Origin of the sequence: Streptomyces sp. NPDC016309 (genome assembly GCF_043077235.1) — a bacterium.
Taxonomy (GTDB): domain Bacteria; phylum Actinomycetota; class Actinomycetes; order Streptomycetales; family Streptomycetaceae; genus Streptomyces.
Window position 1 is genome coordinate 454,028 of record NZ_JBIBSG010000002.1, and the last position, 55,559, is coordinate 509,586.

Annotated in this window: 53 protein-coding genes and 3 pseudogenes (1 of these 56 cut by a window edge); 35 read left to right on the forward strand and 21 right to left on the reverse strand. The window is 72.8% G+C overall.

Annotation, left to right across the window (positions count from 1 at the left end; translation table 11 throughout):
• The first annotated feature begins 35 nt into the window (after nt 1-35).
• Nucleotides 36-893, forward strand: a complete 858-nt coding sequence (locus tag ACF068_RS06695; RefSeq protein ID WP_392273064.1) for an RNA polymerase sigma factor SigF — start codon at nt 36-38, stop codon at nt 891-893.
• 117 nt (nt 894-1,010) lie between these two features.
• Here ACF068_RS06695 and ACF068_RS06700 read toward each other — a convergent pair whose 3' ends face one another.
• Nucleotides 1,011-1,229, reverse strand: coding sequence for a hypothetical protein (locus tag ACF068_RS06700; RefSeq protein ID WP_392273065.1), 219 nt, complete (start codon nt 1,227-1,229; stop codon nt 1,011-1,013).
• Nucleotides 1,230-1,923: 694 nt separating this feature from the next.
• Between ACF068_RS06700 and ACF068_RS06705 the strand changes: the two genes are divergently transcribed.
• The 6 genes from ACF068_RS06705 to ACF068_RS06730 all read left to right on the forward strand — a co-directional run bounded on the left by ACF068_RS06705 (nt 1,924) and on the right by ACF068_RS06730 (nt 6,975).
• The gene (locus tag ACF068_RS06705; protein WP_392273066.1) at nt 1,924-2,589 is read left to right on the forward strand and encodes an HAD family hydrolase; all 666 of its coding nucleotides are present in this window, start codon (nt 1,924-1,926) and stop codon (nt 2,587-2,589) included.
• Nucleotides 2,586-3,287 carry a ribulose-phosphate 3-epimerase gene (gene rpe / locus ACF068_RS06710; RefSeq protein WP_392273067.1) on the forward strand — a complete coding sequence of 234 codons (702 nt, stop codon included), beginning with the start codon at nt 2,586-2,588 and terminating at the stop codon, nt 3,285-3,287. The genes ACF068_RS06705 and rpe overlap by 4 nt, the downstream gene beginning before the upstream one ends.
• A 92-nt stretch (nt 3,288-3,379) precedes the next feature.
• Nucleotides 3,380-4,213 carry a mycofactocin-coupled SDR family oxidoreductase gene (locus ACF068_RS06715; RefSeq protein ID WP_392273068.1) on the forward strand — a complete coding sequence of 278 codons (834 nt, stop codon included), beginning with the start codon at nt 3,380-3,382 and terminating at the stop codon, nt 4,211-4,213.
• A 24-nt stretch (nt 4,214-4,237) separates the two neighbouring features.
• Nucleotides 4,238-5,365, forward strand: a complete 1,128-nt coding sequence (gene tal, locus ACF068_RS06720) for a transaldolase (RefSeq protein ID WP_392273069.1) — start codon at nt 4,238-4,240, stop codon at nt 5,363-5,365.
• A gap of 10 nt (nt 5,366-5,375) precedes the next feature.
• A complete protein-coding gene (locus ACF068_RS06725) occupies nt 5,376-6,620 on the forward strand; it encodes an MFS transporter (protein WP_392273070.1) in 1,245 nt (414 codons plus the stop codon).
• Between the two features lie 40 nt (nt 6,621-6,660).
• Nucleotides 6,661-6,975, forward strand: a complete 315-nt coding sequence (locus tag ACF068_RS06730; RefSeq protein ID WP_392273071.1) for an antibiotic biosynthesis monooxygenase family protein — start codon at nt 6,661-6,663, stop codon at nt 6,973-6,975.
• Between the two features lie 82 nt (nt 6,976-7,057).
• On the opposite strand, the gene ACF068_RS06735 is transcribed toward ACF068_RS06730, so the two are convergent.
• From ACF068_RS06735 to ACF068_RS06745, 3 genes are read right to left on the reverse strand one after another with little or no spacing between them, the layout of a single operon-like run.
• On the reverse strand, nt 7,058-7,435 hold the full coding sequence (locus ACF068_RS06735; protein WP_392273072.1) for an STAS domain-containing protein: 378 nt from the start codon (nt 7,433-7,435) through the stop codon (nt 7,058-7,060).
• Entirely contained in the window at nt 7,432-8,517 is a 1,086-nt protein-coding gene (locus ACF068_RS06740; protein ID WP_392273073.1) for a B12-binding domain-containing protein, read from the reverse strand. Before ACF068_RS06740 ends, ACF068_RS06735 begins: the two co-directional genes overlap by 4 nt.
• On the reverse strand, nt 8,514-10,100 hold the full coding sequence (locus ACF068_RS06745; RefSeq protein ID WP_392273280.1) for a PP2C family protein-serine/threonine phosphatase: 1,587 nt from the start codon (nt 10,098-10,100) through the stop codon (nt 8,514-8,516). Before ACF068_RS06745 ends, ACF068_RS06740 begins: the two co-directional genes overlap by 4 nt.
• Before the next feature lie 832 nt (nt 10,101-10,932).
• Here ACF068_RS06745 and ACF068_RS06750 point away from each other — a divergent pair.
• Nucleotides 10,933-13,074 carry a trypsin-like serine peptidase gene (locus ACF068_RS06750; RefSeq protein ID WP_392273074.1) on the forward strand — a complete coding sequence of 714 codons (2,142 nt, stop codon included), beginning with the start codon at nt 10,933-10,935 and terminating at the stop codon, nt 13,072-13,074.
• Between the two features lie 82 nt (nt 13,075-13,156).
• Here ACF068_RS06750 and ACF068_RS06755 read toward each other — a convergent pair whose 3' ends face one another.
• Entirely contained in the window at nt 13,157-14,032 is an 876-nt protein-coding gene (locus ACF068_RS06755) for a leishmanolysin-related zinc metalloendopeptidase (protein WP_392273075.1), read from the reverse strand.
• Between the two features lie 421 nt (nt 14,033-14,453).
• Between ACF068_RS06755 and ACF068_RS06760 the strand changes: the two genes are divergently transcribed.
• The 3 genes from ACF068_RS06760 to ACF068_RS06770 all read left to right on the forward strand — a co-directional run bounded on the left by ACF068_RS06760 (nt 14,454) and on the right by ACF068_RS06770 (nt 16,594).
• Nucleotides 14,454-14,720, forward strand: a complete 267-nt coding sequence (locus tag ACF068_RS06760) for a peptidoglycan-binding protein (RefSeq protein WP_392273076.1) — start codon at nt 14,454-14,456, stop codon at nt 14,718-14,720.
• Between the two features lie 30 nt (nt 14,721-14,750).
• On the forward strand, nt 14,751-15,842 hold the full coding sequence (locus tag ACF068_RS06765; protein WP_392273077.1) for a hypothetical protein: 1,092 nt from the start codon (nt 14,751-14,753) through the stop codon (nt 15,840-15,842).
• A 197-nt stretch (nt 15,843-16,039) separates the two neighbouring features.
• On the forward strand, nt 16,040-16,594 hold the full coding sequence (locus ACF068_RS06770) for a phospholipase (RefSeq protein WP_392273078.1): 555 nt from the start codon (nt 16,040-16,042) through the stop codon (nt 16,592-16,594).
• Nucleotides 16,595-16,690: 96 nt separating this feature from the next.
• Here ACF068_RS06770 and ACF068_RS06775 read toward each other — a convergent pair whose 3' ends face one another.
• Entirely contained in the window at nt 16,691-17,197 is a 507-nt protein-coding gene (locus ACF068_RS06775; RefSeq protein WP_392273079.1) for a hypothetical protein, read from the reverse strand.
• On the reverse strand, nt 17,194-17,946 hold the full coding sequence (locus ACF068_RS06780; protein ID WP_392273080.1) for an alpha/beta fold hydrolase: 753 nt from the start codon (nt 17,944-17,946) through the stop codon (nt 17,194-17,196). Before ACF068_RS06780 ends, ACF068_RS06775 begins: the two co-directional genes overlap by 4 nt.
• A 219-nt stretch (nt 17,947-18,165) precedes the next feature.
• Here ACF068_RS06780 and ACF068_RS06785 point away from each other — a divergent pair, with 219 nt between their 5' ends.
• The 3 genes from ACF068_RS06785 to ACF068_RS06795 all read left to right on the forward strand — a co-directional run bounded on the left by ACF068_RS06785 (nt 18,166) and on the right by ACF068_RS06795 (nt 20,590).
• Nucleotides 18,166-18,573, forward strand: a complete 408-nt coding sequence (locus ACF068_RS06785) for a YciI family protein (protein ID WP_392273081.1) — start codon at nt 18,166-18,168, stop codon at nt 18,571-18,573.
• A gap of 8 nt (nt 18,574-18,581) precedes the next feature.
• Nucleotides 18,582-19,727: an RNA polymerase sigma factor gene (locus ACF068_RS06790; RefSeq protein WP_392273281.1), complete on the forward strand. Its 1,146-nt coding sequence runs from the start codon at nt 18,582-18,584 to the stop codon at nt 19,725-19,727.
• Between the two features lie 446 nt (nt 19,728-20,173).
• Entirely contained in the window at nt 20,174-20,590 is a 417-nt protein-coding gene (locus ACF068_RS06795) for a VOC family protein (RefSeq protein WP_392273082.1), read from the forward strand.
• Between the two features lie 67 nt (nt 20,591-20,657).
• Here ACF068_RS06795 and ACF068_RS06800 read toward each other — a convergent pair whose 3' ends face one another.
• The gene (locus ACF068_RS06800) at nt 20,658-21,593 is read right to left on the reverse strand and encodes an SMI1/KNR4 family protein (protein WP_392273083.1); all 936 of its coding nucleotides are present in this window, start codon (nt 21,591-21,593) and stop codon (nt 20,658-20,660) included.
• A 303-nt stretch (nt 21,594-21,896) separates the two neighbouring features.
• On the opposite strand from ACF068_RS06800, the gene ACF068_RS06805 reads away from it, so the two are divergent.
• The 5 genes from ACF068_RS06805 (at nt 21,897) to ACF068_RS06825 (ending at nt 26,495) form a co-directional block, all read left to right on the forward strand.
• On the forward strand, nt 21,897-22,418 hold the full coding sequence (locus tag ACF068_RS06805; protein ID WP_392273084.1) for a toxin-antitoxin system HicB family antitoxin: 522 nt from the start codon (nt 21,897-21,899) through the stop codon (nt 22,416-22,418).
• An 83-nt stretch (nt 22,419-22,501) separates the two neighbouring features.
• A complete protein-coding gene (locus ACF068_RS06810; RefSeq protein WP_392273085.1) occupies nt 22,502-23,362 on the forward strand; it encodes a DUF4097 domain-containing protein in 861 nt (286 codons plus the stop codon).
• A 128-nt stretch (nt 23,363-23,490) separates the two neighbouring features.
• Nucleotides 23,491-24,495 (forward strand): ATP-binding cassette domain-containing protein, encoded by a 1,005-nt coding sequence (locus tag ACF068_RS06815; protein ID WP_392273086.1) that lies wholly within the window; start codon nt 23,491-23,493, stop codon nt 24,493-24,495.
• Nucleotides 24,492-25,283, forward strand: a complete 792-nt coding sequence (locus tag ACF068_RS06820) for an ABC transporter permease (protein WP_392273087.1) — start codon at nt 24,492-24,494, stop codon at nt 25,281-25,283. The genes ACF068_RS06815 and ACF068_RS06820 overlap by 4 nt, the downstream gene beginning before the upstream one ends.
• A 435-nt stretch (nt 25,284-25,718) precedes the next feature.
• Complete coding sequence (locus ACF068_RS06825; protein ID WP_392273282.1) at nt 25,719-26,495, forward strand: ALF repeat-containing protein; 777 nt, start codon at nt 25,719-25,721, stop codon at nt 26,493-26,495.
• Between the two features lie 158 nt (nt 26,496-26,653).
• Here the strand turns inward: ACF068_RS06825 and ACF068_RS06830 are convergent, their stop codons facing one another.
• Nucleotides 26,654-27,565 carry an NAD-dependent protein deacetylase gene (locus ACF068_RS06830; protein ID WP_392273088.1) on the reverse strand — a complete coding sequence of 304 codons (912 nt, stop codon included), beginning with the start codon at nt 27,563-27,565 and terminating at the stop codon, nt 26,654-26,656.
• Nucleotides 27,566-27,663: 98 nt separating this feature from the next.
• Between ACF068_RS06830 and ACF068_RS06835 the strand changes: the two genes are divergently transcribed.
• The 3 genes from ACF068_RS06835 (at nt 27,664) to ACF068_RS06845 (ending at nt 29,747) form a co-directional block, all read left to right on the forward strand.
• The gene (locus tag ACF068_RS06835) at nt 27,664-27,963 is read left to right on the forward strand and encodes a DUF3253 domain-containing protein (RefSeq protein WP_392273089.1); all 300 of its coding nucleotides are present in this window, start codon (nt 27,664-27,666) and stop codon (nt 27,961-27,963) included.
• Between the two features lie 130 nt (nt 27,964-28,093).
• Nucleotides 28,094-28,675, forward strand: a complete 582-nt coding sequence (locus ACF068_RS06840) for a restriction endonuclease (RefSeq protein WP_392273090.1) — start codon at nt 28,094-28,096, stop codon at nt 28,673-28,675.
• A 163-nt stretch (nt 28,676-28,838) separates the two neighbouring features.
• Nucleotides 28,839-29,747 carry a PIG-L deacetylase family protein gene (locus tag ACF068_RS06845; protein ID WP_392273091.1) on the forward strand — a complete coding sequence of 303 codons (909 nt, stop codon included), beginning with the start codon at nt 28,839-28,841 and terminating at the stop codon, nt 29,745-29,747.
• A 166-nt stretch (nt 29,748-29,913) separates the two neighbouring features.
• On the opposite strand, the gene ACF068_RS06850 is transcribed toward ACF068_RS06845, so the two are convergent.
• The 6 genes from ACF068_RS06850 to ACF068_RS06875 form a co-directional block, all read right to left on the reverse strand.
• The gene (locus ACF068_RS06850) at nt 29,914-30,336 is read right to left on the reverse strand and encodes a subtilase-type protease inhibitor (protein ID WP_392273092.1); all 423 of its coding nucleotides are present in this window, start codon (nt 30,334-30,336) and stop codon (nt 29,914-29,916) included.
• Between the two features lie 370 nt (nt 30,337-30,706).
• On the reverse strand, nt 30,707-31,261 hold the full coding sequence (locus ACF068_RS06855; RefSeq protein ID WP_392273093.1) for a Clp protease N-terminal domain-containing protein: 555 nt from the start codon (nt 31,259-31,261) through the stop codon (nt 30,707-30,709).
• Nucleotides 31,261-31,470 carry a helix-turn-helix domain-containing protein gene (locus ACF068_RS06860; RefSeq protein ID WP_030315760.1) on the reverse strand — a complete coding sequence of 70 codons (210 nt, stop codon included), beginning with the start codon at nt 31,468-31,470 and terminating at the stop codon, nt 31,261-31,263. Before ACF068_RS06860 ends, ACF068_RS06855 begins: the two co-directional genes overlap by 1 nt.
• A 254-nt stretch (nt 31,471-31,724) precedes the next feature.
• Entirely contained in the window at nt 31,725-34,109 is a 2,385-nt protein-coding gene (locus ACF068_RS06865) for a bifunctional serine/threonine-protein kinase/ABC transporter substrate-binding protein (protein WP_392273094.1), read from the reverse strand.
• Between the two features lie 125 nt (nt 34,110-34,234).
• Complete coding sequence (locus tag ACF068_RS06870; RefSeq protein WP_392273095.1) at nt 34,235-35,677, reverse strand: hypothetical protein; 1,443 nt, start codon at nt 35,675-35,677, stop codon at nt 34,235-34,237.
• Nucleotides 35,678-35,722: 45 nt separating this feature from the next.
• Entirely contained in the window at nt 35,723-36,763 is a 1,041-nt protein-coding gene (locus ACF068_RS06875) for a VWA domain-containing protein (RefSeq protein ID WP_392273096.1), read from the reverse strand.
• 245 nt (nt 36,764-37,008) lie between these two features.
• On the opposite strand from ACF068_RS06875, the gene ACF068_RS06880 reads away from it, so the two are divergent.
• Both ACF068_RS06880 and ACF068_RS06885 read left to right on the forward strand, forming a co-directional pair.
• Nucleotides 37,009-37,791: a DUF899 family protein gene (locus ACF068_RS06880; protein ID WP_392273097.1), complete on the forward strand. Its 783-nt coding sequence runs from the start codon at nt 37,009-37,011 to the stop codon at nt 37,789-37,791.
• Between the two features lie 237 nt (nt 37,792-38,028).
• Entirely contained in the window at nt 38,029-39,384 is a 1,356-nt protein-coding gene (locus ACF068_RS06885; RefSeq protein WP_392273098.1) for a phosphatidylserine/phosphatidylglycerophosphate/cardiolipin synthase family protein, read from the forward strand.
• Between the two features lie 112 nt (nt 39,385-39,496).
• Here ACF068_RS06885 and ACF068_RS06890 read toward each other — a convergent pair whose 3' ends face one another.
• Nucleotides 39,497-40,456: a hypothetical protein gene (locus ACF068_RS06890; RefSeq protein WP_392273099.1), complete on the reverse strand. Its 960-nt coding sequence runs from the start codon at nt 40,454-40,456 to the stop codon at nt 39,497-39,499.
• A gap of 323 nt (nt 40,457-40,779) precedes the next feature.
• Here ACF068_RS06890 and ACF068_RS06895 point away from each other — a divergent pair, with 323 nt between their 5' ends.
• Entirely contained in the window at nt 40,780-42,525 is a 1,746-nt protein-coding gene (locus ACF068_RS06895; protein WP_392273100.1) for a SpoIIE family protein phosphatase, read from the forward strand.
• 34 nt (nt 42,526-42,559) lie between these two features.
• Here ACF068_RS06895 and ACF068_RS06900 read toward each other — a convergent pair whose 3' ends face one another.
• Nucleotides 42,560-43,087, reverse strand: a complete 528-nt coding sequence (locus ACF068_RS06900) for a DUF1648 domain-containing protein (protein WP_392273101.1) — start codon at nt 43,085-43,087, stop codon at nt 42,560-42,562.
• A 541-nt stretch (nt 43,088-43,628) separates the two neighbouring features.
• On the opposite strand from ACF068_RS06900, the pseudogene ACF068_RS06905 reads away from it, so the two are divergent.
• The 3 genes and pseudogenes from ACF068_RS06905 to ACF068_RS06915 all read left to right on the forward strand — a co-directional run.
• Nucleotides 43,629-43,992: pseudogene (locus ACF068_RS06905) on the forward strand (cation:proton antiporter regulatory subunit); the annotation flags it as partial.
• A 5-nt stretch (nt 43,993-43,997) separates the two neighbouring features.
• Complete coding sequence (locus tag ACF068_RS06910) at nt 43,998-44,234, forward strand: hypothetical protein (protein ID WP_392273288.1); 237 nt, start codon at nt 43,998-44,000, stop codon at nt 44,232-44,234.
• Nucleotides 44,213-45,400 (forward strand): annotated as a pseudogene (locus tag ACF068_RS06915) (PP2C family protein-serine/threonine phosphatase); the annotation flags it as partial. The gene ACF068_RS06910 and the pseudogene ACF068_RS06915, both read left to right, overlap by 22 nt.
• Before the next feature lie 46 nt (nt 45,401-45,446).
• Here ACF068_RS06915 and ACF068_RS06920 read toward each other — a convergent pair.
• Nucleotides 45,447-46,157, reverse strand: a complete 711-nt coding sequence (locus ACF068_RS06920) for an HD domain-containing protein (RefSeq protein ID WP_392273102.1) — start codon at nt 46,155-46,157, stop codon at nt 45,447-45,449.
• 80 nt (nt 46,158-46,237) lie between these two features.
• On the opposite strand from ACF068_RS06920, the gene ACF068_RS06925 reads away from it, so the two are divergent.
• From ACF068_RS06925 to ACF068_RS06950, 6 genes and pseudogenes are all read left to right on the forward strand, one after another.
• Entirely contained in the window at nt 46,238-47,203 is a 966-nt protein-coding gene (locus ACF068_RS06925; protein ID WP_392273103.1) for a GlxA family transcriptional regulator, read from the forward strand.
• A gap of 453 nt (nt 47,204-47,656) precedes the next feature.
• Nucleotides 47,657-47,764 carry a keywimysin-related RiPP gene (locus ACF068_RS06930; protein ID WP_110635242.1) on the forward strand — a complete coding sequence of 36 codons (108 nt, stop codon included), beginning with the start codon at nt 47,657-47,659 and terminating at the stop codon, nt 47,762-47,764.
• Between the two features lie 131 nt (nt 47,765-47,895).
• The gene (locus tag ACF068_RS06935; protein WP_392273104.1) at nt 47,896-49,767 is read left to right on the forward strand and encodes an asparagine synthase-related protein; all 1,872 of its coding nucleotides are present in this window, start codon (nt 47,896-47,898) and stop codon (nt 49,765-49,767) included.
• Nucleotides 49,764-50,021 (forward strand): lasso peptide biosynthesis PqqD family chaperone, encoded by a 258-nt coding sequence (locus tag ACF068_RS06940; protein WP_392273105.1) that lies wholly within the window; start codon nt 49,764-49,766, stop codon nt 50,019-50,021. The genes ACF068_RS06935 and ACF068_RS06940 overlap by 4 nt, the downstream gene beginning before the upstream one ends.
• Before the next feature lie 74 nt (nt 50,022-50,095).
• Nucleotides 50,096-50,512, forward strand: coding sequence for a lasso peptide biosynthesis B2 protein (locus ACF068_RS06945; protein WP_392273106.1), 417 nt, complete (start codon nt 50,096-50,098; stop codon nt 50,510-50,512).
• 209 nt (nt 50,513-50,721) lie between these two features.
• Nucleotides 50,722-52,501: pseudogene (locus ACF068_RS06950) on the forward strand (ABC transporter ATP-binding protein).
• On the opposite strand, the gene ACF068_RS06955 reads toward ACF068_RS06950, so the two are convergent.
• On the reverse strand, nt 52,434-53,282 hold the full coding sequence (locus ACF068_RS06955; protein WP_392273107.1) for a dienelactone hydrolase family protein: 849 nt from the start codon (nt 53,280-53,282) through the stop codon (nt 52,434-52,436). The pseudogene ACF068_RS06950 and the gene ACF068_RS06955 sit on opposite strands and share 68 nt — an antisense overlap.
• 119 nt (nt 53,283-53,401) lie before the next feature.
• Here ACF068_RS06955 and ACF068_RS06960 point away from each other — a divergent pair, with 119 nt between their 5' ends.
• Entirely contained in the window at nt 53,402-54,520 is a 1,119-nt protein-coding gene (locus tag ACF068_RS06960; protein WP_392273108.1) for a GlxA family transcriptional regulator, read from the forward strand.
• A 40-nt stretch (nt 54,521-54,560) separates the two neighbouring features.
• On the opposite strand, the gene ACF068_RS06965 is transcribed toward ACF068_RS06960, so the two are convergent.
• Together ACF068_RS06965 and ACF068_RS06970 are read right to left on the reverse strand one after the other, a co-directional pair.
• Nucleotides 54,561-54,950: a hypothetical protein gene (locus tag ACF068_RS06965; protein ID WP_392273109.1), complete on the reverse strand. Its 390-nt coding sequence runs from the start codon at nt 54,948-54,950 to the stop codon at nt 54,561-54,563.
• A gap of 4 nt (nt 54,951-54,954) precedes the next feature.
• Nucleotides 54,955-55,559 carry the final stretch of a hypothetical protein gene (locus ACF068_RS06970; RefSeq protein WP_392273110.1) on the reverse strand. 907 nt of this gene lie beyond the right edge of the window, so only the last 605 of its 1,512 coding nucleotides appear in the window; its start codon lies beyond the right edge, outside the window; it ends in the stop codon at nt 54,955-54,957.

Genomic DNA, 55,559 nt, shown 5'->3' on the forward strand with positions numbered 1-55,559 from the left:
AGTCGACGGTATGGGAGGGAAGAAGCATGACGGTGATGACGACGACTCAGCAGGCGGCGCCCACTGAGAGCCGCCCCGCGGCCGCGGCCCTGCCCGAGATCGCCAACCCGCGGCAGGTGGCCCCGAAGGACGCCCGGGCCCTGTCCAAGGTGTTCTTCGACCAGCTCGCCGTGCTGGAGGAGGGCACCGCCGCGTACCAGGACGTCCGCAACACGCTGATCGAGATGAACATGTCGCTCGTCCGGTACGCGGCCGGCCGGTTCCGGAGCCGGGGCGCGGACGAGATGGAGGACATCGTCCAGGTCGGCATGATCGGCCTGATCAAGGCGATCGACCGGTTCGAGCTGACGCGCGAGGTGGAGTTCACGACCTTCGCCGTGCCGTACATCGTCGGTGAGATCAAGCGCTTCTTCCGCGACACCTCCTGGGCCGTGCACGTCCCGCGCCGCCTCCAGGAAGCCCGGGTGGAACTGGCCCGCGCCACTGAGGAACTGCGCACCCGCCTGGGCCGCACGCCCACGGTCAAGGAACTGGCCACGCTGATGAACCTCACGGAGGAGGAGGTCATCGAGGCCCGTCTGGCCTCCAACGGGTACAACTCCAGCTCGCTGGACGCCACCATCAACAGCGACAGCGACGACGGTGAGGCGGCCCTCGCCAACTTCATCGGCGCCGAGGACCCGGCGATGGAACTCGTCGAGGACTTCCACGCCCTGGCCCCGCTGCTCGCCGAGCTGGACGACCGGGACCGGCAGATCATCCACATGCGCTTCGTCGAGGAGCTCACCCAGTCCCAGATCGGCGAGCGCCTGGGCTGCTCGCAGATGCATGTCTCCCGTCTTCTGTCCCGCACGCTGAAGCGACTGCGGGAAGGCATGCTCACCACCCACTGAACCGGAGCGCTGCCGCCGCACCGGCGCGGGTGCCACGGGGCCCTGAGGACCGAGGTCCTCAGGGCCCCTGCCGTTGGCCGGAGCGCCCGCCCGCAGGGGCGGCGGGCCGTGCGCCGCTCACGGCGTCGCCGCATCGTCGGCCACCGGGGCCGGCGAGGGGGGATGGAGGTCGAACGTGGTGCGGGTGTTGGCCGCGAGCGTCTCGAAGAGGCGACGACGGCGTCGCAGCTCGACGATGTCGACCGTCCGCATCCTGGAGGTCGGTGACGGCATGAAGATCGAGAGTGCCGTGCAGGCCGATCCGCAGGCCAGCAGAAGCCAAAGCGTCAGATGCACAACGAGGTCCTTCCCCGCGCGAGAAATGTGACAACAAGGCAGATTCGCGGTCTTTCTGACCGCCGCAGTGGCGAGAGCCATACACATAACGCGATGGCATATGCCGGGTTACGAGCCATTTGGGCGGTCCGTGCGAGGCGCGACCGGGGGCGTTCGGACGGAAGCCGGGGGAGCCGGGGGTGATGCCCCGGTCCGGTGGTCGCGGACTCCCGCTCCCTGTGTACGGGGAAAAGAGGCGTGAAGTAGCGCTTGTCCGTCGTGCCGACGCCCTCACGACGGTCCCGGGCGCCGCGCCGGCCATGGCCGAAAGGGTGTGGGGCGGGGAGCGGTGCCGGAGCCGGCGGATGCGGCGACCGGAGGCCCGCCGCCGCCCGGGGGTCGCCGCCCTCGTGGAGAAGGGGCCTGCCGGGCCGCAATGCCGCCGTGCGGGGCATCAGAATTTCAGGGCCGCGCAACTCCCCGTTCCCGAGTTATTCCTGACGGGCGGTATTTTTGAGAAAAGAAGGAAAATCGCCATTCCAGAACAGGGCATAACGGGCGCCGGAGTTTCACGCTGAGTGATCATCGCAGGCGAGTGGGTCGGTGGAGGTCAATCACGAACGGCCGATACGTGGCCGCTGCATCCACGCCGCGCCGGTTGACGCCTGTAGGGTGATTCATCCAGCCACAAGAACTCCGCTGGAAAGGCGAGTACATGGCAGTACTGCACGACGCCATCCTTTTCGACCTGGATGGCACACTGGTCGACTCCTATCCCGATGCCGAGGACTGCTGGAACGAATGGGCCGAATCCGTCGGCCTCGGCGACAGCTTCGACCTCGCCCCCTTTTACGGGCAGAAGCGCGCGGACATCATCCGGACCCTCCTGCCCCACCTGACGCAGCAGGAGATCGAGGAACACGCCGAGAACGTGCGTCTGGCCGAACGGGCCAGGGTAGCCAAGGTCGTCGCGCTGCCCGGCGCCGCGGACGTGCTGGCCGCGCTGCCCCCGGAGCGCTGGGGCATCGTGACCTCCAACGACACCGAGGTGGCCCAGGCCCGACTGCGCAGCGCCGGACTGCCCGTCCCCGAAGTGATCGTGAGCGCGGACCACGTGGTCCACCCCAAACCGCACCCCGAGGGTTTCCTCCTCGCCGCCCAGAAGCTGGGTTTCGAGCCCGCCGCGGTCGTCGGCATCGACGATTCCCCGATCGGCATCAACGCCGCCAGGGACGCCGGCATGACGGTCGTGGCCGTGCGGTTCCGGCACGAGCTCGATGAACTCACGGGGGCGCACGTCATCGCGGACGGCGTCGGCGTCATCGACTTCGAGGTCCAGCCCGAAGGCATAACCCTCACCATCGACGGAGAGCCCGTATGAGCATTCGCATTTCCCCCAGCATATTGGCCGCCGATTTCACCCGCCTCGCCGAAGAGGCGGACGCGGTCGCCGATGACGCCGATCTGCTCCACGTGGACGTCATGGACAACCACTTCGTGCCCAACCTCACGGTCGGGTTACCCGTCGTGGAATCCCTGGTGAAGAAAGTCCGTATTCCTCTCGACATCCATTTGGGCGTGGCCGACCCGGACCGGTGGGCACCGGACTACGCGGAGGCGGGCGCGGGCAGCGTCACCATCCACGCCGAGGCCACCCATTCCCCCGTGCGCACACTCCGGGCCATCCGCGCCGCCGGCGCCCAGGCGGGGCTGGCGCTCAATCCCGCCACCTCCCTCCAGCCGTACGAGGGGCTGCTGGCCGAGGCCGACACCCTGCTCATCATGACCGTGGAGCCGGGCTTCGGCAGCCAGCCGTTCCTGGACTTCACGCTGGACAAGGTCCGCGAGGCCCGTCGGCTCATCGACCAGCTCCGCCGCTTCGGCGGCCGCGACATCCCCCTGTGGCTCCAGGTCGACGGCGGCGTCAACGAGAACACCATCGCGCGGTGCGCCGAAGCCGGCGCCGACTCCTTCGTCGCGGGCTCGGCCGTCTACGCGGGCAGCGACCCCGGCGCCGCCGTGCGCGCCCTGCGCCACCGCGCCGACGAGACGCGTTCGGTCGGCGCACGCGCCTCCTGACGGCGCCGCACCCGCACGGACGTACTCCCGCACGGACGTACTCCGCCACCTCCCACACCATCCGCTCTGCCACGGACAAGGAAGACACGCACATGGGACGCGTAGAGGGCAAGGTCGCCCTGATCACCGGAGCCGCCCGCGGCCAGGGACGCTCGCACGCCATCCGGCTCGCCCAGGAGGGCGCGCACATCATCGCCTCGGACATCTGTGAGGAGATCGGCAGCACCCACTACTCCCTGGCCACGTCCAAGGACCTGGAGGAGACCCGCCGCCTGGTGGAGAAGGAAGGCGGCAGGATACTCACCTTCGGCGCCGACGTCCGGGAGCTCGACCAGGTCGAAGCCCTGGTCGCCGCCGGACTGGAGGAGTTCGGGCACATCGACGTGGTGTGCGCCAACGCCGGCATCGGCTCGCTGGGCCGCTCCTGGGAGCTCACCGAGAAGCAGTGGCGCGACATGATCGACGTCAACCTGACCGGCGCCTGGCACACCATCCGCGCCGCCGTCCCGCACATGATCGCCGCCGACCGCGGTGGCTCCATCATCTTCACCAACTCCGTCGCCGGAACCCTCGGCCGGCCCAACATGTCGCACTACGCCGCGTCCAAGCACGGCCTGGTGGGACTCATGCGGTCCCTGGCCAACGAACTGGCCCCCTACTTCATCCGGGTCAACAGCATCCACCCCGGCAACGTGGACACCGACATGGTCCAGAACGTCACCGGACGCCGCCTCCTGCTGCCCGACGTCGAGAACCCCTCCCGGGAGGAGTTCGCCGCGGCCGCCACCGAGCTGAGCGTCATCCCGGTGCCCTGGGTGGAGTCCGTCGACATCAGCAACGCCGTGCTCTGGCTGGCCTCCGACGAGGCCCGTTACGTCACCGGCGCCACGCTGCCCGTCGACGCCGGCGCCGCGATCAAGGCCTGACAACACAAGGAGTCGTAACCCCCCATGGCAGGACCCTTACGGCAGCTCAGCGACCACGGCGTCTCCATCTGGCTGGACCACCTCAGCCGCGAGCGCCTCACCGGCGACGGCCTCGCCACGGCCATCCGCGACCAGGAAGTCGTCGGTGTCACCACCAACCCCTCCATCTTTCACCAGGCCATCGCCGGCGGGACCACCGCCTACGACGACGACCTGCGCGACCTGGCGCTGCGCGGCGTCACCGCCGAGGAGGCCGTCCGCACTCTGACCACGGCGGACGTGCGCGCCGCCGCCGACCTCCTCCGGCCCGTGTACCAGCGGACCGACGGGCACGACGGGCGCATCTCCCTCGAGGTCGACCCGCGCTTCGCCCACGACACCGAGGCGACCCTCGCGGAGGCCCGTCACCTGTGGTGGACCGTCGACCGCCCCAACCTGCTCATCAAGATCCCCGCCACCCCCGCGGGACTGCCCGCCATCAGCGCGGCGATCGCCGAGGGCATCAGCGTCAACGTCACCCTCATCTTCTCCATCGACCGCTACCGAGCCGTGGCCGACGCCTACCTGACCGGCCTCGAAGCGGCGCTGGACGACGGCCGGGACCTGTCCACCATCGAATCGGTGGCCTCCTTCTTCGTCTCGCGGATGGACACCGAGGTCGACCCGCGCCTGGAGAAGATCGGCAGCGCCCGGGCACTGGAACTGCGGGGCGAAGCCGGCCTCGCCAACGCACGGCTCGCGTTCCGGGCCCATGAGGAGATCGTGCGCTCGCCGCGCTGGCAGGCACTGCGGGCGGCCGGCGCCAATGTCCAGCGGATGCTGTGGACCTCCACCAGCACCAAGAACCCGGCCTACCCGGACACCCTGTACGTCGGCGGTCTGGTCACCCCCGGCACGGTCAACACCTTGCCTCCCCAGACCCTCGGAGCCGTCGCCGACCACGGTGACGTCCCGACCGAGACCGTACGCGGCAACTACGAGCACGCGGCCCGCGTCCTGGCCGGCCTGGCGGAACTCGGCATCGACTACGACGAGGTCGTCCAGCTCCTGGAGGATCAGGGCGTCCGGGCGTTCGAAGAGGCCTGGGCATCCCTCCTGGAAAGCGTCGAAGCCTCTCTCGACCGCCTGCCCCGCGCCTCGAAGACCCGGTGAACATCGTTCCATGACGTCCCTGACCCCCCGGGCCGAGACCGGACCACGAGTGTCACGCGCCTTCGTGGTCCGGCTCGGGCTCGCCTACCTCGGGCTCTACAGCGCGGTGCTGTCCGTCGCGCTGGTCACCCTCGCCCTGCGCATCGAGCACGTCGACCCCGCCCACAAGGAGAACAGCCTGGCGGTCGCGGCCGCCCTCGGCGCGCTCGTCGCCCTGTTCGCCAACCCCCTCGCCGGGCGGCTGTCGGACCGTACCACCGCCGCCTGGGGGCGCCGCCGGCCCTGGCTCGTCGTCGGCGTCCTCGGCGGCGCCGCGGGTCTCGCCGTCGTCGCCCTGGTGCCGTCCGTCCCCGCGATCACCGCGGGCTGGTGCCTCGCACAGGCCAGTTTCAACACCTCCATCGCCGCGCTCGCCGCCACCGTGCCCGAGCAGGTCCCGCTCGCCCAGCGGGGCATGGTCTCGGGCGTCATGGGCTTCAGCCAGCGCCTGGCCGTGCCCGTCGGCATGGGAGCCGCGGCCCTCTTCTCCGCCGGGCCGGCCGGCTTCCTGGTGCCGGCCGCGGCGGCCATCGGCTGTGTCTGCCTGTTCGCGCTGCCCTTGCGGGACACCCGGGCACCGGCCGGCCGGCCGCCCTTCTCGGCGCGGGAGTTCTTCGGCAGCTTCTGGACCGACCCGCGCAGCCACCCCGACTTCGGCTGGGTGTGGCTGACCCGCTTCCTGACGTACTTCGCCTCCGTGGCGCCGGTGCCCTACCTCGCGTACTACCTCAGCGACCGCATCGGGCTGACCGGCGGCACGGTCGCCGCGACCGTCGCCCTGCTGACGACGCTCAACTACACGCTCAGCGCGGTGACCGCGGCACTGTGCGGATGGCTCTCCGACCGCCTCCACCGGCGCAAGGTCTTCGTCACCGCGGCCGCCGTGCTGCTCGCCGCCGGCCTCGCCCTCCTCGCCGTGGCCGACACCCTGCCACCGGTCTACCTCGCGCAGACCCTCCTCGGCATCGGGTCCGGCTTCTACTTCGCCGTCGACATGGCCCTGGCCACCGAGGTCCTGCCCAGCTCCGACGACGTGGGCAAGGACCTGGGCGTCATCAACAGCGCCGACGTCCTGCCCCAGTCCATCGGCCCCGCACTCGCCCCGCTGCTGCTGTCCATCGGCCCGGGCCACAACTACACCGCGCTGTACGTGTTCACCATGGCGGTCGGCCTGCTGGCCCTCCTCACCGTGACCCGCATCAGACAGGTCCGCTGAACGCGTCCGGCGTCACCACACGCATCCGAAAGGAATCCCGATGATCCACGAGTACGCCTACCTCTACATCACGCCGGGCCGTGAGGAGGAGTTCGAGCAGGCGCTCCTCGCCGGCGCCCCCATCCTCGAATCGGCCGAAGGCTGCCTCTCCGTCGAACTGCACCGCGACGTCGAGACGCAGGGCTCCTACCTGCTGCGCGTCGGCTGGGAGACGCTCGCCCACCACCTGGACGGCTTCCCCCGGAGCGAGCAGGCCCCGCGGTTCGCGGCGGCGATAGAGCACTTCTTCGCGAAGGAGCCCGAGCTGCGGCACTTCTCCGCCGAACCGGTCGGCGCGCCCACCGCACAGGACTGACCTCCGGGCCGGCCGGGCCCGCACGGCCACGGCCCGCCGAGCCCACCGTCGTTCCGTCGCCGCCCCGCCGCCCCGCCGCCCGTCAGCGGCTCCGGGCGGCGTCGGTCATGGCGCCCCCGTCCGGGTCCCGACCGCCGGCGACGGTGAGGTGCTCCAGGGTCTGCGTGAGAGTGAGCATGCGGTCGAGGACCTCCGGCCTGTTGTCCAGCCGCAGGACCGCGCCGACCGCCGTGGCGTGACGGTGGGCCATCAGCAGCGTCGACAGGCCCATGGAGTCGATCCACGTCAGCCGCGCGAAGTCCAGGCGTACGACGTGGGGCGGCGGGTGCTGCGCGAGCCGCTCCACCACGGCGTGCAGCAGGTCGCCGCTGGTGTCGTAGTCCAGATCACCGGAGACGCGGAAGGTGAGCGTGCCGGACCGGTGGTCGATGTCGATTCCGAAAGGTCTGTGCGAGGTCATGTGTCCGTGTTCGGTCCGGGGGCTGGGGAAGGGGTACGGCCGCCGAGGCGGCCGGCGGCGTCGCCGAGCAGGGCGGCGGCCCGGGGGAATTCGTTCAACTGCTCGCCCAGGATGCCCAACCCGGTGGTGAGCGAGTGGCCGGGCACGCCCCGGGCGCCGAGGACGTCCGCCGTCCACGCCACGAAGGTGGAGAACAGGGCGGGGTCGTCCACGTAGAGCGCGGTGGTGAGGAAGTCCACGATGTGGGCGATGTCCTCCGCGGTGCGCTCGCGCTGGGCCTCACTGTAGGACCGCATCGCGGGGAAGCGTTCCTCCAGATCGACGAGGGTCTGTTTGACCAGCCGGCCGCGAGAGCGGGCGATCATCGTGTACTCCTGGTCGACCAGGTGCGGCAGGTCGTCCACCGCGTGCCGCGACGCGGCCGGGTCCGGCCGGGGCGGACCGGCTTCCAGCACCGCCGCCGCGCCGCGGGCATCGGCCGCCCACCGGTCCACCCCCAGCGCCCGCGCGTAGCGGCCGTCCGTGCCGAACGCCCGTCCGCCGGCCAGGACGGGCACGCCCACGGCCTGGCAGGCGGCGACGGCCGAGTGGGCGGTGGGCAGATGGGTGGGCAGCGAGCTGGACAGCAGCACCGCCTGCGGGTTGGTCGCGTGCAGGTGGGCGATCAGGTGCGCGGTGGGGATCTGGGCGCCGAGGAAGTCGACCTGCCAGCCGCGCAGTCGCAGCACCTCGGCGACCAGACGGGCGGGGAGGGCGTGCCATTCCCCGTCCACACAGCTCACGGTCACCCGGCCCCGGCTGCTGCCCGCGGGCCGGTCCCGGTGGACCACGGCGGCGATCGCCCGCTCGTTGATGGCGGTGGCCGCGTGCTCCTGGGCCACGGTCATCCGGTCCGCGGCCCACTCGGCGCCGACCTTCTCCTGGACGGCACCGATCACGTCCAGCAGCAGCGCCTCCTTGTCGCGGCCCTCGTCCAGGGCGTCATGGACCACGTCGACGGCCGCGTACTCGTCGCCGCCGGACACGGCCGTCCAGAGCCTGCCGCCCACCTCGTCGACCCACGCGGGGCGGGAGTCGTTCACATGGTCCTCCTGACACGCTGTTCCCGACGGTGCACTCGGCCGTCGACGACCGACAGCGGACCGGTCTTCGGCGCGCTGATCGCCAGCGTGGCCATGTCGTCGTGCCGTCCCTTGCCCAGCCACTGCGCGGCCAGCATCTGCACCCGCTCCACGACCGCCTCGGCCGGCATGCCGGCGCACTCCACGAGGGACCGCCGCAGCCGCTGCTCGCCGAAGAACTCGTCGCCCAGCGGGCCGCCGCGCGCCTCGGTGATGCCGTCCGTGTAGAGCAGGCACGTCTCGCCGGGCGCCAGGACCGCCGTGGCCGACCGGGAGGTGACCTTCGGCAGGGCGCCCACGAGCTGTCCCGAGGTGCTCGCCTCCTCCACCCGGCCGTCCGTACGGATGATCAACGGGGGCAGGTGGCCGGCGCTGGTCAGCCGCAGATGCACCTGCCCGGCCTTGCGTCTGGCGGAGGCGAGGACCAGTGTGACGAACCGGGCGTGGTGGGAGGTGAGCAGCGCGCCGTTCAGCAGGCCGAGCACGCGCTGGTGGTCGCCGGACAGCGGCAGCAGGGCCTGGAGCACGCTGCGGATCTTGCCCGTGAGCGCGGCTGCTTCCAGCCCCTTGCCGGCGACGTCGCCCAGGACGACGAACGTCTCCTGCGCGGGGTCCGCGCCGGGGTGCACGTCGTAGAAGTCGCCGCCGACCCGTTCGTGGTCGTTGGCGGGCCGGTACCTGCCCGCGTAGTCGACGCCGTGGACGCGCTCCAGCACCGGCGGCAGCAGCTCCCGCATCAGCACCGAGGTGATCGCCGCCTGCTCGCTGTACATCCGCGCGGCCGACAGCGCGGCTCCGGCCCGGGCGGCGAAGAGCCGGGCGAAGACCTCCTCACCGTCGGTGAACGCCCTGTGCGCGCTGGCCCGCAGCAGGATCAGCACACCGGCCGGCACGCCGTGGCCCGGCAGCGGGGTGACGATCACCGACCCGATGGGTCCGGTGAATCCCGGCGGGACCGCCCAGTCCGGAATGTCGTCCGGACTGATCCAGCGGGTGGGCACGGGTGGGAAGCCCTGGAGTGCCTCGGCCAGGCCCGGCACTATCGACGGGTCGATGTGCGCCGTGCTCTGTGTGACCGGGCCGCCCACCTGGGCATAGGTCAGGGGGTAGCGGCGCCCCTGGGCGGGGGCGACGATGACGGCCGCGTCGGCGAGGTGATCAGCGGCCATGCGCGCGGTCACCTCCGTACAGCGCTCGACGTTCAGCGAGGACAACAGGGTGTTGGAGACGTGCGCCAGCAGACCGGTCCGCTCCCGCTCGTCCCGCAGCTCCTGCTCGGCCAGGCGTACGTCGGTGTTGTCCACCAGCCACCACACCACCCCTCCTTCACCGGTGGTGGAGGGGTGGGCCTCGAAGCTGCGGTGGTCGATCGCACCCGAGGGTGCGGGGCCGTCGGCGGACTCGGGGGCCGGCCGGAGCCGGTCGCGGTGCGCCTCGGCGAGCCAGGCGGGGACGGGCAGGTCCGCCAGGAGGTCGTCCCCGGCGCGCCGGAACAGGGCGCGGGCGGACTCATTGGCCTCCACCACGGCGCCGGACCGGTCCATCACCAGGGCCGGGTACGGGGCCGTGCGCCAAGCCGTCGTGCTGAGCGCGGCGGATCCGCGCGGGTGGGCGGGAGGGCCGGAGGAAGGAAACACAGGCGGGGGAACGCATCGTGCGCACCCCACCCCCCTTCTACGCTCGGAAATGTTGTCTCACGGCAACCGTCTCGCACCCCTCGCGGCATACGCAACCCAGTGCCGAAAGACCACGATTCCGCCACATGTCGGGGAAACCCCGTAACCGGCCCTCCGGCCCGGCCCGCCGGCCGGGGGGAGGGACGCCACCTGCCGGGCGGCTTTCGGTGACGTACCGCCACCGTCCCCCGCCCCTTAGGGCCCCGGCGGTGACGCACCGCATTCCGGAGCCCGGTCGTCACCGGCGTCCGGCCGCCCACGGGGGCACCTGTCCCGGTGCGCTTTCCCGATCGCCGCCCGATGTCCGGGCCCGTGGTCTCCGATTCACATGTCGCCCGGTCAACTTCGGCGTCATTCCGGGCGGCCCGTCGCGGGTCACCGCTTTCCGCCGGCCGACCGCGCGTCAACTACCCCGCGTGACATAGCAAAGGGCAACGCAAAGCCGCCGGAAAACGCGCCGGGCACCATATGCACGGGCCGGTGGAAGTGCCTAGCATGAAAGCAGGGAAGGGAAAAGCGTCCACCACGCGGTGAAGGCGGGTGACGCGCCGCACGCCACGCGATCAGCCGGTGGAACGGACCCCGCGGTACCGCCAGTCCCGCGCCACGAGGAGGGCGGTCACGATCACCCGGCCCCGGCGAGCCGGACGGGCCTCCGGGGCCGGACGGACAACCCCGGAACAGGACCGGAGGGTCGGTCATGGCAGTGACGGTCGACACACGCGCGGAACGGCTGAAGCAGGCCGAGGCCGCGGCGGAGCGGTACGAACGGACCAGCACGGAACGTCACCAGGTGGAGCGCCGGCTGGACGCCGGCGTCAGGTTCCCGGACTCGCCGGAGGCGATCGCGGCCCGCGCCGCACGGCTGCTCGACCGTCAGGCGGTGCCCGCCGCCGCGGCGGTGGACAGCATCCGTGAGGAGCGGCTCAGCGCCCCCGCGGCGTACGAACGCATCCTCGGCCTGTCCAAGGAACTACAGGCATGGAGCTTCCTGCCGCGCGGTGCGCGCGCCGCCCGTACCGTGGCACGGATCCTGGCCAGGGAGAACGGCCGCGAGCTGCCGATCGGCACCGGCTTCCTGGTCTCCCCCCGCCTGCTGATGACCAACCACCACGTCCTGCCCGACGAGACGTCGGCCCGGCAGTGCCTCCTGGAGTTCGACGCCCAGGTCACCATCGACAACGCCCCCGGGGTGTCGACCCGGCTGGAGCTCGACGTCGGTGGGTTCTTCCTCGCCGACGAACGGCTCGACTTCGCCCTGGTGCTGGTGGCTCCCCCCGCCGACGGCCGGCCGCCGGGGGAGGTGTTCGGGTGGAACAGGCTCAGTGTGCAGCGTGGAAAGCTGGTCATCGGCGAGCCGGTGAACGTCATCGGTCACCCGATGGGCCGCCTCAAGGAGATCGCCGTCCGTGACAACGCGCTCCAGGTACGCCTGGACGACTTCCTGCACTACAGGACCGACACTGAGCCGGGGAACTCCGGCTCACCGGTCTTCAACGACCAGTGGGAAGTGGTGGCCCTGCACCACAGCGGCGTACCGGACAAGGACGCCGAGGGCCGTACGCTGCGCAAGGACGGCAAGGTGTGGGAGCCCGGCGACGGGGAGGACGCCGTCGCCTGGGTGGCGAACGAGGGCGTACGCATCAGCTCCGTGCTCCGGCACCTCGCCGCCGTCCCGCTCGACCCCGTACGGCGTGCCCTGCTCGCCGAGATGGGGCCCGACTCCGGCCTGCGGGTCGACGGCGCGGTGCCGCGAGCGGTCGCACCCCCTCCGCCGGCGGCCGTCTCCCCGCCGGGGGACGCGACCGGAGACGCCACCGGTGCGGCCGTCGGGACCGCCGTGGGAGCCACCGCCCCCGTGGACGCCGTGGCGGACGCCGCCCCCGTGGGCGCCGTCCCGCGTTCCGCGCGCGTGGCCGCCGGCGAACGCGTCGGTCTCCGGCCCGCCACGAACGCCTTCGGCGGCCACCGGCACCTCGTCTTCCTGCACGGCAGGAGCCAGCAGGGCAAGGACACGGAGAAGCTCCGGCGCGACTGGTCCGCCGGGCTCAACCACGGGCTCACCCGGGCCGGGATGGCCCCCGTCGATCCGGAGGACGCCTGGTTCCCGTTCTACGGCGACACGCTGATCGCGGCGCTCGAGCGGAACGAAGCCGTCCCCCGCCCGTACGTCGATGTGACCGCCGTCCCGGTGGCGGAGGCGTGCGCGCCCACGGGACCGGCCCGGGACACCTACGAGCGGCTCATCGCCGATGCGGCGGCCGACGCGCACATGCCCCCGCAGGCGGGTCCGGAGGACGAGCGGTTCGGCGCCCCGGCCATCGGCGCACTGCAACGGCAGCTTAGTTGGCTGGCCGCCAAGACGGACCTCGACGAGTGGTTCATCGCCGCCGTCCTGCGGGACGTCGCGGCCTACCTCGACGACACCCGGGTCAGGAACGCGGTCCTCGACACCGTCCTCGCCTCGATACCGGCCTCCGGCGAGCTCGTCCTGGTGACGCACAGCCTCGGCACGGTCGTCGGCATGGACCTCCTCACCCGGCTCGGTCCGGAAACGGACATGGCCCTGCTCGTCACCGCGGGCAGCCCTCTCGGGCTGGACGGCGTGCACAGCCGGCTGCTCACCGGCGGACCCGAGCGCCCGGACGGCACGTACCCCTGGATCAACGCCTGGTGCCCGACCGACGCCGTGGCCATCGGCTGCCCGCTCGGCGACACCTGGAAGGGCGACCCGATCGACGTGGCCGTCACCAACTCCCGTGACCGGGCGCACCACATCGAGGAGTACCTCACCCACCCGGAGGTGGCCGCGGAGATCGGGCAGGCCCTCAAGGCCGCCTGACGGGCGAGCGTGGGCGAGGGGGAGCGCCGGGATTCCTCCCGGCGCTCGTCGAGCGCGTCGTCGGGGGCATTCGCCGCCGTCGTCACGCCCTTTCGGCCGGAACGCGGCTCGGGACGGTGGGGAGCACCACGTACTGCGGCGCCGCCGCCGGGAGACGCTCCGAGGTGGCGATCGCGAGCAGGTCGGGGAGCTCGTAGTCCTGGGCGGCGTCGAGGTCGACCGTGTACCCCAGGTCGCCGAGGCTCGCCACCGACAGCCGACTCAGGGGGTTGTCCCGCTCCGCGATGCTCGGCGACATCAGCTCGTTGTCGAACACGCTCTCCCGCCAGTGCCCGCCCGCGCTGCCGGCCCCGCCGACATTGGCCACCGGCACCGGCACGGGGCCGCCCTGCTTGAGCCGGCCGAACTCCGCCATGGCGCCGGAGCCGACGAAGGTCGGGTCGTCGCCCGGGAAGTCCTTGAGCAGACCGAAGTCCGTCCAGATGGTCCCGATGCCCAGCACGTGTCCCATCTCGTGCGTGATGACGTCGAGCAGTGTCCCTTCCTCCTCCATCTGTGCCAGGTCGGCACTGTCGAACCTCATGTGGCCGGTCGCCGGGAGTCCGGCGCCGCTGGCGGCCTGTTCGCTGCGCAGCCGTGTGGGTCCGGCTTCCCCAAGGACGTTGCGGACGTTGTTGACCCCGTCGATGGGGACGCCCTCGGCGTCGATCAGGAGGTCGTCGATCACGACGTCACCCGTGAAGTCACGGACGACCGCCGTTTCCAGGTCGCCCACGATGACCCGCGTCCAGCGGTCCGCCGCCTCGGCGAAGACGTCCTTCTGACCTCTGGTCAGGCCTTTGATGAAGCGCACCTCGATCTGGAACGGAGACGTGGTCAGCGCCAGCTCCGCGGCCCGCTCGCTGTCGGCGACGGCCCGGTACGTCTCGAAGGCGTAGGTGGTGTGCTGCCTTCCCATGGCTGAATCTCCCCTCGCCTGCTCGGTATGGCTCGGTCTGGAATTCATCCCTCAATACCACGTTAACCCCGACGAGCTGGTATTCTCCGCTCCCAATTTTGGTTGAAAATTCCCTTGTTGACGTGTCATCGAAGTCAACTCCGGTCGGCATGCGCCCGCATATGACATGCGAAAAGCAATGCGGCGAGGTAGGCTGACGGCAGGAAAAAAGCAGGGTGTACCCCACGTCATCGGGACGGGGCACCCGGCGCGGACCGGCCGCCCGCATCGGCCCCCCGCATTTCGGCATCACGGCCCCGCGTTTCCGGACGGGAATCGGCCTTCCCTCTTCCCGGAAACCCCGACGCGTGGCGTTGCACCGGAGAACGGCCTCGTTGCCGCCCGGAGTCCTCGGAACGACCTCTGCGTACGGGAGTGCGCCATGCCCAGCGACATCTGCACCATCACCAACACCCGTCCCACGATCAAGGCCGGCTCGTCAGGAGCGGCCGTCAAACAGGCGCAGTGCTACCTCAACAACTCGCTCACCGGTGACAAGCTCCTCGTCGACGGGGTCTTCGGACCGGTCACGGGGGCGGCGGTGCGCCGGTTCCAGGGGTGCGCGGACATCATTGTCGACGGCGTCTGCGGCGCCCAGACCTGGTCCCACCTCGCCTTCTGGGCCAACAGCCCGGAATTCGCCTGCTGAAGCGGCTGAAGCGGCTGAAGCGCGATGCGCATGCCCGACGGGCCCGGGCTCCCCGATCGCCGGCGGGCCGATCCGTGTGAGAAGGGCCTGTGGGAGCTGAGGGAGGGCCTGGCCTCACGGATCAGCGAACTCGAGGCGCTGCTGCGGTCCAAGACGGCGCGTGCCCAGCTCCCGGCGGAGGCGCAGGCGCTGGCCGCCCAGGCCTTCGAGGAGCTGGCGGAAGCCCGCACCACGCTCCGCCACGACCACCGCCGGCGCCTCCCCGCCGCGCACCTGGCCGTCGCCCAGACCCGCTTCGACATGGCGCACAACCTCATGCTGCGCCTGTCGTCGCTGGACGAGGTGACGGCGATGATGCCGGGCCTGGTGGCGTACGTCCGCGAACACCTGCCCATCAACGACGAACGCAGGGTCCAGGTCGAGGAGATCGCCCTGGCCCTCCGCAGCGGCACCCCGTTGCAAGAGGTGCAGCGGCAGGTGGTCGTCGACGCGGTCGCCGTCGCCCGCCAGTCCCACATCCGGGAGAACCTCCGGGTCCGCAGCTTCACCCACGTCGTCTACGGGATGGCGATCGTGCTGTCCGTGGTCGTCGCCCTCGTGGCCGCCTTCGGCGCCCTGGCCCCGGGGACCGTGCCCCTGTGCTTCCACCCCGAGAAGATCGGCATCGTCTGCCCCACCGCGAGCGACATGTCCCCCCGGAGCGCGGAGCCCGGCGGCGACATCGACGAGCTGTACGCGGCGGTCGCCTCCCCGTGGGACTACCCCGTCGTCGCGTTCACCGGCATCGTGGCGGCCACGGTCGCCGCCACCACGTCACTGCGGAGGATCAGGGGCACGTCCACCCCGTACAACGTCCCCGTGGCACTGGCCCTGCTGAAGCTGCCGACCGGCGCGCTCACCGCCGTGCTCGGCCTGCTCCTCATGCGCGGGGAGTTCGTTCCCGGCCTCCAGGCCCTCGACTCGTCGGCCCAGATCATCGCCTGGGCCGTCATCTTCGGGTACGCCCAGCAGCTGTTCACCAAGCTCGTCGACAACCAGGCGCAGACCGTCCTCAACTCCGTCGGCGGCCCGCACAACGTCCAGGGAAAACCGACCCGCGAACCCCATGCGCCGGCCGGCTGACGGCCGGCGCCGCAAACCGTCACCAGTGCGTATCCATATGTCAACAGCCGTTCATACCAGCGGAGTTGAGCCACGAGTAGGGGCCGAGTAGGGGTAGGCGCCATCGGTGTGGCCCGATAGCGTCGCCATGCGCGATCAAGGTCGCGCCGACCTCCGGGACGAGGTCCCGGAACAGCAAGCAACGAGGGGAACCACAAGTGAAGAGGATCAACAACGCCCTGCTCGGCGCCACACTCGGCGGCGTCATGGCGTTCTCGCTCGCCACCCCGGCGCTCGCCGACAGTGCCCCCGCGGCCGCGTCCACGCCGGGCGCTTCCGCCGCGGCCGTGGAGGGCGAGTCGGTGGCCGCCGCGGTCACCCGGCAGCAGAAGCTCAACCGGCTGAAGCACCTGACGGAGGCCAGCCAGGACGCCCTCGGCGACTGGACGGTGGACCGCGACAAGTGGAGGCGCACCGGTAGCAACAGGTACGGCTTCAACTGGAACACCGACGGTTGCAGCGGCGCCTCGGACAACCCGGGCGGCTTCCACTTCTGGTCGGCCTGCGCGCGGCACGACTTCGGGTACCGCAACTACAAGGGCCTGAACGCCTTCAGCGCCGGCAACAAGAAGCGCGTCGACAAGACGTTCCTGTACGACATGAACAACACGTGCGACCACCAGTGGGGCCCGTACACCCAGGCCCAGCGCAAGGCGTGCAAGCGCGTCGCCAAGAAGTACTACGACGCCGTCGTGGCCCTCGGCCACCTCTAAGCCGTCCGACCGGACGCCCCCGGCCTCACCGGCCGGGGGCGTCCGCCCGCTCCGGGTGACGCCCCGCCGTCCCCGCCCCGGTGTTCCGCGCGCCGGTCATCTCCGGTCCCGTCCGCCGTCCCCCGTGCCGCGCCGACGCGCCCGCGTCACGGCGAGCACCCCGCCCGCGACGGCGATCAGCGCGATGGCCAGGGCGATGCTGACGCCCCCCTCGGTGTCCCAGTACACGTCCTCAAGGCTGATCAGCAGCGCGGCCTCGTCCACGACCAGCGCCAGCCCGACCCCGTAGGCGAGCCCCATCCAGGCGCGTGCCCGCGCGGAGCGCTCGACCAGCCCGGCCGCGCCCACCCCCACGAGCAGCAGGATGCCCCACACGTAGTGGTGCAGGTGGACCCCGCCGGCCTGTACGTCGCCCACCCCCGCCACGTCGATGTGGATGAGCCAGGTGAGCAGGCGCATGCCGCCGAAGGTGAGAGCGAAGCCCCACCACGCCAGCACGAAACCCCGCCGCTCGGGGGAGATGCCCGGCAGGATGCGCAGCCAGGGCGACGGGCGGTCCGTGTCCTCGGACGGCGAACCGCCGGACGTCCTCGTCGGTCTCACGTGTGTCCTCCAGCGGTGAACTGCTCGATCAGCGCGGCCACGGCACCCGGCGCGCTGTAGTGCGCCGCGTGCGCGGCACCCCGCACCTCGGCCGCGCGGCCGTCACCGACCACGCGCGCGACACGCCGGGTCCAGTCCCTGGAGGCGATCGTGTCACCCGCGCCCCGCAGGACCAGGGTCGGCGCGGCCACCCGGGCCAGATGCCCCTCGAACGACTCGGCCGCGTCCCGCAGCGCGTGCCGGAACGAGGCGGCGAACCGGAGGGGGCCGGTCACCAGGTAGTCGCCCACCGCCACCGCGAGCAGCGGGAGCGGTTCGCGGGGCGCGTCCGCCAGCAGCCGCAGGCACTGACGCCAGCCGCCCGCGCCGGGCTCCAGCGCCGGACCGACCATCACGACGCGGCGCACCAGCCGCGGATGACGGGCGGCGAAGGCCGCGACCACCTGGCACCCGACCGAATTGGCCACCAGCAGGCTCGGCCCCAGGCCCAGCCCCCGGTGCCAGCGCTCCAGGGCCCCGGCGAGTTCCGCGACGCACGGCGCCCGCCGTACCGCGCCCCGCGACCGCGCGTTGCCCGGCAGGTCCGGTACGAACACGGTCGCCCCGCCCGCCGCCAGCAACCGCGCCAGCGGCACGAAGTACCGCCCCGAGAGCCCCAGACCGTGCACCAGCACCACACTGGGCGAGCCCTCGCTCGGCGGGGGACCGAACCTGCGGGTGAAGAGCCCCGCGTACGTCGACTGTTCCATCCCTTCACCATCCCCCGGCCCGGCCCTTTCACCGCCCCGGGCGCGCGTTCGGCACCGGCTGGAGCACGGGCTGGAGCAGCGGTTGGAGCCCCGGCTGGATCACCGGCTCGGAAAAAATCTTGGAAAGAGCGCGCCGGCGATGTCGAGAACCCGCGACCGGCTCCGTCCCCGCCGTGAACGCGACCACAATGGGTCGTACCAGGACCGAGGAGACACACCATGGCCAAGTACCTGCTGCTCAAGCACTACCGAGGCGCTCCGTCCCCGGCCAACGACGTCCCCATGGACCGGTGGACCCCGGAGGAGATCTCGGCGCACGTCCAGTACATGCAGGACTTCGCGGCCCGCCTCGAGAAGACCGGCGAGTTCGTCGACGGCCAGGCGCTCGCCCCGGAAGGAGTGTGGGTCCGGTACGACGGCGAGGGCCGGCCCCCGGTCACCGACGGCCCGTTCGCCGAGACCAAGGACCTCATCGCCGGGTGGATGGTGATCGACGTCGACAGCCACGAGCGCGCCGTCGAACTGGCCGGCGAACTGTCGGCAGCCCCCGGCAAGGGCGGTGAGCCGATCCATGAGTGGCTCGAACTGCGGCCGTTCCTGACCGCGCCGCCCACCGTCACGGAGTGACCACCCGTATGGACGAGCTCCTGCTCCGAAGCCTCACCCCGGGCGTGCTCGCGATCCTCGTCCGCCGCGGAGCCGACTTCGCGGCGGCCGAGGACGCCGTACAGGAAGCGCTGGTCGAGGCCCTGCGTGTATGGGCGGCCGATCCTCCGCGGGACTCCAAGGGCTGGCTGGTCACCGTGGCCTGGCGCAAGTTCCTCGACCAGGCGCGGGCGGACGGCGCCCGCCGCCGGCGCGAGGAGCTCGTCGAGGAGGAGCCCCCGCCCGGGCCGGCGCCGGACGTGGACGACACGCTCCGGCTCTACTTCCTGTGCGCCCACCCCTCGCTGACGCCGTCGTCGGCGGTCGCGCTCACCCTGCGCGCCGTCGGCGGGCTCACCACGCGGCAGATCGCCCGGGCGTATCTGGTGCCCGAGGCGACCATGGCGCAGCGGATCAGCCGGGCCAAGCGCACCGTGTCCGGGGTGCGGTTCGACCGGCCGGGCGACGTCGCCACCGTGCTGCGCGTGCTCTACCTGGTCTTCAACGAGGGGTACTCCGGCGACGTCGACCTCGCGGTCGAGGCCGTCCGCCTCACCCGGCAGCTCGCGGCCGCGATCGACCACCCCGAGGTGGCGGGGCTGCTCGCCCTCATGCTGCTCCACCACGCCCGGCGTAACGCCCGGACCGCGGCCGACGGCAGCCTGGTCCCGCTCGCCGAACAGGACCGGGGCCGGTGGGACACACGCCTGATCGCCGAGGGCGTCGGGATCCTCCGGACGGCCCTCGCCCGCGACCGGCTCGGCGAGTTCCAGGCCCAGGCCGCCATCGCGGCGCTCCACGCCGACGCGCCCAGCGCCGAGGAGACCGACTGGGTCCAGATCGTCGAGTGGTACGACGAGCTCGCGCGGCTGACCGACAGCCCGGTCGTGCGGCTCAACCGGGCGGTGGCCGTCGGCGAGGCCGACGGACCGCGGGCCGGGCTGGCGGCGCTCGCGGCGCTGGACGACGTACTGCCCCGCCACACCGCGGCCTCGGCCTACCTCCACGAGCGCGACGGCGACCTGGTGACGGCGGCCCGGCTGTACGCGGAGGCTGCCCACAAGGCGACCAACCTCGCCGAGCGCGACCACCTGATTCGGCAGGCCGCCCGGCTCAACGCCCTCCGGGACCGCTGACGGGCCGTGCCGGCGGTTCCGTGCCGCCGGGGCGGTGCCGCCGGGGCGGTGCCGGACGCGGGCGGCGGGATGCATGGTCCGTATCCGGGGCGGGACGCGCGCCGGGGACCTGGCCGCCGCCGGCCGCGTCCTCGCCCTGCTCCGCCTGCCGGGTTCGTCCGCCTGCCGGGTCCGTCCGCCCGCCGGCCGTGTCCGACGTGATGGCCACGTCGTCGCTTGCCTAATCTGTCGGCGTGGCCGAGGACGTCTTCGGAGCCACGGAACACCGGCTCGGCAGCCCGCGCCAGGCGGTCTCCCCGTACCTGGCCGTGCCGGAGCCGCCGGACCCACCCAAACCCGGCGGGAGGGCGGCCACACGTTCCACGCCGCCGACGCGGGCTCGTGCCCGGCGCACCCGCACCCGGACCCGCACCCGGACCCGCACCCGGACCCCAGGAGGGCCCCTCGTGAAGATCCATATGACCAGCGTCTTCGTCGACGACCAGGCAAAGGCCCTGCGCTTCTACACCGAGGTCCTCGGCTTCGTGAAGAAGTACGACGTCCCGGTGGGGGAGGAGGGGGACCGGTGGCTGACCGTCGTCTCGCCGGACGAGCCCGCCGGCACCGAGCTGCTCCTGGAGCCCGCCCGCCACCCGGCCGCCAAGACGTACCGCGACGCGCTCGTGGGGGACGGCATCCCGCTCGCCCAGTTCGCCGTCGACGACGTGCGGGCCGAGTACGAGCGACTGAGCGGCCTCGGCGTGCGCTTCGTCCAGGAGCCCATGGAGATGGGCCCCGTCACCACCGCCGTCTTCGACGACACCTGCGGCAACCTCATCCAGATCGCCACCGAGCCGCCCGCCGGTTCCGTCGAGGTGGGCTGAACCCCACGGCCAGGGCCCGCCCCCCGCCCCCCGCCCGCGTTCCACGGCAGGGCCCCGCCGGGGGTGGTCAGCCGGTCCAGGGCCGCCAGTGCTCCTCCCGCGCGGGGTCGACGCCGCCGAGCCACACCAGGGCCCCGCCGATCAGGCCGGGCCTGTCCCGGGTGGCCAGGGCCGGGGCTTCGAGCATGTCGGCCGTCTCCTCCAGGTACGTGACCAGGGTGTCGGACTCCGCGGCGGGGGAATCGCCGAAGCGCGACCAACTGCCCAGACGGCCCGTCGAGGCGTCCAGGTACAGGCCCGAGGTGGTGTCGGCCGGGCCGAGGGCGACGAACGGTATCCAGGTCGGCCTCCAGGACTCCCCCCGAGCCCGGGACCGCGTCTTCAGCCGGTAGGCGGCGGCCACGGAGTCCAGGTCCATCAGGACCCGGTTGCCGGGCAGGCATCCCCCGCCGCCCGCCCCGCCGTCGCCGGCGGTCAGCGACCACAGGGCGCGTAATTCGAGGGGTATGGCCATACCCAACCTCTCCTCCAGGGCGGCGAGCGCCGCCGGGCCGGCGCCCTCATGGAGCGCCGCGTAGGACGCGGGGGCGTGGCTCCGCAGCCACACCGTGACGCGGTGCCAGGCGTCGGCGACCTGTCGCACGGTGATCGCGGCGGTGACGGTGTCGTACGGCGGAGCCTCGACGGGCCTCCCGTCGGCGCTTCCCTTCGTGGGCCCGGTCGCGGACTCGGCCGCGCCCCCGGCCGGCTCGGCGGAGGGGGCCCGGGAGACGTACCGGATCTCGATCCGGTCGGGCTCGCGGACGTAGCCGACGGCCAGGGCGGGGCAGTCCTCGAACAGGTCGCCGTCGACCATCACCGTGAGGATCCCCGGCAGTCCGGAGGGGTGGCCCAGGTCCGGTTCCTCGGCCAGCCGGCCGGCCAGCACCTTCAAGGCGTACGGAACGCCGGCGCCCAAGTGGCGGGCGGTGTCGCGGATGAGCGGGGGGATCTCGACGTGCACGACGGGTACTCCTTGTCGGTCGGGCCTGGGGGGGGGACTGGGGTGGGGGTGCCGCACACACTAGGGCGCCCGGTTCGCCGGGTACGCGCGCCGGTGACGTCGGGGATGGGTGCAAGGTGGCGCCACTTGGTGCCATCCGGCGCCATCACGCAACACCCGGCCGCTCCACCCGTGCGTGGTGCCACGGACGCCCGGGTTGGTGCCACGCTGTTTTCCCAGGTCAGCCGCGTGCGCACGGAGGTGATTGCCAGGGTGTGCCACGGGCGCTTGCCAATGGCGCCAGGATGGTGCCATGATGGCGTCATGGACCTCACCCCCTATGTCGACACCCTTCGCCGTGAACTCGCGGTGGCCGCCGAGGCCGGCGGTGACGAAGCCCGCGAGCTGGCGGAGCGGCTCACCGCTCCGCTGGAGTCGGCGACCCGGCTCACGATGCTCAACGTGCTGTCGGCCGCGATGGCCGAGATCACCCGTGAACTGGCGCCCGGCTCGGTCGACGTACGGCTGCGCGGGCTCGACCCCGACTTCGTGGTCACCCCGCCGCCCGGCGACGGCGGCGCCACCATGGAGCCGGTCGCGCCCGAAGAGCCGCTCAAGGCCCCGGCTCCGGCTGCCGAAGGCGACGAGGGGGGTACGGCCAGGGTCAACCTGCGCCTGCCGGCCCACCTGAAGGCCCGCGCCGAGGAGGCCGCGAACCGCGAGGGCCTGTCGGTCAACGCCTGGCTCGTACGCGCCGTGTCGGCGGCGGTCGAGGGCGGCACCCGGCCGCGTACGACCGAGAAGGCCCGAACCGTCGGACAGAGCTTCACGGGCTGGGTGCGCTAGCGCCCGGCACCGCCCGCACCACTTCACCCACATCACGTCCCACCAGCGGGGACGCCCCGAAGACCCAAGAGGACGGGACAGCCATGCCTTCTTTCGACACCCCCGCAGCAATCTCGCTCACCGCGCACGTGGAAGCCGGTTCCCTCCAGTTCACCGCGAGCGACCGGCCCGACACCGTCGTCGAGGTACGGCCCCGCGACCCGAAGAAGGACCACGACGTACGGGCCGCCGACCAGACCGAGGTCGCGTACTCCGGTGGCGTACTGACCGTCAGGACGCCCAAGCCCAACCTGCTCGGCCTGGGCTTCGGCATCGGCCGCACCGGCACGGTCGACGTGACGGTCGACCTCCCCACCGGCTCGCGGATCGACGTCACCGGCGCCTGGGCCCAGGTGCTCGGCGAGGGCCGGCTCGGCGAGGTGAACGTGAAGACCTCGTCCGGGGACGTCCGCCTCGACACGACCGGCCCGCTGAAACTGACCGCGTCGCACGGTTCGATCACCGTGGAGCGGGTGGAGGGCGCCGCCGAGATCACCACCAGCTCCGGCAGCCTGCGCGCCGGACTCCTGGACGGCGCGGCTGTCCTGAAGAACTCGCACGGCACCACGACCGTGGGTGCCGCCACCGGCGCACTGCGGGTGAGCGGTGCCAACGGTGACATCGACATCCAGCGCGCGGAGGACTCGGTCACCGCCACCACCGCCCACGGCACCCTGCGGGTGGGGGAAGTGGCACGGGGCACCGTCCAGTTGGAGACCTCCTACGGTGCCATCGAGGTCGGTGTCCGCGAGGGCACGGCCGCCTGGCTCGACGTCAGCTCGGGCTCCGGACAGGTGCGCAACGCCCTTTCCGCCTCGGAGGGTCCGGAAACCGCCGAGGACACCGTCAAGATCCGCGCCCGCACCCGGTACGGCAACATCGACGTCCGTCGCGCCCGGGTCTGAGCGCCCGGCTCCTCTCCCGCGCTCCCGCGCCCCCCAGGCACCGCCGCCTCACGCACCGCGCCCTGCACCCCGCATCTGCACCCGCACCTCCACCCCACCCCTTCACCACCCCTCGAACGGAGGGCTCCATGCCGTCATCTGTCATGCCCACGTCCAATCGGGACGGCCGTCGTCCCCAGTCTCCCGCCGCCGTCTCCGCCGTCGGCCTGCGCAAGTCGTACGGCGACAAGACCGTCCTCGACGGCATCGACCTGCGCATCCCGGCCGGCTCGGTGTTCGCGCTCCTCGGGCCCAACGGGGCCGGCAAGACGACCACCGTGAAGATCCTCTCCACCCTCATCGCCGCCGACGGCGGCGAGGCCCAGGTCGCGGGCCACGACCTCGCCGCCGATCCGCAGGCCGTCCGCGCCGCGATCGGCGTCACCGGTCAGTTCTCCGCCGTCGACGGGCTGATCACCGGCGAGGAGAACATGCTCCTCATGGCCGACCTGCACCACCTGTCCAAGCGCGAGGGACGGCGGGTCACCGCCGAACTCCTGGAGCGCTTCGACCTGGTCGAGGCCGCCAAGAAGCCGGCGTCCACCTACTCCGGCGGCATGAAACGGCGCCTCGACATCGCCATGACCCTCGTCGGCGACCCGCGGATCATCTTCCTCGACGAGCCGACCACCGGCCTCGACCCGCGCAGCCGCCACAACATGTGGCAGATCATCCGCGAGCTCGTCACGGGCGGCGTCACCGTCTTCCTCACCACCCAGTACCTGGAGGAGGCCGACGAACTCGCCGACCGCATCGCGGTGCTGAACGACGGCCGGATCGCCGCCGAGGGCACGGCCGACGAGCTCAAGCGGCTGGTTCCCGGCGGGCACGTCCGGCTCCGCTTCACCGACCCGTCCGCCTACCGGAGCGCCGCCTCCACCCTGCGCGACGGCACCCGGGACGACGAGGCGCTGGCGCTGCAGATCCCCAGCGACGGCAGCCAGCGCGACCTGCGCTCGGTCCTGGAGCGGCTGGATTCCGCCGGCATCGAGGCCGACGAACTGACCGTGCACACCCCCGACCTCGACGACGTGTTCTTCGCCCTCACCAGCGGCGCCGACCTCCCCCACCAGCCCAAGGAGACCGTCCGATGAGCTCCCTCTCCCTCGCCGTCCGTGACTCGTCCACGATGCTGCGCCGCAACCTCCTGCACGCCCGGCGCTACCCGTCCCTCACCCTGAACCTGCTGCTGACCCCCGTCATGCTCCTGCTGCTGTTCGTCTACGTCTTCGGCGACGTGATGAGCGCGGGGATCGGCGGCGGCCGGGCGGACCGTTCCGACTACATCGCCTACGTCGTGCCGGGGATCCTGCTGATGACCATCGGCGGCACGGTGGTCGGGACCGCGGTGTCCGTCTCCAACGACATGACCGAGGGCATCATCGCCCGCTTCCGCACCATGGCGATCCACCGCGGCTCGGTGATCACCGGGCATGTGATCGGCAGTGTGCTCCAGTCGGTCATGAGCGTGACCCTGGTGGGGGCGGTCGGCGTGGCCATCGGCTTCCGGGCGACGGACGCCACGGCCCTGGAGTGGCTGGCCGCTTTCGGACTGCTCGTCCTCTTCGCCACGGCGCTCACCTGGATCGCCGTCGGCATGGGCCTGATCAGCCCCAACGCCGAGGCCGCCAGCAACAACGCGCTGCCGATGATCCTGCTGCCGCTCCTCTCCAGCGCCTTCGTCCCGGTCGACGCGATGCCGGGCTGGTTCCGGCCGGTCGCCGAGTACCAGCCGTTCACCCCGGCCATCGAGACGCTGCGCGGACTGCTGCTCGGCAGCGAGATCGGCCACAACGGGTGGCTCGCGGTCACCTGGTGCCTGGGGCTCGCGGTGCTCGGCTACTTCTGGTCGGCCGCGATGTTCCAGCGCGAGCCGAAGTGACCGGGACGGTCCCGGACCCCGTACCGCCCGTGGGGCGGCGCACCCCGGCACCCGCCGGGGCGCGCCGCCCCGGCCCGCTGTCGGTGTCGCAGGGGTCGAGCTTCGGCATGATGCCCCACGGCGTCGGCCAGGGGTAGGGCGTCTCGTGCCGGTAGACGTACGGAACGGCGTGGTCGATGAGCGTCTTGCCGTCGAGGTCCTCCGCGACGGCCGACAGGGCGGCGACCGCGTGGTGCCCGTCGATGCCGTTGATCACCAGTTCCCCGGCGGCGGCAGCGGCCTTACCGCCCGGGGGTGAGTGCGTTCGCACACGGAAGGGGTGGCCGGAAACGGACATGGCAGCGCAAACCCGTTTGACCCGGTGCCGGGCGTCACACAAGATCGACAAGCGTTTGGAGATGACGTGAAGATCGTTCCTGGATTTGGTAGGTGCGCATGAAGCTGGCCCGGATACCGGCCATCGTCGCGGCGGTGGCCATCACCCCCGCTCTCCTCTTCTCCGTCCCGGCGCTCGCCGTGGACGCCGACGCTCCGGCCGCCCCGGCGCCGAGCGTCTCGGCAACGGACACATCTCCGGCCGAGAAGGACCGGGCCGCGATCCTCAAGATGCTGGCCAACCCCTACAACGGCCGGGGCGTCCGGGAGGCCGCACAGAAGGCGCTGGAGGGTACGCCCGAGGACATGCGGCGCTTCCTGGAGTCCGGCCAGTACGAGGAGCGGCTCGTCGACGACGAGGTGCGGGTCTCCCAGATCCTCAGCCGCGGTGGACCCGGAGTGAAGGAGGCGGGCAAGAAGGCGCTGAAGGGCACCCCCGAGGACATCGTCAACTTCCTGGAGCACGGCCAGTACGAGGCCCGGCTCCAGGACGACCGGGTGCGGGTCTCCCAGGTCATCAGCGTGGGCGGCCCGGCGGTCAAGGAGGCGGGCAAGCAGGCCATGCGGGCCGGTACCCGGCAGGCCATCGAGGCCTTCCTGGAGACGGGCCAGGACACGGCGCGCCTCGCGGACGACCGGGCGCGGGTCGCGCGCATCGCCGCGACGGGCGGCCCCGCGGTCAAGGCGGCCGCGGCGAAGGCCCTGAAGGGCACGCCGGAGGAGCTGCGCCACTTCCTGGACGTCGGCCAGGACGCGGTCCGCGCGAAGGACGAGGCCGCCAAGAAGAAGCCGGTCCCGACGAAGAAGCCGGCCCCCAAGAAGCCCGCGAAGCGCTGACCGGACGCCCCTCGGGGCCCGGCCTCCCTCGGACGCCCGAGGCCCGCACCTGTTCGGTGCGGGCCTCCGGGCGTCCCGGCGGGACCGTACCGCCCGGGACCTCTCCTTCCACGACCGGAACCCCGGCTCCGCGGCTGCCTTCGGGCCCGTGGGCACCGTCATGACGGCAGCCGGGTCGCCGTTCCGCCGTCGAGGGGGATGCCGTGGCGCTCCGCGAGGGACGTGAGCGCGGCTCCCAGGGGGAGGGCGAGCCGGGTGACGGCGTGCCGGTCGCCTCGGGTCGGGTCCTGGTTGACGATCAGCACCGGAGTGCCGGCCTCGGCAGCCTGGCGGACGAAGCGGAGCCCCGACATCACCGTGAGGGACGAGCCCAGGACCAGCAGCGAGGCCGCCTCGCGGACCAGCACGCGGCAGTGCTCGACCCGCTCCGGGGGAACGGCTTCGCCGAAGAACACCACGTCCGGCTTGAGGATGCCGCCGCAGACCGCGCAAGACACCACGCGGAAGTCCCCGACCTGCAAGTCGGTGAGGTCGGCGTCCCCGTCCGGGTTGATCGCGGCGGCCACCGGATCGAACCCCGCGTTGGCCTCCTCCAGCCTCCGTGCCAGGTCGCGCCGCGCACTGAAGGCACCGCAGGAGAGGCAGACGACCCGCTCCAGGCTGCCGTGGAGCTCCACGACACCCTCGCTGCCTGCGGCCTGGTGCAGCCCGTCGACGTTCTGCGTGATCACGCCCGAGAGCAGACCGTGCCGCTCGAACGCGGCCACTGCCCGGTGCCCGGCGTTGGGCCGGGCGCGGCCGAACGTACGCCAGCCGAGGTGGCTGCGCGCCCAGTACCGGCGCCGGGCCTGTGCGCAGGCGGTGAAGTCCTGGTAGGTCATCGGGGTGTGCCGGCTCAGGCTGCCGCCCTCGCCCCGGTAGTCCGGGATGCCCGACTCCGTGGACAGACCCGCGCCGCTGAGCACCAGCACACCGCCGTCGCTCAGCGCCCGCGCGGCCGGCTCCAGGTCCGTGGTGCCCGGAGGCCAGTCCTCCGCCGGGGTCCAGCTCAACGTGGGGCGCATCCGCATGCCGCAAGGGTACGGAACCCACCCCGCCACCCGCTTCGCCGCGCGGCCGGGGCGGCCGTCGAGCGACGTACCGGCCCCGGCCCGGCGTCCTGATGGGCATGACGGCCAGTGGCGATACTGGAGGGGTGACGGACAGCGAAAGGCGGCTGGACCGGCGCCTGGAACGAGCCATCCTGGATCTGCTGGCTCGGCGCGCTCCGACCGCGACGATCTGCCCCTCCGACGCCGCCCGTGCGGTGTACGAGGAGGACGACGACGGCTGGCGCGCGCTCATGGAACCCGCCCGCAGCGCCGCTCGGCGTCTGGTCACGGCCGGGGAGGTCGAGATCACCCAGGGGGGACGCCCCGTCGATCCGACGGAGGCCCGCGGCCCGATCCGCATCCGCCGCGCCCGCTGAAACCCCGCCGCGCCGGCTTGAGACATTGCACCCGGCCCCCCGCCGCCACGGCGAGTGGTGACCCAGGGATGAAGCACACCGCCGATGGGGAGGGTAGCGGGCGGACGGTGGCGCGGGGGAGGAGCGGGGCATGGGAACGGGCGCCTGGGTGCTGGTGGTCTCGGTGGTCCTGGGGGCCGGGGCTCTGGTGGGGGTGCTGGTACGGGCGGGGCTGCGGGAAGCCGAGGCCGAGAGGATCCGTCTGGCGGAGCAGGCGCGGCTCCGCGCGGTGCGCTCGATGGAGGCGGTGTGGGGCATGGGCCACCGGGAGTTCGAGGAGTTCGTCGCGGACCTGTGCCGCCGGGACGGGTGCACCGGAGTCCGCCGCGTGGGCGGCGCGAACGACCTGGGCGCCGATGTGACGGGCCGCCTGCCGGACGGCCGGAAGCTCGTCGTCCAGTGCAAGCGCTACGCCAAGCACCGCTCCGTCGGCAGTCCCGACCTCCAGAAGTTCAACGGCACCGCCCGCAGCGAACACGGCGCGGACGTCCCGCTCTTCGTCGCCTCGTGCACCTTCACCCGGCAGGCCAGGGCCTTCGCGGCCCGTCACCGTCTGGTCCTCGTCGACGTCGACCTCCTCGGGTTCTGGAACAGCGGCACGGCCCTGACCGCGCTCCTCGACCTGGACATCGGCCGGTCCGGCAGCCACCGGCGGCTCGGCCCGGACAGGTGAACACCGCGCGCGGGCCGGGGCGGCCGCGGGGCGACGGCAGGGGAACGTCAGTGAAACGTTAGGGGCCCTCGACAGGCTGGGCGCATGCCGCGCCGCGGTGCCGTGTCGCCCGTGGCGGGCGCGCCACCCGGCGGCCCATCCGTCGCGTACGAGGAGACACCGCATGCCCGCTCATGTCCCGAACCGTTCCGGCCCGTCCGGCCCGTCCGGCCCGTCCAGGCGGTCGGTGCTGACGACCGCCGGCCTGGTGGCCGCCGGAGTGGCGCTCGACGGCACCGTGGGCGCGTCCAGCGCCTCGGCGGCGGCGGCGCCGGCGATCTTCTACTCGCCCCACCAGGACGACGAGGCCATCGGGCTCGCCGGGTCGATCCTGGAACACAAAGCGGCCGGGAGGCCGGTGTACCTGGTGCTGGTGAGCAAGGGGGAGAACGGCGGCCTCGCCGAATACATGAACCAGGGCGACTGCAAGACGCTCGGCGACAGGTGCTCCGCCCCCGGGCACCATCACCGGCTCGGCTGGCAGGAGAGCTGGCCGACGCCGGAGGTGGTCGCGGGCCGTACCGCCGAGTTCGCTCTCTCCGCCAAGGCCCTCGGGGTGGACAAGGTCATCAACTTCAAGCTTTCGGACGAGGCCTTCGGCGACTACGACAACTTCGTCAAGAAGGTCATGGCCAAGGTCCGGGCCCTCGCCCAGCAGTACCCCGGTGCCTCGCACAAGTTCGCGGCCGGATGGCTGGACGGGACCGACACGCACAAGGCGTGCAGCGATGCCGCCTACTGGCTCATGAAGAACGGTGAGCTCACCGACGTCCGCTTCAACTACATCTACGCGTACAAGCACTTCTCCGACCCGGCGGACCGCGGTCGCGGCGCCGACTACGTGCTCCACATCCCGGCGGCCCACATGGCCAGGAAGCGGGCGTCCATCCTGGCCTACAACACCTGGGACCCGGGCCGGAACCTCTACTCGCTCGGGTACCACAGCGTTTCGGACTGGCTGGAGCCGGCGTACGCGGACCCGCGGGAGTTCGTCTACACGCTGCCGAAGAAGTACAAGCCCGGAAAGCTCTAGAGGGTGTCTTGCCGATCCGGCCGGATCGGCAAGACACCCCTGCCCCGGAAAATCGGGGCGGCGCTCGGCAGGCGGCGGCCCGGACGCGCGTCGCACGGCGGGGCCGTGACGGCCCCGCCGGGCGACGGGTGTGGTACGGGAGGCGGGCCCGGTTGGGGCGGGGGGATCAGAACGCGAAGACGGGGTTCCCGTTGAACGTCACCGACATGGTGCACGTGTTGGAGAAGGTGTGCTTCCAGGAGACGCGGCTGCCCTGCCAGACGCCGTCCGCGGTGACCGTGACGGGGTCGTAGTGCATCGGACAGGCACGGCCGGTGTCCGGCGACGCCAGGAGCGTGTCGAAGGTGCCGGCGGTCGCCGCGAGGGCCGCGCAGGCGGCCTCCGGGTTGGGGTGGGTCCCCTGGGCGGTCGGCGCGCAGCTGAGGGTGGACGCGCGTACGACGGTGGCTGCGTCCCCCGCGCCCTTGGCGATGGTGAGGACCATCGCGGACGGGGCGTAGAGGCTGGAGGGCTTGGCTTCCGCGGCGCCGGTGGCGCAGGCCAGGCTCAGGAGGGCGGTGGCGGAGACAGCAGCGATGTGGCGACGCACGACAGGACTCTCTTTCGATTCAAAGGTTGAATGCGGTAGTTCTCTGCGCTTCGTTGTGCAGACGCCGCTGAGTCTGTCGAATGTGAAGGTCACCTGCACATCGATGACCGATTTACAGACAACTCGTTCGATTATCGGCGACCGAATGGTCGTTCTGGCAGCTCAGAGGGGGTGGGGGCGGTGCGCGACCGGTCCTTGACGGACGGTGAGCGTCCGAAGTGCCCCATGTGGCACGGTCGCTGACCTGCCGTCGGCCGTGCCCGGTTCATCGAACGTCCATCCAAGGTGACTGAATAGCACCGGTTCGCCGGAGGGGCGGGGCGGGCCGTGGTGGCAGTCGGGGTGAACCGGGCGCGGACGTGAACGGCGGTCAGTGGGTGCGGGCCCCCGACATCGCGGTGTCGACGGAGGTGTACGTCACGCCGTGGTCGGCCAGGGTCTCCGCCACGACCCCGCCGGTCGTCGTCAGGGCCAGGAGGATGTGCTCGTCGCCGATCTCCCGGTCCTTGCGGGCCAGGGCCATCCGGAGGGACTGCTCCAGCACCGCCCTGGCCTCCCGTGAGAACGGCCGGCGGCCCGAGCGCCGCGTCGGCCTCCTGGCGCCGCCCGTCAGCGCGCCCGGGCCATGGGTCTCCTCGATCCGCGCCACGATCGCTCCGACGTCGATCCCGAGGTCCGCCAGCGCCTCGGCGTCCGCCCGCGACAGCCCCGCCCGGCGCCGGGCGTCATCGAGGGCGGCCACTAGCGACGGGCGGCGGTCCGGCGGGCACAGCCCTCGCAGGGCGTCCGCCGCCCGGGTGTCCTCCCGGTCGAGCAAGGCCAGCAGCAGGTGCTCCTGGGTGACGGCCGTCGCGCCACCCCGCTCGGCGTGCTCGAACGCCCCCTTCACCACGGAACGTGCGGCCTTCGTGAACTTCTCGAACATCACTGCCTCCCGTACTTCTTGTGGACGGCCTGGCGGCTGACGCCCAGTTCGGTCGCGATCTCCTGCCACGACCACCCCTGGTTGCGCGCGCTGCGCACTTGGACGGCTTCCAGTTGTTCCAGTAGTCGCCGCAGGGCGGAGACGGCCCGGAGCCCGACTCGGGGGTCCCGGTCGCCCGCCCGTGCGGCGAGATCGGTCGCATCGGTCATGGTGTCAACGTACGTTGACAGCGACCGCATGTCAACTGTGGTTGACATGCGGTCGCTGTCGAGCACCGGGTGAGCACCGACGCCCTCGTCAACGGCGTCGTCCGGCCCGGCGGATCCTCGTCGCCCGGCCGGGGGAGTGGTGTCCGCTCCTGCCGCACCGGGTACCGCCCCGGCGCATCGGTGACGGAGCCGCCCCCCCGGTGGGCCCCACCCGGGGCCCCCACCCGGGCCCTCGCCCGGGCTGCGCGCCGCGGTCAGGGAGTGTGCGGGCCGCTCTTCACGCTCTTCCAGACGCCGCCCTCCACCGCGTGCACGGTGAGTCGGCGGTTCACCGTGTCGCCGTACGCGTCGAACGCCACCCGCCCGGTGACGCCGTCGAACGACACCTCCGCCACGGCCCGTGGCATCTTCGCCCGCGCGTCCGGGGGAAGGGTGCCGCCGTTGGCCGCCGCCACGGCCTTCACCGCCTCGATGACGGCCCAGGTCGCGTCGTACGCGTAGGCGCCGTACGCGCCGGGGTCCTCCGGGTAGCCGGCCGCCCGGTACTCGGAGAGGAAGCGGGGTCCGCCGGCCAGCTCCTCGGCGGGCGCGCCGATACCGGTGGCCAGGTCGCCCTCGGCCTTGGTGTTGGACCGGATGAACTGCGGGTCGAAGACGCCGTCGCCGCCCATCAGCGGGACGTTCACGCCCGCCTGCTTGAGCTGCTGGGAGAGCGGCGCCGCGGTGGTGTAGTACCCACCGAAGTACACGGCGTCGGCACCGGAGGCCCGGACCTTCGCGACGAGGGCGGAGAAGTCGCTCTTGCCGGGGCCGACGTGGTCCGCGCCGACGACCGTGCCACCGAGCTCGACGAACTCGCTCCTGAACCCGGTGGCGAGGCCCGTACCGTAGGAGGTCGTGTCGTCGACGACGAAGACCTTGGTCCTCCGCGCGTCGCCGTGGAGGTACCGGGCGGCGAACGGCCCCTGGTCCACGTCCGTGGCGACGGTGCGGAAGTAGGTGTCGTACGGGCGGGACGTACTCCCCCCGGCCCAGTCGGGGCCGCGCGTCAGGGCGGTGTCGGTGTTGGCAGGGGAGACGTTGACCAGGCCCGCCCGTTCGAGGGGCCCCACCATGGTCTGGGCGACCGCGGAGTTGAGCGGCCCGACGACGCCCACCACCTTGTCGTCGGCGATGAACCGGGCGGCGTTGTTCCGGCCCTCGGCGGGCACCGCCCGGTCGTCCAGCGCCTTGATCTCGAACGTCACTCCGGGGACGTGGCGGGTCCGGTTGGCGTTCCTGACGGCCAGGTCGGCGGAGTTCTTCACGCCGACGCCGAGGAAGGACAGGTCACCGCTGAGGGGCGCGTCCACCCCGATCACGACCCGGGTGGCGGCCGGGCCCGCGGCGCCTCCGGCCCCCTTGCCGCCGCCCGCGTCCGTGCCCCTGCCGCCGGCCGGCGCCCCTCCGGTGAGGTTCCAGGCCAGGATGCCGCCGGCGGCGACCGTGGCCAGGGCGACGGCCAGGACGGCGGACCGCCGGACGAGCGTGCGCCGCCGGGTACGGGCCCCTTCGTCCCGTCCGTCGTGGTCCGCCCCGCCGAGCGAGACCAGGTCGTCGTGCTGCGGCAGGGGGGTGGTGGGCGGCGTGGCCGGGAGGGTTGGCCGCTCCGGCGGGGGCGGGAGTTCGCCCTCCGGCTCTCCGGCCGGCCCGGGTACCGGTTCCGCCTTCGGGTCGGGCCGGGTGGGGGTCGGAGCCGTTTCCGTGGCCGCCTCCCCGAGGTCGGTCCGGGGGCCGGCCGTGCCGGTGCCGGGCTCCGCCGCCGGCCCCGGCAGGGTGCCGCGCAGCACCGAGGCCAGGAGCGCGGCGGCCTCGACGGCGCTCGCGCGCTGCTCCGGGTCCTTGGTCAGGAGCGCGTCCAGGACGGGGGCCAGCGGGCCGGCGTGGGTCGGTGGCCGGTGGGGGCGGGTGAAGACGGCGACGGCGAGGGCGTGGAGCCCGTCGGCGTCGAACGGCGGGCGCCCCTCGACGGCGTGGTAGAGGGTGGCGCCCAGGGCCCAGAGGTCGTTGGCCGGTGTGGGCCGCTTGCCCTCCAACTGCTCCGGCGGCATGTACTGCGGGGTGCCGATGACGGTCCCGCTGCGGCTGAGCCTGGTCGTGGCGTCCGACAGGTGGGCGATGCCGAAGTCGGTGAGGACCACCCGGTCCTTGGTCAGGAGCACGTTGTCCGGCTTGATGTCGCGGTGGACGATCCCCGCCTCGTGCGCCTCGGTCAGGGCGTCGAGCATGGCGGCGCCGATCTCGGCCACCCGTCGCACCGGCAGCCGGCCCTGCTCCCGGACAGCCGCGGCGAGGGACTGGCCCCGGATGAACTCCATGACGATGACAGGTGCGCCGTCGTGCTCCACGACGTCGTGGATGGTGATGATCCCGGGGTGGCTGAGCGTGACCGCCGCCCGGGCCTCGCCGGTGAAGCGCCGGAGCAGTGTGGCGCGTTCGCCGTCGTCCAGCCCGGGCGGGAAGAGGATCTCCTTGACGGCGACCTCGCGGCCGAAGAGCTGCCGGTCGACGCCCCGCCAGACCCGGCCCATGCCGCCCTGGCCGATCAGCTCGACCAACTGGTAGCGCCCGGCGATGACTGCGGAGTTCTCCTCGTTCACGCGCACACTCTAGGACCTGCCCAGCCGATCATGTGACGAGCCGGGGGCACCGGCCCACGGTCCCGCGGAGAGCCTCGGCAACGCCCCGAACGCCGGGGCGGCGGCGGGTCCCGTCCCTCAGCGCGTCAGGAAGCGGGCGGCCGGAGGGCCGCCACCGTCCACCTCGCCCGGGTCGACAGGGCACTCAGCGCCTTCGCCGCGTTCCCGCCGATCCTCTCCAGCAGGCGCTCGCCGTGGGCCATCGTCGTGCGGGCGAGGCCCACTTCGCCGGCCCCGGCGGCCGCGAGGGTCAGTTCCAGGTGCTCCTCGGTGACCCGGCGGCCGAGGCCCAGGCGGTAGCCCTCGGGGTAGGCGTCGAGCGCCTCCCGCGCCCGGTCCAGGGCCCGGGACGCCGCCGCGCGGTCCCCCGTGCGGCGTTCCAGACGGGCCAGTACGTACGCCTCGGAAGCCCGGTCCCGGGGCGTCTCCTGGAGAGAGAGGAGCCAGGACCGGGCGCGCGCCGCCTGGGCGTGGTCCCCCAGACGTTCCAGCGCCCGGCTCAACCGCCGCAGCCGGTCCGCGTCCGGGCCGGTGTCGTCCAGCAGCCGGACGAGAGCGGTCCTGGCGTGCTCGACGCGACCCTGCCGGTGCGCCAGGTCGGCCCAGACGAACGCGCTCTCCGCACGCTCCCGGTCCTCCGCGTGCTCCCGCTCCCGCGCACGGGCCCACGCCACCGCGCTCGCGGCGTCGGTGATCAGCCCGGCGGTGGCGGCACGCAACAGCGGTACGTCCTCGGGCCGGCCGTACGCGGCGACCAGCTCCGCGGCCAGCCACCGTTCCTCATGGCGCTCGGACCGTACGGCGTTCTCGCACTCCAGCAGGAACCGCAGCACCGGAAGGTCGCCGTCACGGCGGTCCTCGCACAGCGCGCGCAGCACCCCGGCGCGCAGTACCGGATCGGCGGCGGCCTCCTCCCGTGCGGCGCTGTCACCGCGGCGCATCCGCTCCAGCACCTCCCGCCCGGGGCCGAGGACGATGTCCCGCAACGGCTGCCGGTAGGACTCCTCCAGCCGGTACGCGCACAACTCCTCCGCGTTGAGCAGGAGGAAGTCCGGCTCGGTGCGCCGGGTGGCCGCCTCGGCCAGGGCGTGCAGTTCGGCGAGCGGGCGGTCCGGCAGCCCCAGCCCCCGGACCAGCGCCTCACGCTGCGCGTCCAGGTCCGGAGCGAACTCCTCTCGCGCCTCCGCGTCACCCCGGCGCACGGCGGCCCGCAGGCCCTCCTCGTCCAGGCCGGCCGTCACGTCCTCGCACCACCAGGGCAACCGGACCAGGATTTCGAGCGCCTCCGTCACCGAGTCGGCGAGCAGTGAGGCGTACCCGTCGGAGGAGGCGTGCAACACGGCCGTTCCCCCGCAGAGGAAGTACGTCCCGCCGGTGGCGTCACCGGCGATCGCCTCCAGGGACGCTCCGGACGCCAGGCGCACCTCTTCCACGTGATACGCCCGGTCGATGTCGAAGTCGAACGGGAAGGCGGCCTGTTCGGCGAGGTCCGGGCGGCTGCGCAACAGTTCCAGGGCTCGGTCGGTCATACGGAGCAACCCTAAGCGCAGCCCTGCCGGGAGCCGATGGGGGCCTCAGTTCATCAGCAGCAGCCGCGTGTTCGGCACGAGCTTGCGGTTGACGCTGGTGCTCTGCACGAAGATGGTGAAGTCGTCGTTGTGGTCGGGCCTGATGCGCACCTCCACGTCCGGCAGGCCGAGCAGGGCCCGGGCCTCGGGTCCCGCGTACACCCGGTCCGTCTTCTTCTCCAGCACCGCTATCCGCTTCCGCGCCTGGATCTTCTCCGACTTGCTCAGCTCGTAGAACGCACCACCGGTCCGGTAGGTGTGACCGCTCTCGACGACCCAGTCCCGGATTCCCGCGTCCCGTGTCACCGGGATCAGCTGGTACTCCGACGCCTTCACCGGCGTGAGGCCCGCCGCCTTGATCGTGTCCTTGTTGACCGCTTCGGCACCCGTCGAGAACACCGCGCGCGACCCGCGGATGCCCTTGGTGCGGCCCACCATGAACTTCTCGGTGGCCTGCTGGATGACCTGCCCGGCCTCCTCCAGGCCCTGCGTGCTCGTAGCGTCCCAGATGGCGATGTTGTCCTTCGGGAAGCCGCACTGCATGGCCTCGCGCTTGCCCATCTGGTCCGGCACGAGGACGGCGAGCGTCCAGTTGACCCCCTGCGTCTCGATCATCTCCGCCACGGCCGCGACCAGTTCACCCGCCTTCCTCGACGGGGCGTCCGGGCAGCGGTGACTCGCGTTCTCCTGCCCGTCGGTGAGAATGAACGTCAGGAAGCTGTGGTCGCCGTACAGTTGCGCCGTCTGCGCCAGCTCCCGCTGCGACTTCAGCGCGGCCGCCAGCAGGGCCGTCATCCCCCCGACCCGGTACAGCTCCTTCAACGACGGCATCCGCAGCACGTCCTTGTCGTAGATGACGCAGTCCACCGTGTCCGCGAAGACGTACACCGTGACGCGGGTCTCCTGGTCCAGCTCCCTGGACCGGCGGGCGAGGTAGGCGATCTGCTGGTCGGCGACCTCGACGACCTTGCGGCTCAGGCCCGACATGGACGAACTGGCATCCAGCACGAGAGCAACGTGGTTGATGTAGTTCTGGGTTCCGGACATGACATCCCCCTGGTTTCCGGCGTTCCGAATCGATGGATCCACCGTCTCACCCACCACTGACAATCGACCGTGGACAGCGGTCGCGGGCCTCGCCGGACACCGAGCCCACCCTCTCCCGTCCCGCCTCCTCCGTCCCCACCCCCACCCCGCGTCCCGATGAGTTCCGGCCGGGCGGCGCGTCCAACGGGTGGGCGTCGCGGAACGTGGTACGACGCTGCCCGGTACGAGACACCACGGAGGACACCATGACGACCGCCCCCGACGACCCGTCCGCCCCGCCGCCCGGCCGCCCGCCCGTGGTCGACCTCGCCACCTGGCAGGCCGCCCGTGACGAGCTGCTGGTCCGGGAGAAGGCCCACACCCACGAGGGGGACGCCATCGCGGCGGCCCGTCGCCGGCTGCCGATGGTGGAGCTGGACGGGACGGTCGAGGTCGTCGGTCCCGACGGCCCGGTCCGGTTCCTGGACCTGTTCCAGGGGCGCGACGAGCTCGTCGTCTACCAGCACATGTGGTACGACGGAGCACCCCACCAGGGGCAGTGCGAAGGCTGCACCACCACGGTCTGGCACCTCAAGGACGCCGTCTACCTCAACGCCCGCGGCGTCTCGTTCGCCGTCCTGACCACGGGCCCCTGGGACGAGGTGGCCCCGTACGTCGCGTTCATGGGCTACACCCAGCCCTGGTACTCCGTGCGCGGCGTCGACGCGCCGATCGGCGGCGAGATGGGCCACCTCGTCTGCTTCCTGCGCGACGGCGACCGCGTGTTCCTCACCTACTCCACCACGGGCCGTGGCAACGAGCGGGTGAACGGGTCCCTCGGCCTGCTCGACATGACCCCCTACGGACGCGGCGAGGCCTGGGAGGACAACCCCGACGGCCGGCCCCGGGGTCACGAGCCGTGCTGGTCCTGGCGGACGGACGCGGACGGCAACGCCACCTGGGGCCCGACCAGCCGCCCCGTACCGCAATGGACCCGTCCCGGTGCCGCGCCCGTGCGCACGCTCGGCCGCCACGGCCACCACCACTGACGCACCGTCGGGCGACGGTGCGCGTGCGCGACGCGCGGGCCGTGCGCGTGCGGGCCGTTGCGCGTGCGGGCCGTGTGCGGGCCGGGAGAACCGGGGAAGGGCAGGACGTGCTGCGTACGCAAGGCCCCCTGAGCAGGGCATTCCTGGTTCGCCGAAGGTTTCCCCAAGGCCGGGGCGCCACGGTGCTGTCACGGTCGGCTTCCGCAGCCGACGAAAACCGCCCGACAGGGAGTCCTCATGCGACGCATACGCATCTCGGCGTCGGCCTTGGCCATGACGGTCGTCGCGGCCACCCTCACCGTGTCCGGTGCCGCGGCCGTGACCTCCGGAGCCGGGCCGGCCCCGGCCCCGGCGCCGGCGCCGGCCGCGGCACCGGCCCCGGTGGCGCCGGCGGCCCCCGTGGTCCCCATCTCGCCCTCGGAAGTCCGCGATTACGCCTGGTTCAACACCAAGGCCGAGAGCCAGGACATGCACGCCGGGGTCTCCGGCCATGTACGCCGCCTCATCGACGCCGCGCCGCCCGGCGCGACCCTTTCCCTGACCCTCTACTTCTTCAACCGGCAGGAGGTCCTCGACGCCCTCCGCGGCGCCGCCGCCCGGGGAGTGCGTGTACGCATCGTCATCAACGGCAGCCAGGTCCACGACGGCGACGCCTACTACAAGGCGCTCAAAGCCACCCCGTCGATCAAGGTGGTGGAGTGCGGTCGGAGGCGTTCCGACGGACAGTCCACCCGCGGCTGCATGAGCGACCGCTCCGGGGCGTCGCCGCTGCGCAACCCGCCTCTCATGCACAACAAGTTCATGACGATATCCAGCGTGCGCCTGGCTGGAGGGGGAACGGCCAGGAACGTCCTCTACGTCTCCTCCGCGAACCTCGACCACTACACCGCGTACGAGAACGCCCTCACCGTCAGTCATGCCGGCCTGTACGCGGACTACCTGACCTATTTCAACGCCCTGATGCGCCACGGCGCCTCGGGAGACGTCGACGACGACTACGGCAGGACCGCCAAGGCGGGCGCGCACCGTGTCCTCACCTTCCCGAGGAAAGAGGCCGCCGGGGGCCGGCCGGGCGGCGGGAGCAACGACCCGATCGTCGACATCCTGACCCGTACCCCGTGCGCGTCCACCGGACGGACGCGCATCGACCTGGCCAACTTCCGCATCCAGCGGACCGCCGTCGTCAAGGCGCTCAAGGACGCCCGCGAGCGGGGCTGCCGCGTCAGGATCGTCACCGGTGCCGTCTCGGGCGCACCGCACGACGCGGGTCCGCCGATGCGGGCGCTGGTCGACCTGGCACGGGCCATGCCCGTGCACCTCTGCGGCTACACCCCCGGCGGGGGGATCCCGATGCACGAGAAGTTCATGATCGTGCGTCAGGGCGCGAGGTCGACGCTCTACGTGGGCAGCCACAACCTCACCTACCGGGCGCTGCGCCAGAACGACGAGAACATCCTGGCGCTGCGCGACCACGCTCTCGGCGGACCGTTCCAGCAGAGGTTCGAGTCGCACTACCGCACGTGTCTGCCGTGGAAGCCCCGGCCGAACGTCACCACGACGACCAACGCCGCCGACCACGAGGACACCGACTGAACCACCCGGGGGAACACATCGGCGCCGGCCTGGCACGGGGGTCCAGGCCGGCGCCGAGCCACGGTCGCGGCCCCGCCCCGGGACCACCGGGCCACCCACCCCACGCCCGGCCCTACGGATCACCGCCGGTCCGGCCCTCGGACGGCAACGCCTCGGGGAGCGTCCGCGCACCCCCGGCCCCCGGCCCGTCCATGTGGTCGGCGGCCCGGTAGTGGTACGCGTCGGCCCACCAGTCGTCGTCCACCCCGTGCCCGGCCGTCCCGTCGCCGGCCTCGCCCCCGTCACCGCCCTCGTGGACGATCCGGTCGCCCCCACGCCACCCGCCGTGGTCGTCGAGGCTCCGCCGGACGAGGTCCCGCCGCCGCTCGTCCAGTGCGGCGAGAGCCGGATGCGACGCGGCGCGGATCCGGTCGCCCAGCGGGTCGCCGTACGCCGTGCGGGCGCGGACCGCCTTTCCGGCGCGGTCGGTGAGACACAGTGCCGCCAGGCCCACCGCGGCCACCGCGGCGGCCGCCCATTCCAGAACGCCCCGCGGGCGGGCCGCGAACAACAGCGCGGCCGCCAGGACCCAGAACTGCATGAGGAGCAGCACGCCGACGCAGGCGCAGCAGGCCCGGAGCTGTCCCCCCTCGTGGTCGGGCAGACGCGGGATCTCGGGAAGCATGGCGTCGCGTGCGCGGCGGTACGCGCTCCGCCGCGCGCCGTACTCCTCGTCGTACCGGTCGATCCAGCCGATGGGCACCGGCTCGGGGCCGTGCCGCCGCAGGGCGTCCAGCAGGGCGGCGGGCAACGGGTGGCCGGGCGCCCGTTCCGCGTCGCGGCCCGCCTCGGTCAGGCGCACCGCCCCTTCCCCGTCGATGTCCAGGTAACCGCCGAGGAGCAGCTCGGCGGCCGCCGCCCCGGTCGCCCCGTCCGCGATCGCGGCGGCATGGTACGGCTCCAGCTCCGCACCGGCGACCAGCGCGAGCGCGGCACGCCGGATCCGCGCCCGCCGATGCCAACGGAGGCCGATGGCCCCGTACACGACGGTGACCACGGCGCACACGGACGCGGCGACGACGAGGTGGAGCACGCGCCGACGCTACGTGGACGGGCCACGTTCCCGCACCGGATTTCCGCCTCCCCGGGGGCGCGCTCGCACGACGTTCCGGGAACAGCCGCCGATCGGTGACACCACCGTGTCCGATCAGCGAAAGGCTGCTTACATGGGGGCCAGCGAGAACGCCACCCGGCGTCGGCCGTGGGAAGGCCGCTCGAAGGCCGAGCGGCCGGGTCCGGCACGTGCCCGCTCCACGAGCTTCCGTCGGCTCCATGCATGCGGCTCCGACGACAGGGCATCGAATCTGGCATATGCGCGATGGAGCGGTCGAGACACGAGGGATCGAGGTACGTGCGATGGGCGGTTCCTCCAGATCGCCGAAGGCGGGCGAAGGGCGTCAGGGGTTGCAGCGTCTGTTGGGTGACGCGCTGGACCGCCTGGGCCTCGGCGCGTACGCCGTGGACGCCGACGGGTTCATCGCGGCGGTCAACGCGCAGGCGGAGGTCCTGCTCGGGCGCACCGCGGACGAACTGCTCGGGCAGGACGCGCACGACCTGCTGCACCGGGACGCCCGCGGGATGGGTATGCCCCGGAGCCAGTGCTCGATGATGGAGGCCTTCATCGCCGGCCGGGCACGGCAGGAGGACCTGGGCTACTTCGAGCGCGGGGACGGGTCACTGCTGGCGATGTCCTGGCTGGTCGCCCCGCTGCGGCTCACCGCGGGGCAGACGGGCGGACTGGTGACGTTCCACGAGTACGATCCGGCCGGCGCGCACCTGCCCGCGCCGGCCATCGAGGCGGGGCTGCTCCCGGAGCTGGAGCGGCTGGCCCTGCTGGCCGAGACCACCACACAGCTCACCGCCACCCTGGACGTGGAAGAGGCACTGGACCGGCTGGTGCGCCTGGTGGTCCCGCTGCTGGCGGAATGGGCCGTCATCGACCTGATCACCGACCGCGACGAGGTGTGGCGCACGGTCGTCGCCTGCGCCAAGGACGGTTCGGTCGTACGCCGGGATGATTTGGAGGGGGCCATGCCGCCGGTGCCCCCGGCCTCGCCGATGCCGTTGTCCCGGGCCCTGCGGGGCGCCGGCGCCACGGTGGCGACGCCCCAGACGTACCAGGGACCACCGGACTCGGGCATAGCGGTGGAGCAGCGCAACCTGTTCGACGCCACCGGCATCCACTCGGCCGTCATCGCTCCCATCCGGGGACTGCGGGAGGTTCTCGGAGCCCTCACCCTCGGGAGATCCGAGCGGCCGGAGACGTTCACCACGGCCGACATCCCACTGGTCGAGGACATCACCCGCCGTGCCGGGCTCGCGCTCGACAACGCCCGTCTCTACCAGCGCCAGCGCAAGGTCGCCGAGACCATGCAGCGGCACCTGCTGCCGCAGATGCCCCGCACGCCAGGCCTCCAGATGACCGCTCGCTACCTGCCCGCACCCCACGCCTCCCAGGTCGGCGGCGACTGGTACGACGCCTTCCACCTGCCCGACCGGTCCCTCGCCCTCGTCATCGGCGACGTCGTGGGGCACGATCTGGACGCCGCGGCCGGCATGGCCCAGCTCCGCAACATCCTCCGCGCCTACGCGTGGTCCCAGCAGGAGCCGCCCGGCGTCATCGTCAGCCGCTTCGACCGGGCGCTGCCGCACATCGCGGAGGTCGCCATGGCCACCCTGGTGCTCGGCAAGCTGGAAGCCGGGACGGACGGCCAGTGGCACCTCGAGTGGACGAACGCCGGACACCCGCCGCCGCTCCTGGTCACGGGCGACGGGCAGGCCCGGTACCTCACCGACGGCCATGGACTGCTGCTGGGGACCGAGGCCCGTATCGCCCGGAACAACGCCACCTGCGTGCTGCCGCCGCTGTCCACCCTGGTGCTCTACACCGACGGTCTGATCGAATCCCCGCGGCACCCCCTCGACCACGGCATGGAACGGCTGCGCCGGCACGCCGCGTCCCTGGCCCACCGGTCACCGGAATCCTTCATCGACCTGCTCATGGAGCGGACCCGCCCCGTCGACAACGACGACGACGTGGCCGTACTCGTGATCCGCATCCCGGCGCGGGACCAGCCCACCGACGGGCCGGTCGGCAGGTAGCCGCCCGGCGGGACCGGACGCCGATGACGCCGGTTCATCGTTTCCGGCCGGTCAGGGCCGCCGCCACCGTCAGCACCGTCCCCACGAGGAGCGGCCCGAGCGCGGCGGGCGGGAGCCACACCGGGGGCTCCTGCCCGGGCGCGGTGTGCCACAGCGCCGCGCAGCCGGCGAGGAACGAGAGGCCGATGCAGGCGTTGAGCACCAGGAGGGCCCGCGCCATGCGGCGGGCCGAGGCGCGACTGCCCGGGCGATGGGGTGGCGAAGGAGGAAGTCCGCCCGCGAACGGCCCCGCGCCCACGGGCAATTCGTCACGGGGCGTAATGCGCAGCGTCATTTCCGCACAAGCGGCCATCACCACCGTGACCCCGGCGTAAATGAGGACCGGCGTAAAGGCGCTGCCGAACGACCGTTCCGCCCAGGCGTCCACGCCGTCGATGCCGATGTGCCCGGGGATCAGGTCCGGCAGCCGCGGATAGCGGATCGCCCCCCACACCACCAGCGTGGCGAGCAGCGCGACGCTGGGGAGGAACCACCGTCGGAGACCGGGGGACAGGAGAAGCATGAGCATGATCGTCGACGGTCGCCACGGAATTGCCAAGACGGAACCCGGCCAAGCGGGGGTGTTTTTCGGGCGCCCCGCTTCGCATCCATTCATGAGGCATTCATGTGATGAGTGGTCATGTGGCCTGCGCTAGGCTTCTTTGCCAAGCCATTACGCTTCCTTGGGGTGCGGGGTGCTCATTCGGCGTTTGCCCGGACAGGTCGTCCGGCGGGGCGCCCCGCCGCGGCCGCGGGGGAGCGCGCCCGGCCGACCGCTCGACCCGACCGATCGGCCCCGACCGGATCGACCGATCGACCCCGACCGGATCGACCGAGCGATCCGGCCGATCCGCCGCCCGTCCTGGTGGACGACGAGGGAGAGGTGACGGCCGGCTTCGGTCTCCAGGTCGTGGCGGGTACCGACGCCGGGCAGGACGGTGGTGCGCGTGTGGGTCGTGGGATCCATGGCGTACTCCGTGGCGAGGTGGTGGAGGCGCGCGGGGTTCGCGCCGCTCCTGGGGTGCCGATCGATGGGGTCGATCGGTCGGCCGGCCGCGTCGACCCTCGCCTTCCATGACCCCGCCGACGACGACAGCTGCCGGGACTCGGCGACACTCGCGCCGCACGAGGCATCCGCCCTGGGCGCGCTGCTGACGCCCGACCCGGTCGCGCACCTGCGGCCCCCTGGAAATCGACCTCGTCACCGAGCACATCGAGGTCACCGCACGCTCGCCGTACGCGGACCGCACCCTGGGCTCGACCCGGGCCCGCACGCGCACCGGAGCGTCCGTCGTCGCCGTACTGCGCCGCACCGCCGCCGTCCCGTCCCCCGCCCCCGACCTCCGCCTCGCGATCGGCGACACCCTCGTCGTCGTCGGCACCCGCGAAGGCGTCGACGCCGTCGCCGGACTGATCACCGGAGGATAGAGGCCGTGCACGACACCACCGCCATGCTCATCGAGCTCGGGGCCGTCATCCTCGCCCTGGGCATCCTGGGCATCCTGGGCATCCTGGGACGCCTCGCCGGACGCGTCGGCTTCTCGCCCATACCCCTCTACCTGCTCGCCGGCCTGGCCTTCGGCCGCGGCGGTCCCTGGACGAGGTGCTCAGCGCCACCGTGCGCCGTACCGGGGCCTTGGCCGGGGGCGTCCACCTGGCGGCCGCCCTGAGCCAGACGGTCACCGTGGCCGACGTGACCAGTGTGGTCGCCGACCAGATCCTGCCCGCCTTCGGAGCCCAGGGCATGGTCCTCTGCGCCGCCGATGCCGGACGCCTGAAGATCATCGGGTACCGGGACTACGACCCGCGCACCATCGCCCGTCTCGACGGCCTGCCCCTGGACACCGACCTCACCCCCGCCGGGCACGTCCTGCGCAGCGGCTTCCCCGCCTTCTTCGCCGACCCCGACCACATGACCCGGGAACACCCTCGCGCCCCCGCGCTGAGCGGCAAGCAGGCCTGGGCCTTCCTGCCCCTGCTGGTGTCCGACCGCCGCGTCGGCTGCTGCATCCTGTCCTACGACCGGCCGCACCCCTTCAGCGCGAGCGACCGTGCCGTCCTCGTCTCGCTCGCCGGCCTGATGGCCCAGTCGATGGACCGCGCCCTGCTGTACGACGCCAAACACGACCTCGCCCACGGTCTGCAACAGGCCCTGCTGCCGGTGACCCTGCCCCACGTCCCCGCCCTCGACGTCGTGGCGCGGTACCTGCCGGCCGCGCACGGCATGGAGGTCGGCGGCGACTTCTACGACCTGATCCGCCTCGGCGACACCACCGTCGCCGCGGTCATCGGAGACGTACAGGGCCACAACATCTCCGCCGCCGCGATCATGGGCCAGGTCCGCACCGCCGTCCACGCCACCGCCGGCGCGGCGCCCGGTGACGTCCTGGCCCGTACCAGCCGCGTCCTGCTGGACCTCGAGACCGACCTGTTCGTCTCCTGCCTCTACGTCCACATCGACCTCGCCGCCCGGCGGCTCCACCTCGCCAGCGCGGGGCACCCTCCTCCGCTCCTCCGCACCTCCGCGCCCGCCCCGGACACCCGTGTCCTGGAGGTGGACCCGGGCCCCGTCCTCGGCATCGGCCTCGGCATCGAGGCCGGCTATCCCGTCACCACGGCACCCTTCCCCGCCGGGGCACTCCTCGCCCTCTACACCGACGGGCTCGTGGAGTCCCCCGGCACCGACATCACGCGCTCCATCACCGACCTCGCCCGGCACCTCACCCGGAGCGGCCACCAGCCGCTCGACGAGCTGGCCGACGGCCTCGTCCGCCTCGCCCACCCCCACGGCGCCTACACCGACGACATCGCCCTGCTGCTCCTGCGCAGCCGGTGACCCGGCCCCCCGGCGAGCCCCGCTCCGGGTGCGGCCGTCGCGTCCGTCAGTCCGGAACCGGGAGGGCGCACAGGTCCTCCAGTCCCGGGAAGGGGGTGTCCGGCCGGAGCCGGCGGTACGCGATGTCGACGAACGACAGCGGTACCCACTTCGACGGGCGCTCGTCGATCTGGTGCACCACCGCTTCGAGGATGCGGTCGCGCAAGTCCAGCCACGGGAAAGCCGCTCGGGCGGCGTCGAGCACCGCCCGGTCCACTTCCTCCGCTCCGAAACCGAAGACGTCGGCGCCGATGCCGAGGTGCGCCAGGGCGACGACCGGCTGCTTGTGGACCGCGATCCCGCCGGAGGTGTGCAGCGCCACCGCGTCCCAGATCAGGTCGACGGCGGTGTCGGGCAGGCCGTGCTCCCGGGCGAACCGGGCGGCCCGGAAGGCGCCGTCCACCTCGAACCGGTGGGGACCGCCGCCCTCTTCGGTCAGACCGATGTCGTGCAGCACCGTCGCCAGGAAGAGGGTCTCGTCGTCGTAGTCGGTCCCCGCGACCAGGTTCCTCACGGTGGCGATGCTGCGGGCGTAGAAGTAGCTGCGGACACAGTGGTTGAGCAGGTAGGCGGGGGAGTGCTCGGCGGTGAAGGCGACCGCGGCCTCCGTGGCCGCCGTCCGCGGCCACGTCCCGATCTCCTCCGGAAGGGTGTCGAGCGGGTTCACCGTTCCGCCCTCCCGCGCCCGACCGCCATGGATACCGATCGTGTTCCGCACGATCCACCTTCCCTTCGCATCCGCTCATCGAGGTGATGGGGACACGCTAGGAGCGACCGCACCCGCCGTACGATGGCCGAGTGGACGTGATTCCCAAGGATCTGGCCAAGGTCGCGCTGGTGGTCCAGCGCGGCTTCGTTCCGCTGGACGTCGCCGTCCCGCAGCAGGTGTTCGGTCGCTGGCCGGACCACCTCACCGCCTCCCGGCCCGGCGGCAACCCCTACGAACTGACCCTGGTGGCCCCCGCTTCCGCGGACGGGCCTTGGGTACCCCGCGAGGCCGCGGCGCTGGACCGGCTGGAGACGGCCGGCACCGTGATCGTGGCCGGTGTGGAGGACCCGAGCGCCCCCGTGGACGCGGATCTCGTCGAGGGGCTCCGGGACGCGTACCACCGGGGCAGCCGCATGGTGTCGATCTGCACGGGCGCGTTCGCGCTGGCGGCGGCCGGGATCCTGGACGGCCGGAGCGTCACCACCCACTGGCACTGGGCGGGACTGCTGCGGGAGCGGCACCCCTCGGTGACGGTTCGTGAGGCGGAACTGTACGTCGAGGACACCGGCGTCTTCACGTCGGCGGGCGTTCTCGCCGGGACGGACCTGTGCCTGCACCTGTTGCGGCTCGACCACGGCCAGGTCGTCGCCAACGCGATGGCCAGGTTCCTGGTCAGCCCGCCGCACCGGGAAGGCGGACAGGCCCAGTTCATCGAGCACCTTCCGCCGGCCGGCGACCCGGACATGGCCGCCGTGACCGCCTGGATACTGGAGCACCTCGACGAACCGCTCAGTCTGGAGACCGTCAGCCGGCACAGCCATATGAGCACCAGGACACTGCGCCGCCGGTTCCGGGCCGTGACCGGCACGAGCGTCATGCACTGGGTGGCCGTGCAGCGGGTGGCCCGGGCCCGGGTCCTCCTCGAAACCACTCGCCTCGGTGTCGACGAGATCGCGCACCGCTGCGGCTTCGGCTCCGCGGAGTCGCTGCGGGTGCACTTCTCCGCGCAGACACGGACGAGCCCGTCGGCGTACCGCCGTACCTTCGCCGGCTGAGCGTCCCCCGGGGCGCGGCCCCCGGCGGGCAACCCCGGCAACCCCGCGTTCCTGGCCAGCGCGCCGCCGAATGGCCCGAACTCGTGGGGGTGCGCCAGTGCCTGACACGGTGTCACCGCAGGTCGGGGGAGTGGTGTCGAGGGCGGCGCCGCTCGCGTGCCGATGCCGGTCGGCTCGAATCGGCACCCGCCGACCGTGAAGGGCAAGGCACGTACCCCACCGGGCCCGAAGTATGACCGACCGGTCGAGGGCGGACCCGAAAAGGGGGGAGAAAGGCGGGGATGGCGGCGGCGGGGCCGCGTCGAGGCAGGCCGGTCTCCGCCGTTGCCGGAGGGGACGGCGCCCACCTAGCTTGGGGCACTGCGCCGACGGAGGGGCGGGGAAACCGGCCCGTGCCGCCGGCCGGCGAGAAGCACGTCAGTCCTGCTCATCTCACGACGAAGGGATACGACGATGGCCTACGAGCGTCCCACCCTCACCAAGGTCGGCGACTTCCAGAAGGTGACCGGTCTGGCCGGCACCGGCAGCCCCGACCTGCTGGGCGGTCACAGCCTGCTGTGACACCGGCCGCCCCGGCGGTGTTGTTGACATGTACATGAAATAGCGGGCCGCCGGGTCCGGAGGGTGGGCGGCGCACACGCGCCGCCCACGCTCCGAAAGCCGTCGGCACCATCGACCAGGAGGGGCTGCCCATGACGACCGGCACGTCGTTCCCCGCGAAGGCCGACTGGTTCGTGGTCCTCCCGGACACCGATGCCGTCGCGGCCCTGGCCGCCCGGGTCCGCCCCGGCGCGGTGCGGCAGATCCACCACGCCTCGGGCCGACCCTGGCTCCTGGGACGCTGGCCGTCCCACGGCCTCACCACGGCGGCCTGCGGACGGACCCGCCTGTGCGTGCTGGGACAGCACGCGGTGACGGAACAGGACGCCCTGCGAGCCGCCCGTACCGGCTCCGTCGAGGCCGCCGAACACCTCGCCCGCACCTGGCCGGGCAGTCACCACCTGCTCGTCAGTTCCGGTGGTACGACCCTGGCCCGAGGCACCGTCAGCGGCGTACGCGCCCTGTTCACCGCCACCGCCCCCGGCACCGGCGGCGCGGGCGTCGCGGCCGACCGCGCCGACGTCCTGGCCGACCTGCTCGACGCGGACCTCGACGAGCGCCGGCTCGCCGTCCACCTGCTCAGCCCGGGCATCCTGCACCCGCTGACGGCGCACACGGTCTGGCGGGGCGTGGACGTCGTGCCCGGCGACCACCGACTGACCCTGGACGCCCACGGCCGCGCCCGCGTCAGCCGGTGCTGGTCCCCACCGCCCGCCGACCTGCCCCTCGCCGAGGGCGCCCGGCTGGTCCGCGACAGGCTGGCCGACGCGGTCGCCGTACGCGTCACCGGCGGGGAATCCGTCAGCGCCGATCTGGGCGGCGTCGACTCCACCGCGGTGGTGTGCACGGCCGCCCGTACGGGCACCAAGATCACCGCGTACACGGCCGCGATCCACGACGTCATGGGCGACGACGTCACCTACGCCCGGCGCACGGCGGAGGCCCTGGACACGCTGGAACACCTGGTCGTGCCCGCGACCGCCGTGCCCCTGACCTTCGACCGCGTGGACGCACTCGACGACGCCCTCGACACACCGTCGCCGTACGCCGTCAACCGGCACCGGCGCATGTACATCATCGAGCGGGCCGCCGAACGCGGTACCACCGTCCACCTCAGCGGCATGGGCGGGGACGAACTGTTCAGCGGCGCCGCCGCCCACGTGCACGGCCTGCTGCGCCGGCACCCCGCCGCCGGATGGCGGCACGCCCGCGGCTTCGTCTCCCGGCACCGGTGGTCCCGCCGGGAGGCGGTGCGGCAACTGCTCGACGGCCGTTCCTACGGGGCGTGGCTCCAGCAGGTGGCCGACGACCTCACCCTGCCCCAACCGCCCCTGTCCGTACCCCTGTTCACCTGGGGCATCCCGCCACGGCTGCCCCCCTGGGCCACCGGCGACGCGGTCGGGGCGGTACGGGACCTGGTACGCGAGCAGGCAGCGGAGGCCCAGCCGCTCGGCACCGGGCACGGTGCCCACCGGGAGCTGGCCACGATCCGCACGCTCGCCCGCTTCGCCCGGCACGTACAGCAGATGTCCGAACCGCTGGGCATCACCTTCGCCGCCCCCTACTACGACGACCTCCTCATCGAGGCGGCCCTCGCCGTCCGCCCCGAGGAGCGGGTGACGCCCTGGCGGTACAAACCACTGCTCGAACACGCCATGCGCGGTGTCGTCCCCGACACCAGCCGCCATCGCACCACCAAGGCCCACGCGGCCTTCGAGGAGGAAACCGGGCTGCGCCGCCACCGGTCGTCCCTGCTCGCCCTGTGGGAGCACTCCCGCCTGAGCGACCTGGGGCTGATCGACGCGGAGGTCGTACGCGACTGGTGCCGCCGGCCGCTCGCCGCCGACCTGGAGAGCGCGCTGCTGCACGCCACCGTCGGCTGCGAGACCTGGCTGCGCTCCCGGGAACGATCCACCTGCCCGGCGGACCGGGCACCCACCGACACAGGAGACGTTCCGGCATGACGATGACCCTGCGCCCCGACGTGGTGACGGCCGAGACCGAGTACGGGATGGCCCTGCTCGACCAGAGCAGCGGCGAGTACTACACCCTCAACCCCACCGCGGCCCTCATCGTGCGTGCCCTCCTGGACGGCACCACGACCGACCAGGCCGTGACGGTACTCACGGAGAAGTACGACGTGAGCGCCCAGGAGGTCGAGGAGGACATCACCCGCATCCTCCAGGAACTGCGTGCCGCCCGACTGCTGACCGACTGAACCCACGATCCGCTGGTGCGGTGCCTTGCCCCCAGCCGGACACCCACGGTCCGCGGCAACCCGGAGGGAAATCCGTGTCCACCTCGCAAGTCGTCCCGCACGATCCCCGGTCGGTCCCCCTCGGGCCGAGACTGGTCACCCGGCTGGTCGTCATCTGCGCCCACGTGCTCGCCCGCCGGCCACCGGCCCGCATCCGCGCGGTCCTGCGGCGGCTGCGCAAGGGCGCGCGCCCCGCCACCCTCGCCGAGGCGGCCAAGGCCCGCGAGACCGTCCTGGCCGTCAGCCTGGCCGCCGGGGGGCAACAGGGCTGCCTCGCCCGCTCCCTGGCCACCGTGCTGCTGTGCCGACTGCGGGGCCGGTGGCCGACCTGGTGCGTCGGAGTACGCACCCAACCCCCCTTCGCCGCACACGCGTGGGTGGAGGCCGAGGGGGTGCTCGTCGGCGAGGGTGCGCCGGCGGACTACTTCCAGCGGTTCTTCACCGTGGACTGACCGTGGCCGCACCCCCGTCCGCGCGGCAGCCCGCGCAGCCCCCGGTGCCCCGGCGAGCCCTCCGCCGGCTCCCGGCGGCCGCTCCACCCGCGCGAACACCGGCGAACGGCGCGCCCGCCCCGGCGGAACCCGCCCGGGGGCGGCGCCCACCCACGGGCGGCACGGCCGCGGCAGCCGCACGCGGCACGCTCGCACGCCTCCGGCTCGTCCTGGCCCACCTCGGGCCCCACCGCCGGGGCATCCTGGCCGGCACCGCCCTGTCCCTGGCCGGGAGCCTGTTGGCGCTCGCCCAGCCCCTGGTCGCCAAGCGGATCGTGGACGCCCTGGACCGGGGGCAGCCCGCCATGGGACCGCTCGCCGTGCTCAGCGCGTTGGTCGTGGTGGGCGCCGCGACCGCCGCGCTGGGCCAGTACGTGCTGGAGCGGACGGCCGAGTCGGTGGCCTGCACCGCCCGTACGCGCCTGTCGGACCGTCTCGTCCGCCTCCGGCTGCCCGAGCTCAACCGCACCGAGCCCGGCGAACTGATCTCCCGCGTCACGTCCGACACCACGGTCCTGCGGCAGGTCGCCACGCGCTCACTCGCCTCGGCGGCCGGCGGCCTCGTGATCGTGACGGCGACGCTCGTACTCATGGCCCTGCTGGATCCGGTCCTGCTGTCCATCACGCTCGCCACCATCGCGCTGACCGGTGTCGCTGTCGCCGCGGCCGCCCCCCACATCGCCCGGGCCGCCGACCAGGCCCAGGAAGCCGTCGGCCGCATGGGGGCCCTGCTCGAACGCACCCTGGGCGCCCTGCGCACCATCAAGGCCTCCGGCGCGGAGGCGCGGGAGACGGTCGGCCTGCACCGAGCGGCCGAGGACGCCCGCCGGGCCGGCACCCGGGCCGCGCGGTGGCAGGCCCTGTCGGCGACCACCTCCACGGTGGCGGTGCAGTTGTCCTTCCTCGTCGTCCTGGGAGTGGGCGGGGCACGGGTGGCGACGGGAGCCATCACCGTCTCCACCCTCATCGCCTTCCTCCTCTACGTCTTCGCCCTCGCCCCGCGCATAGGGCAGATGGTCGAGGCCGTCGGCCTGTTCCAGACCGGGGTCGGCCGCCGCGGCACGCGTCGACGAGGTGCACGCCATGGCGACCGAACCGCTCGACCCGCCCGCCGCCCCGGCGCCCGTCACCCCCGTCGCCCCCGTCACCCCCGTCGCCCCCGCGGACCCCGGGGCCGCCACGACCGCCCCGGCCGGCCATGGACCGGTCCGGGTGACCTTCGAAGGGGTGTCCTTCGCGTACGGGCCCGATGCCCCACCCGTCCACGAGGACCTGTCCTTCACCGTGCCGCCACGGACCACGACCGCTCTGGTCGGACCGTCCGGAACCGGGAAGACCACCGTCTTCTCCCTGCTCGAACGCTTCTGCCAACCGGACCGCGGCCGCATCCTCCTCGACGGGCGGGACATCGCCCACCGGCCACTGACCCGACTGCGCGCCCTCATCGGCTACGTCGAACAGGACTCGCCCATCCTGTCCGGCACGCTCCGCGACAACCTCCTCCTCGGCGCCCCCGAGGCCGACGCGGCGCAGCTCCGCGACGTCCTCCACCGCACCCGTCTGGACACCCTGGTGGCGCGCCTGCCCGACGGGCTCGACACGCCCATCGGCCACCGCGGCAGCACCCTGTCCGGCGGCGAGCGCCAGCGGGTGGCCATCGCCCGCGCCCTCCTGCGCCGCCCCGGCCTGCTCCTGCTGGACGAGGCGACCTCCCAGCTCGACGCCGCAAACGAGGCCGCCCTGCACGAGACCCTCGCGGACGTCGGCCGCACCACCACGGTGATCCTCATCGCCCACCGGCTGTCGACCGTCACCACGGCCGACCAGGTCCTGCTCCTGGAGTCCGGACGGGTACGAGCCGCCGGTACCCACGCCCACCTGCTCAGGACCGACGCCCGCTACCGCCGGCTGGCGACGGGTGGTTCCCCCGAGGCCGCAGACGGTCGGTGAGGAAGGCCAGGATCTCGTCGCGGGCCCGGATCGTGGGGTGGCCGGCCTCGTCGACGAGGTGGGCGGTGACGACGCTGTGCGGGGTCCCGACCAGCTCGGCGAAGAAGGGCGGCGGGGCCGGGTGGGCGGCCCCGTCCGGGAGCACGCGCCCGTCGAAGGCGTCGCCGAGCAGCGCGCGGTAGGCGGCGAAACGGCGGGCCGTGCACCAGCGGTCCCCCTCGAACCGGTACGCGAGGACGGTGAGTCCGTCGCGGTGGAGCCGGTCGCGCACCGCGCGCGCGTCCGCGGCGTCGAGTTCGAGACCACCCGGGTCGTCGAGCGGCAGCGACGGGTGGTTGACCACCGGGGCGACCACCGCCGGTTCCAGCGCCATGGTGAGCGCGAAGTTGCCGGTGAAGCACAGGCCGATCGCGCCCACCCCGGGCCCACCGCACTCGGTGTGGGCCCGGCGCGCCAGGCCGCGCAACCAGACCGTCACCGGGCTGGTGCCACCCCCGGCGAAGGCGCGGAACTCCGCGCCGACACAGGCGCGGCGGACGACCTCCCGGCCCTCCTCGACCGTGGGGAAGGCGCCGTCGGTCCCGAACAGGGACGGCACATGGACGGTGAAGCCCGCGTCCCGTACCCAGCGCGCGAGCCGCAACACGTCGGGGCTGATGCCCGGCATCTCGGGCAGCAGCACGACCGCGGGCCCGGCCCCGGCCACGTACACCGTCTTCTCCACCCCCTCCACGGTCACGCTCCGGCGGCTGAAGTCGGTGATCGGATCGTCGTCGCTCATGGGCCCCACCCTGGCGCCGGGGGTCGCCACCGGGTGAGGGGCAGGATCGCCGGGTCCGGGGGTAATCTCGCCACCCGGGAGGCGGACGAGCGGGACGGGGCCAGGGGGGTACGGCGACGATGGCGGGCGCGGCGCGGCACGCGGGCAACAGGGCGGACACGGGCGCCGGTGGAGTCACGGGCGCCGGCGGGGACACGGGTCCCGCTGCGGGCACGGGCGCCGGGCCCGGCGCGCTGCGGGTCGGGGTGCTGGCGTACCCGGGCTGCTTCGCCTCCGAAGTGTTCGGCGTGCCCGACCTGTTGACGATGGCCGGGCACGTCGCCGGTCCGGACGCACCCGGCTACCAGGTGTCGGTCGTCTCGCCCCGCCGCCGGGTCACCGCCTCGGGCGGGGCGGGCCTGGACGTGCGTCCCCCGCGCGAGGTCGACGTCCTGGTGGTCCCCGGCTTCGAACTGCGTCCCGGCACGGACCTCGACGCACTGCTCGCCCGGCTCACGCCCGAGACCGGGGTGATCCGCGCGTACGCCGCCACCGGCACCGCGGTGGTCTCGCTCTGCGTCGGCGCGTTCCTGCTCGCCGAGGCCGGCCTCCTCGACCGGCGCCGGGCCACCACCGCCTGGCTGTACGCGGGCGAACTGGCCAGGCGCTGCCCCGACGCCGACGTCAGGCCCGAGCACCTGGTCGTCACCGACAGCGGGGTGACCACCACGGCCGCCTTCAGCGCCATGTACGACTTCGCGCTGGACCTGATCCGCCGGCACGACGGCCCCCGCGTGGCCCGGACCACCGCCCGGGTGGCGCTCGTCGACGACGCACGGACCTCCCAGACCCCGTACGCCGACCCCCGGCTCCTCCCGCAGCCCGGCCGCGAGTTCTCCCATCGGGTCATGCGGCGGCTCGACCAGAACCTCGCCGAGCGGTACGACCTCGCCGCACTCGCGGCCGGCTTCCGGGTCAGCACCCGCACGCTGCTGCGCCGCTTCGCCCAGGAGACGGGACGCAGTCCGCTGGCCCACCTCCAGGAGGCCCGGGTCCGCCGCGCCCGCCACCTTCTGGAGACCACCGACCGCACCGTCGCCGCCGTCGCCGCGGCCGTCGGCTACCGGGACCCCGGCACCTTCGCCGCCCTCTTCGCCCGCCACACCGGTCACCGCCCGAGCGCGTACCGGACCGCCTTCCACCGCCCGCCCCGCACCCCCGCCCCCCACGACGGCGTCCCGCCGGCCCACCACCCGTAGGACCGGATCACCCGGTGGGGCCTGCCGCGCCCCACCGGGGTCAGAACAGGGCCGTCACGCTCTCCTGGATCGACGCGACGTCCGCGGCGACGGCCGCCGTCGCGTGGACGCCGGGCGCGATGAACCCGAGCCATCGCAGGAGGATGTTCCGGCGGGGCTCGTCCCGGTCCAGTTCCGTCCGCACCTGCTCCGCGGCCTGGACCAGCTCGGCCCCGTCCTCGTAGTGCCCGGCGTGCCCGCGCAGTTCCTCGCGCAACCGGTCGACCGCCGCGCGCAGTTCCGCGACGGCTGCCTCGCGTTCGGCCGCGGGCGCCCCGCTGACGGACGCGGTGTGACCCACGGCGACCGTACTCCGGCTGATCCTCACGTCCCGGCCCGCCTGGATGCCGCTGACGTGCCCCGGCACCGCGCCGCCGTCGTGTTCCGCCATCACGTCACCTCCGCTGGGCCGACTGGGCCGGCCGGCCCGGCCGGGCCGTCTTCCCGGACGTGCCGCCTCCGGCTCGGACGCTGGATCGGTTGATGGAGATGTCCCGGCCCGCGAACAGACCGGAGTTGTAAATGGTCGTCTGCCGTTGGATCAGCTCACCGGTGTCGATGTTGTGGCCCTCCATGAACTGCACCAGGGCGTCGAGCACCCGGTGTTCCACCGTCTTGGAGTACAGCTCTCCGTCGAGTTCCTGGAAGTAGCGGTAGTAGAGTCCACTGCTCGCCGCCTCCCTGAGACTGAACTCGGCGCCGTAATTGAAGGAGCGCAGGCGTATCCGGCGTTCCTGACGGCGTTGCTCGCGTCCCTCGGAGATCGGGGCGAACAGGTCTCCCAGCACCGCGAACGGCGCCCGGAGCGTCAGGTAGGGAGTGCGCAGACCCGCCTCTCCCACGAGTCGGCACCATTGCCGGGTGGTGGGGGAGTGCAGCAGGGTGTCCACGGTCCGGTACTCCGCGCGCACGGGTGTCAGGAGGCAGTTGCTGCCCTCGATGAACGCGATGGAGCGGTCCGGCAGCACCGTGCACCGCAGGAACAGCGTGCTGACCAGCT

What these genes read in the sequence shown, in the direction of transcription:
- ACF068_RS06695 (WP_392273064.1), top strand. Translation starts at nt 36, where the DNA reads ATGACGACGACTCAGCAGGCGGCGCCCACTGAGAGCCGCCCCGCGGCC.
- ACF068_RS06705 (WP_392273066.1), top strand. Translation starts at nt 1,924, where the DNA reads ATGGCAGTACTGCACGACGCCATCCTTTTCGACCTGGATGGCACACTG.
- rpe (WP_392273067.1), top strand. Translation starts at nt 2,586, where the DNA reads ATGAGCATTCGCATTTCCCCCAGCATATTGGCCGCCGATTTCACCCGC.
- ACF068_RS06715 (WP_392273068.1), top strand. Translation starts at nt 3,380, where the DNA reads ATGGGACGCGTAGAGGGCAAGGTCGCCCTGATCACCGGAGCCGCCCGC.
- tal (WP_392273069.1), top strand. Translation starts at nt 4,238, where the DNA reads ATGGCAGGACCCTTACGGCAGCTCAGCGACCACGGCGTCTCCATCTGG.
- ACF068_RS06725 (WP_392273070.1), top strand. Translation starts at nt 5,376, where the DNA reads ATGACGTCCCTGACCCCCCGGGCCGAGACCGGACCACGAGTGTCACGC.
- ACF068_RS06730 (WP_392273071.1), top strand. Translation starts at nt 6,661, where the DNA reads ATGATCCACGAGTACGCCTACCTCTACATCACGCCGGGCCGTGAGGAG.
- ACF068_RS06735 (WP_392273072.1), bottom strand. Translation starts at nt 7,435, where the DNA reads ATGACCTCGCACAGACCTTTCGGAATCGACATCGACCACCGGTCCGGC.
- ACF068_RS06745 (WP_392273280.1), bottom strand. Translation starts at nt 10,100, where the DNA reads ATGGACCGGTCCGGCGCCGTGGTGGAGGCCAATGAGTCCGCCCGCGCC.
- ACF068_RS06750 (WP_392273074.1), top strand. Translation starts at nt 10,933, where the DNA reads ATGGCAGTGACGGTCGACACACGCGCGGAACGGCTGAAGCAGGCCGAG.
- ACF068_RS06755 (WP_392273075.1), bottom strand. Translation starts at nt 14,032, where the DNA reads ATGGGAAGGCAGCACACCACCTACGCCTTCGAGACGTACCGGGCCGTC.
- ACF068_RS06760 (WP_392273076.1), top strand. Translation starts at nt 14,454, where the DNA reads ATGCCCAGCGACATCTGCACCATCACCAACACCCGTCCCACGATCAAG.
- ACF068_RS06765 (WP_392273077.1), top strand. Translation starts at nt 14,751, where the DNA reads ATGCCCGACGGGCCCGGGCTCCCCGATCGCCGGCGGGCCGATCCGTGT.
- ACF068_RS06780 (WP_392273080.1), bottom strand. Translation starts at nt 17,946, where the DNA reads ATGGAACAGTCGACGTACGCGGGGCTCTTCACCCGCAGGTTCGGTCCC.
- ACF068_RS06785 (WP_392273081.1), top strand. Translation starts at nt 18,166, where the DNA reads ATGGCCAAGTACCTGCTGCTCAAGCACTACCGAGGCGCTCCGTCCCCG.
- ACF068_RS06790 (WP_392273281.1), top strand. Translation starts at nt 18,582, where the DNA reads ATGGACGAGCTCCTGCTCCGAAGCCTCACCCCGGGCGTGCTCGCGATC.
- ACF068_RS06805 (WP_392273084.1), top strand. Translation starts at nt 21,897, where the DNA reads ATGGACCTCACCCCCTATGTCGACACCCTTCGCCGTGAACTCGCGGTG.
- ACF068_RS06810 (WP_392273085.1), top strand. Translation starts at nt 22,502, where the DNA reads ATGCCTTCTTTCGACACCCCCGCAGCAATCTCGCTCACCGCGCACGTG.
- ACF068_RS06815 (WP_392273086.1), top strand. Translation starts at nt 23,491, where the DNA reads ATGCCGTCATCTGTCATGCCCACGTCCAATCGGGACGGCCGTCGTCCC.
- ACF068_RS06820 (WP_392273087.1), top strand. Translation starts at nt 24,492, where the DNA reads ATGAGCTCCCTCTCCCTCGCCGTCCGTGACTCGTCCACGATGCTGCGC.
- ACF068_RS06825 (WP_392273282.1), top strand. Translation starts at nt 25,719, where the DNA reads ATGAAGCTGGCCCGGATACCGGCCATCGTCGCGGCGGTGGCCATCACC.
- ACF068_RS06830 (WP_392273088.1), bottom strand. Translation starts at nt 27,565, where the DNA reads ATGCGGATGCGCCCCACGTTGAGCTGGACCCCGGCGGAGGACTGGCCT.
- ACF068_RS06835 (WP_392273089.1), top strand. Translation starts at nt 27,664, where the DNA reads ATGACGGCCAGTGGCGATACTGGAGGGGTGACGGACAGCGAAAGGCGG.
- ACF068_RS06840 (WP_392273090.1), top strand. Translation starts at nt 28,094, where the DNA reads ATGGGAACGGGCGCCTGGGTGCTGGTGGTCTCGGTGGTCCTGGGGGCC.
- ACF068_RS06845 (WP_392273091.1), top strand. Translation starts at nt 28,839, where the DNA reads ATGCCCGCTCATGTCCCGAACCGTTCCGGCCCGTCCGGCCCGTCCGGC.
- ACF068_RS06855 (WP_392273093.1), bottom strand. Translation starts at nt 31,261, where the DNA reads ATGTTCGAGAAGTTCACGAAGGCCGCACGTTCCGTGGTGAAGGGGGCG.
- ACF068_RS06860 (WP_030315760.1), bottom strand. Translation starts at nt 31,470, where the DNA reads ATGACCGATGCGACCGATCTCGCCGCACGGGCGGGCGACCGGGACCCC.
- ACF068_RS06870 (WP_392273095.1), bottom strand. Translation starts at nt 35,677, where the DNA reads ATGACCGACCGAGCCCTGGAACTGTTGCGCAGCCGCCCGGACCTCGCC.
- ACF068_RS06875 (WP_392273096.1), bottom strand. Translation starts at nt 36,763, where the DNA reads ATGTCCGGAACCCAGAACTACATCAACCACGTTGCTCTCGTGCTGGAT.
- ACF068_RS06880 (WP_392273097.1), top strand. Translation starts at nt 37,009, where the DNA reads ATGACGACCGCCCCCGACGACCCGTCCGCCCCGCCGCCCGGCCGCCCG.
- ACF068_RS06885 (WP_392273098.1), top strand. Translation starts at nt 38,029, where the DNA reads ATGCGACGCATACGCATCTCGGCGTCGGCCTTGGCCATGACGGTCGTC.
- ACF068_RS06895 (WP_392273100.1), top strand. Translation starts at nt 40,780, where the DNA reads ATGGGCGGTTCCTCCAGATCGCCGAAGGCGGGCGAAGGGCGTCAGGGG.
- ACF068_RS06900 (WP_392273101.1), bottom strand. Translation starts at nt 43,087, where the DNA reads ATGCTTCTCCTGTCCCCCGGTCTCCGACGGTGGTTCCTCCCCAGCGTC.
- ACF068_RS06930 (WP_110635242.1), top strand. Translation starts at nt 47,657, where the DNA reads ATGGCCTACGAGCGTCCCACCCTCACCAAGGTCGGCGACTTCCAGAAG.
- ACF068_RS06935 (WP_392273104.1), top strand. Translation starts at nt 47,896, where the DNA reads ATGACGACCGGCACGTCGTTCCCCGCGAAGGCCGACTGGTTCGTGGTC.
- ACF068_RS06940 (WP_392273105.1), top strand. Translation starts at nt 49,764, where the DNA reads ATGACGATGACCCTGCGCCCCGACGTGGTGACGGCCGAGACCGAGTAC.
- ACF068_RS06955 (WP_392273107.1), bottom strand. Translation starts at nt 53,282, where the DNA reads ATGAGCGACGACGATCCGATCACCGACTTCAGCCGCCGGAGCGTGACC.
- ACF068_RS06960 (WP_392273108.1), top strand. Translation starts at nt 53,402, where the DNA reads ATGGCGGGCGCGGCGCGGCACGCGGGCAACAGGGCGGACACGGGCGCC.
- ACF068_RS06965 (WP_392273109.1), bottom strand. Translation starts at nt 54,950, where the DNA reads ATGGCGGAACACGACGGCGGCGCGGTGCCGGGGCACGTCAGCGGCATC.